Raw genomic sequence first — 50814 nt, 5'->3', positions numbered from 1 at the left:
TGCGAACCAGATGGTCTTCAGGGACCAACTCATCCAGGGTGATGGTTTCAAACTGATATTGTTGGGGAGAGGGTGTTTTGAGCATGGCAGTCAGTCCATTTTTTGCACTGACCTTATTAGATCAAAGTCCTGGCCTCACGGCCAGGACTTTGTCATCAATCTGAAACGCCGCAATTGCGGCGTTTTCTACTTCGGCGTCCCGAAAAATCGATAACGTTGCGATTAAACGCGAACGAAGTCGATGTGAGCCAGTTTTGGCTTGAACGGGTGACGCTGTACAGCCTGAACCTTAACTTTGGTTTCTTTACCGTCGATAACCAGAGTTACTGCTTCGCTGTAGAATTCTGGCTTAACTTCCATGTTCTTCACAGAATCATGGTCTAGCTCGATGGAAACTGCAGCTTCTTTGCCACCGTAAACGATAGCTGGGAATTTATTTGCTGCACGCAGGCGGCGGCTCGCACCCTTACCCTGGTCTTTACGTACTTGTACGTTGATAGTGAACATTATTTTTTCTCTTAAAAGAAAATTTACCCTGCTACAGGCGACCCAGTAACAGGCTCGATAACCTGCTTTCACACTGGGCGAACCCAGGCAAAGCGGGCGGCATTTTAACGGAAAGCCGCTCTCTGGGCAATGAAAACCTGCCGCAAGTGCGCGCCACCGCCCTTAATACAGCTCATTGGCACGGCGGAAGCGGCCCTGATAATCAAAAACTTTTTCGCGGATTTGCCAGAACTGGCCGCGTTTACGCGCCACCACAAAGTCCGGATGGCGCAATAGCGCCTGTTGCGCTAAGACGTCAGCAGCCGTTTGCCAACTGAATGGCACCCCCGGCGCGCGCTGATGCGGCCGCAGGAACAGCATTTCAAACGCTTTACGTTGAGCCGGTGTTTGCAGACGAAAACGCTCACTGGTGCTGGTGCCGTCCTCGTCGTAGTAGGTGGCTTTCAGCCATTCCCCTTTGTCATCCCGGCCGTCTTGTAACTCCATGCCGCCGCAGCGCAACACCAGCGCATCTTTCAGCTTCAGTGCGGCTTTTAGCATATCATCAGGGTCGACCAGCACTTCCTGACACTGATGGCAGCGGCGTGCGGCGATATCGTTCTCAGCCCCGCAGTGCGGGCAGTTTTTGAAGCGGAAACGATAGTCACACTGTTCACGATTGCCGTCGTCGTCTTCCAGCCAACCTTGGCAGCGGCGGCCATAATGCTCAATGATCGCGCCGCTCTCGGTGCATTTGCCCCAGAACAGGTTGGCAAAGCCGCAGGCGGGGCAAAATACCTGCACCGGCTGGCTGCCCGCGTGCGGTTTACTGACTCCTACTTCTGGGGTGAACAGATCGTGCGGGTTGCCAGCATAGTCGAGGATCAAACAATCTTTCTTGCCGGGTGCCAGCCGCAACCCACGCCCGACGATCTGCTGATACAGGCTAACGGACTCGGTTGGCCGCAGAATTGCGATCAGATCGACATGTGGAGCATCGAAGCCAGTCGTCAGCACCGCCACGTTAACCAGATAGCGCAACTGCTGCTGTTTAAAGGAGGCGATCAGCGCATCGCGCTCGGCAGGTGGCGTTTCGGCGCTTACCAGCGCGGCTTCTCCCGCGCGCAGCAGGCCGTGGATTTCCCGCGCATGTTCTACCGTTGCAGCAAAGATCATCACGCCCTTGCGGGTTTCAGCATACTCAACAATCTGGCTGATGATATGTGGCGTGATGCGATGCTGCTTTTTCAGTTCGCGGTTAAGATCCACCTCGCTGAACAAACCGTTGCTTCTGGCTTCCAGTCGGCTGAAATCGTACTGCACGATCGGCATATCCAACCGCTCGGGAGGAACCAGAAAGCCATGCTTGATCATGTAGCGCAGCGGCAGTTCATAGATACAGTCGCGGAATAGGCTGCTGCTGTCGCCGCGAGTAAAACCGTGGTAGTGAAACTGATAGATCCAACCTTTGCCTAGCCGGTAAGGGGTGGCCGTCAGGCCAAGCAGGCGCAGTTGCGGGTTAGATTTTTGCAGATGCTGAATAATCTGCTGATACTGGCTGTCATCGTCGTCGCTGATGCGGTGGCATTCGTCGATAATCAGCAGCGAAAAAGCACCGTCAAACAGCGGTAGATTGCGCGCCACCGACTGCACGCTGCCAAACACCACTTTACCGGCGCTTTCTTTCTGCTGTAGCCCAGCGGCAAAAATGTCCGCCTCCAGCCCGTAAGCGCAGTACTTGGCATGGTTTTGCGCCACCAACTCTTTGACGTGCGCCAGTACTAACACCCGCCCACGGGCACGCTTTGCCAGCTCGGCGATCACCAAGCTTTTGCCAGCTCCGGTCGGCAGCACAATTAATGCCGGTTCAGGATGCTGCCGAAAATGTTGGATAGTGGCGTCGACCGCCTCCAACTGATAGGGGCGCAGGGTAAATGCCATGAATTAACGCCGTTTGCAGGAGTGGGCCATCAAGGGGCGCTTTGGCAAGAAAAAGCGCTGCTGAAATCCGGTCATACTGCCCCCTGACGGCGGAAAAATTTCTATTATTATGCCCTTATCGTGCGGGTGGTGCGAGGGGCTTGGAAATTGCCGCTGTCATGGCATCGTTTACGCCGCTATACTTATGTGACAGCAATCGCTGTTTCCCCACGCGATTTTACTGATTCCTCCTCTTCGAACCTGCTTTTTGCACCTGGTGTAAGGGTGGGGCGTCATATTCAGCAATACGATCAATGCGATCATAACAACGACAGGCAAAGCAGATTCAATGCGACTGGACAAGTTTTTATCTCAGCAATTAGGCATCAGCCGCGCCCTGGTAGCGCGTGAACTGCGTGCAAAACGCGTCACCGTAGATGGCGAAGTGGTCAAGAGCGGGGCGATCAAGCTGGCCCCGGAACAGGAAGTGACATTCGACGGCAATGTGCTGTCACAACTGACCGGGCCACGCTATTTCATGCTCAATAAACCGCAGGGTTATGTGTGCTCCACCGAAGATCCGGATCATCCGACGGTGCTTTATTTCCTTGATGAACCGGTGGCCTACAAGCTGCATGCGGCAGGGCGGCTGGATATTGATACCACCGGTCTGGTGTTGATGACCGATGACGGCCAGTGGTCGCACCGGATCACTTCTCCGAAGCATCACTGTGAGAAAACCTATCTGGTGACGCTGGAGCATCCGCTAGCCGAAGACACCGCACAGCAGTTTGAACAGGGCGTGCAGTTGCACAATGAAAAAGACCTGACCAAACCGGCACGGCTGGAAAAGATCGAAGATAACCTGGTGCGTTTGACGCTCAGTGAAGGGCGCTATCATCAGGTAAAACGCATGTTTGCTGCCGTAGGCAACCGAGTGATTGAGCTGCATCGTGAACGTATTGGTGCCATTGTGCTGGATGATGATTTGGCACCGGGCGAATATCGTCTGCTGACCGAAGAAGAGATCGCCAGCGTCGGTGCGCCGCACCTGCAGGATTGATTTTGCGGCCGATGAAGGAGTCGTTGAACGTGCAACAGAACCGGACATCTCACCTGGGTTTGATCTTTATCCTTGGCCTGCTTTCCATGCTGATGCCATTGGCGATCGACATGTATTTGCCCAGTATGCCGATCATCGCCCAGGAGTTTGGCGTGGAATCTGGCCGGGTCCAGATGACGCTCAGCGCCTACGTGCTGGGTTTTGCCTTGGGCCAACTGTTCTATGGGCCGATGTCGGACAGCATTGGCCGTAAACCGGTGATCCTGTGGGGCACGTTGGTTTTCGCCATCGCGGGTGGGGCCTGTGCCCTGGCGCAGTCGGTTGAGCAACTGATCAACCTGCGTTTCCTGCATGGCCTGTCGGCGGCGGCGGCCAGCGTGGTGATCAACGCGCTGATGCGTGACATGTTCAGCAAGGATGAATTCTCGCGCATGATGTCGTTCGTGATCCTGGTGATGACGATTGCGCCGCTGCTGGCCCCGATGATCGGCGGCGTGCTGCTGCTGTGGTTTAGCTGGCATGCCATTTTCTGGACTATGGGGGCAGCGGCGTTGCTGGGTTCTGTGCTGGTGGCATTCTTTATCAAAGAAACCCTGCCCAAAGAGCGGCGGCAGAAATTCCATCTGCGCACTACGCTGAGAAATTTTGGCTCACTGTTCCGCCACAAACGGGTGCTGAGCTATATGTTGGCCAGTGCTTTTTCGTTTGCCGGGATGTTTTCTTTCCTCAGCGCCGGGCCTTTTGTTTACATTGAGCTGAATAACGTTTCGCCCCAGCATTTTGGTTACTACTTTGCGCTGAATATCGTGTTCCTGTTCCTGACCACCTTGATCAACAGCCGCAATGTGCGCCGCGTTGGCGCCGTCAAAATGTTCCGTTTTGGCTTATCAGTGCAATTGGTGATGGGCGTGTGGTTGCTGCTGGTGAGTGCTGGCGGGCTGGGTTTCTGGGCGCTGGTTCTGGGCGTGGCGGTTTATCTGGGCTGTATCGCCATGATCTCATCTAACGCGATGGCCGTTATCTTGGATGACTTTCCGCATATGGCGGGAACAGCATCTTCCTTGGCAGGTACTTTGCGTTTCAGTATCGGTGGGTTGGTCGGTGCGATATTGGCTATGGCACCGGGTAAGAGTGCATGGCCGATGGTCTCTTCAATGGCGTTATGCAGCATTATTGCTATGCTGTTTTACCGTTTTGCGAGTGTGCCCAAGAAATAATGTGTCTATTCCCCTGCATTTTGAAAGTGCAGGGGGATAGTGATAGGCATACCGCTACATTATTTTTGTGAAAAAATTGTGTTGGTACCTCAGTGTTTGATGGGTTAACCCTTGGGGTAAATATTTGTGAGCTTTCTCTAATATTGCGCCTAATGTCCTCTAGTAAATATCTTAGATAAAGTTATGTGAAACGATGATTATATCAAGGTAATTTAATGGGTGAGTTTATCTGAAGGGTTATAAATCACCAGCGGGTACAGCCAGAAGGGGAATGGCTATTTTAGCTGCCGTATATTATATGCATTCATCAGTATTTCTACCGTAATATTATTCTTATCTCTCACCAGCATTAAATGTGAATTAAATCACACTGCATAATCAGATAAATCCCCGTCTTAAGTGAAAATCCTATTTTAAAACCCTGTCAATGAACTACTTGTTAACACTTATGTTGCATTTGGTTAGAGGGGAGATACATAATATGAGGTAGTGCAATCTATACGGCCTTATGTATAGAAAGAAACAATGCACATTCAGTGATGTTTAAAGGATTTAAAACGATATACCCAATGGATTTCAGGATACAGGTAAGAGATAACCAGGCGAACTCTCAGCGGCTGGATAAACCAGATTGGGATAAGCGGGGAAGTTCACATCTATACGTTCTGAAAGGCACCAGGGATATATGCATTAGAAAATATAATAACTGCACTAACAATAACTCTAGGAAGGAGATGCTGTGAAAAAAATACGTTTCTTACGTTCTTTATGCATTGGGATGTTTGTTGCTACGTTGTCCGCGTGCGATTCTGGCGGGGGAGATTCTTCAAACACCAATCCGCCAGTGAGTCCACCCGTTAGCCCACCTGTTAGCCCACCCGTCACTCCGCCAGTTACACCGCCTGTTGTTCCACCAGAACCCCCTATTGTCACTCCAGAGACTGCGACTCTGGATATTATTACGCAAGGCAAAGATGGCGTTGTCCTGACTGGCGCTGAAATATTCTTTGATGAAGTAAAGGTATCATCCAGCGACCAAAATGGCATGGCACAGCTCTCTTCTCTCCCTGTGGATGAGAAGGGCTTCTGGGTGGTGAAAGTGAAAAAAGCGGGTTATGTGACGCAAGCTGTTAAAGTTGCGGTGCAGGAAAAAATGCCGCCGCTGACCATATATTTGATGCCAGTGACAGAGACCAAATACCTTGAAAACATTGAAAAAGCGCAGGGGATTTCCAGCCTGACCATGGATGCCCACGTTATTCTGCCTGAGGCCGCGTTGGTTTATGCGGACGGAACGCCTGCGACAGGCAAAGCGCGTGTTGAATTGACGCCTTGGAATATCGACAGCGATGACCTGAAAGCCATGCCTGCCAATGGGCGTGCTATTACCGCAGATAATCAGGAAGTTGACTTGATCAGCGCCGGGCTGATGGCCGTCGCTTTCTATGATGAAGCCGGTAACGCCTTGAATTTAGCCGAAGGTAAAACTGCGACCCTGCAGATGAGCCTGCCGTTCTCCAACATTGATGGCCATGATTTATCTGCGGGCGGCGCAATCCCGATGTGGTACTTCAATGAGCGCTTGGGGCTGTGGGAGGAAACGCCAGATGTGAAAGGGTCTGCTATTGTTATCACCCGCGCTGGTGAGAAAGTGCTGATGGTTGAAGCCGATGTGCCACACTTTTCATCATGGAACTGGGATTTTAAATTTGAATCTCCAGGCACAACCTTCCTGCAATGTCTGACTCCAGTTCCTGACTCTAAACCCATTGCCTGTAACGTAACCGCTTCGGTCACATTGGTGAGTGGTGCAAAGTTGGTAAAAAGCAACAGTATTGATGTTGATGGGGCAACCATTGTCAATATGCCGAATCGGGTAAAAGAGATTACCTGGGAAGCCATCGCTATTTTACCGAACAATGAACGTCTTATTGGTAAAGTTAAAGATCCATCCGATACTTCCGGTACCGGTGCTGTAATACCTGGCTCGATATCTATTCCGCTGGTCGCTCCTGCGCAATTTTTTGCCCAATGTCAGTTACCCGATCTTACGCCGATCGCCTGTAGAGCAGAAATAGCAATTAACGGTGGGGCTGAGGTTAAGGAATATAATTTACCGGCGGAAGGGAGCACCATTTATTCGATAGAACCGTTGCTGTCGGCAAATTGGAGTGCGTCTCAGTACTTCTCTAAACCGAATAACGAGGTATGGCGGTATACAGCGGAAGGGAATAACACATCATTGGCAGGCAATAAGTTAGTGATGACTTTTACTGCGCCGTTAGAGAAAGTTGAACAGCAATATGCTTATGCCCGTTGTAATCCTCAAGCGACTAAGCGCTTCTCCGGTGAAGTGGTTACGGTTGAACAATGTGAGATGGCATTGCTGCCTCTGGGTGCCCAGATAGATATCATTCCTGTTTTTGTGACTGTTCCGGCAGGCGTGACTTACCCTCTGAGCATTCATCCTGAATGGATTGGCTCAGGATATCGGCAATTTTATATCAACTCGACTGGCAGCATTGCCCAAGAAAATAATGGAAATAGTGATTTTTGCTATTTCAGTGCCTATCATGAGTTGTCGATAGATGATCTGTTTAGCAGCCAGATTCATGATGTCTCCTTGGAAGGTTATTGCGAGGGAGGGATACCGACACTTTGATTGGTTTGAGCGCCAGCCCGAGTTAAACAGTGGTTGGTTGCCTACATTGTGATAATAAAACCTGTGGAGCCCATATTGGGCTCCCAGTATTGTCGGTTCACCATATTTAGCCCCCTCAAACCCAAACCTCGCACTTTTTTGCATATCCATATGATTTGCCCATTATGGCTTGACAGAATTCTGTCTCGGCAGGGATTCTGGTGAGAAAACAGACTGTGGCTTTTTTGTTAAAAATCACTCAATTGCTTAATGGGTTGTTATAGTTACAACCCTGTTGGCAGTAACGGGGCTCTATTCTATTATTTCTGATTTTAATCATAGCGTTATGCTGAAATGAGCGCGTTGCGTACTTGCCGAGTGTTTACACAATGTAAAATTATATCGATTGTAAAGTAACCGCATTGCAATAAAAAAATGTTGAGTTCGAGGTCTGAAAGGGTTACATATAACGCAAAAAATGCGAGCTGAGTCGCAAAATGCAGTGAAATAACATTTTACGGTAGGCTAGAAAGCCGTGTGATATCAGCAAGTACAAAATAAAGTTAATTTTTTGTAAAATTTTTACGTTTAAATAACACTTGCTCACGGCAAAGTCGGTTGATTACGGCTATAACTAAAGTAGTCCTGTGATGTAAAAAAGTGTTCCACCTTTTAATACTAGGGATTTCATGTGGATACTCTCCAACTTTCGGTAGTGCATCGCTTGCCGCAAAGTTATCGTTGGATATCGGGTTTTACCGGAGTCAAGGTTGAACCGATTCCGCTCAGCGGCATAGACGACGATAACAACCTGATCGGTCTGAAGTTGCTCAGCCATGATGGGAATGATGCTTGGCTTGTGATGCAACAGCTCAATCTTTCTTTGCAAGAAATTCAGGTCAATTGCACCATTGTGGAATGGGAAGGTGAGCCTTGCCTGTTTGTTCATCATCACGATGAAAGCGCCGCTATGTGCCGGTTAAAAAACGTCGGCGCGGCGATTGCTGAACAGCTCAGTGCGCAATATCCCTTCTGAATTCCGCTATTAATCAATCCACTAGCTGCAATAATTGCTGTGTATAGGCTGCCGAGGGTGCATTGAAAATAGTCTGACAGTGCCCTTGCTCCACCACCTCACCTTGGCGCAACACAATCACCTGATGGCAGAGCGAACGCACCACTTGCAGGTCATGGCTGATAAACAGGTAAGCCAACTGGTGACGTTGCTGTAACGATTTCAGCAACATCAGGATTTGTGCCTGAACCGATTTATCCAGCGATGAGGTGGGCTCGTCCAGAATCAGCAGTTGCGGTTGCAGGATCAACGCCCGAGCGATCGCAATACGCTGGCGTTGCCCACCAGAGAATTCGGTCGGGTAGCGATGGCGCAATGCCGGATCCAACCCTACTTCCTGCAATGCCTCAATCACCCGCTGTTCCCGTTGTTCCGCCGTCAGTTGCTGATGAACCTCCAAGCCTTCGGCGATGATCTGCTGTACGTTCAGCCGTGGGTTTAACGCGGAATAGGGATCCTGGAAAACAATCTGCATCCGGCTGCGGTAAGGTAGCATCTGTTGGTTATTGAACTGATGCAGCGGTTGGCCATCAAACCAGATCGCGCCTTGCGAGTTCAGCAAGCGCAGCAGCGCGAGGCCGGTGGTGCTTTTACCTGAGCCCGATTCGCCAACCAAGCCTACGCTCTCCCCCGGTTGCAGCTCGAAACTCAAATCCTTCAGCGCATAATTCTGGTCGACAACGCGCCGCAGCAGGCCGCGTTTGATCGGGAAGCTGACCTGCAAATTCTCCACTTTCAGCAACGGGCTGTTTGGTTGCTGGTTCACCGGAAGCGGCAGCGGTTCACCGACGTCCTCGGCGGCCAGCAATTGGCGGGTATAAGCATGCTGCGGTGTGCTAAACAGGCGTTCGCGGCTGTTGTGTTCTACGCACAACCCTTGGCGCATCACCGCTACGTTGTCTGCCAGACGGCGCACGATGTTCAGGTTATGGGTAATAAACAGTAACCCCATGCCCAACTCTTGTTTCAGCTCTTTCAGCAAGATCAGGATCTGGGCTTGAATGGTGACATCCAGCGCAGTGGTCGGTTCGTCAGCGATCAGCAGTTTTGGCTGCGTCAGCACCGCCATGGCGATCATCACCCGTTGACGTTCTCCACCGGAAAGCTGGTGTGGATAATCTTTTAAACGTCCTTTAGCGTTACGTATGCCCACCCGATCCAAGCACTGAATAATTTCACTGCGCGCGTTATCGCGGCGCATGCCTCGGTGCAGCATCAGCACTTCGGCCAGCTGTTTCTCAATGGTGTGCAGTGGATTCAGCGACACCATGGGTTCCTGGAAGATCATTGAGATCTGGTTGCCGCGCACTTTACGCAGTTCAGCCTCGGGTGCGTGCAATAGCGAATTGCCGTTAAACCGGATGTCGCCACCGGGGTAGACCACCGGTGGTGAAGGCAGCAGCCGCAGCACGGAAAGCGCGGTGACGCTTTTGCCCGAACCTGATTCACCGACCAGGGCCAGCGTTTCACCCTGCTCAATTTGCAGTGAAACGCCGTTAACCACCTGATTTAACGCTACCCCTTGGCGGAAAGCGATGCTGAGATCCTGAATAGCAAGCAGAGGAGTCTTCATATCAATGCGCCTTGCTGGGGTCGAAGGCGTCACGAACCGCTTCGCCGATAAAAATGAGTAATGAGAGCAGTACCGCCAGCACCAGGAAGGCGGTAATACCCAGCCAAGGTGCTTGCAGATTGTTTTTGCCCTGCAATAACAGTTCGCCCAGCGAAGGTGAACCCATGGGCAGGCCGAAACCGAGAAAATCGAGTGAGGTGAGGGTAGTAATTGAACCGCACAGGATAAACGGCAGGAAAGTCAGCGTGGCGACCATGGCGTTTGGCAGCATATGGCGGTACATAATGACCCGATCCGGTACCCCCATGGCTCTGGCAGCGCGTATATAGTCGTAATTGCGGGTACGCAGGAACTCGGCGCGCACCACGCCCACCAGGCTCATCCAGCCAAATAAAATGGTGATCGCCAGCAGCCACCAGAAGTTGGGCTGCACAATGCTGGAAAGCAAAATGATCAGGAACAGCGTTGGCATACCAGACCACACCTCAATAAAGCGCTGCCCCCAGAGATCGAACCTGCCGCCGTAATAACCCTGGGTAGCTCCCACGCAAATGCCAATCACGCTGGAAAACAGCGTCAATGCCAGTCCGAACAACATGGAGATGCGGAAACCATAAAGCACCCGAGCCAAAACGTCGCTGCCGTTGCCATCGGTGCCGAGCAGGTTCTGCCTTGATGGTGGCGAAGGGAAGGGAACTTCAGTGGCAAAGTTAATGGTGCTGTAACTGAAGCGAATGGGGGCCCAGATCGCCCAACCGTGCTGGTCGATCTGTTTCAGCACGAAAGGATCCTGAAAGTCGGTAGTGGTATGCAGTTCTCCACCGAAGGTGGTTTCGCTGTAGTTGACCATAAACGGCACGTACAGACGGCCCTCATAGCGCACCAGCAAGGGTTTGTCGTTGGCGATCAGATTGGCGGCCAGGCTGAGGATAAATACCACCAAAAACAGCCACAGTGACCAGTAACCGCGGCGATTAGAGCGAAAACGTGCCCAGCGGGCCTGATTGATAGGGTTTAAGCGGCTCATTGACGTCCCTCGAAATCAATGCGCGGATCGACCAGGGTATAGGTGATATCGCTGACGATGTTCAGCAGCAGGCCGATCAGGGTAAATATGAACAGTGTACCGAACATCACCGGATAGTCGCGTTGCAGCGTGGCGTCGTAACCCAGCAGCCCGAGGCCGTTAAGTGAGAACATGACTTCGATCAGTAGCGAGCCGGTGAAAAACATGCTGATAAAGGTGGCAGGGAAACCGGCGATCACCAGCAGCATGGCGTTGCGGAACACGTGGCGATAGAGGATTTTTTTCTCGTCTAGCCCTTTGGCGCGGGCGGTAACCACATATTGTTTGCGGATCTCATCCAGGAACGAGTTCTTGGTCAGCATGGTTAGGGCCGCGAAGCCACCGATCACCGTCGCCAGCACCGGCAGGGTGATATGCCACAGGTAGTCGATAATTTTGCCATACCAAGGGAGGGTATCGAAATTACTGGACACTAACCCGCGCAGCGGGAACCAGTCAAGGTAGCTACCGCCAGCGAACAGCACGATCATCAGGATGGCGAATAGGAAGGCAGGAATGGCGTAGCCGATGATGATCAGCGTGCTGCTCCAGGTGTCAAAGGCGCTGCCGTTATGAATGGCTTTGCGGATCCCGAGCGGTATTGAAACCAGATAGATGATCAGCGTGCTCCATAGCCCCAGAGTAATGGAAACCGGCAAGCTTTGGCCGATCAACTGCATTACCGAAGCCCCGCGGAACAGGCTATCGCCAAAATCGAAGCGCATATAGTTCCACAGCATGGCGAAATAGCGCTCATGCAGCGGCTTATCGAAACCATAGCGCTTGGTGATTTCCGTGATGATTTCAGGATCCAGCCCGCGTGAACCACGGTATTGGCTGTCACCTACGTTACCGACGCCAGCTTTGCTATGCCCAAGGCCATCACCGCCGCCTCCGCCGCTAAAACCGCTGGTTTGGCCGAGCTCAATGGCGGCAATCGCCTGATCGACCGGCCCACCGGGCGCGATTTGCACAATAAAAAAGTTGATGGTGATGATGGCCCACAGGGTGGGGAGCACCAGCAATAATCTGCGTATCAGATAAGCGGCCACACAGACTCCTTATTGTTGTTGCGCGGGCAGGCGTGCCGCCTTGTTGACGTCAAACCACCAGTTATCAAACCCAAGGGAATAAGCTGGGCGTAATGTCGGCGAGGAGAATTTATCCCAGTAGGCGTAGCGGTCGTGGTTGGAGTACCACATGGGCAGCATATACATGTTCCAGGTCAGCACCCGATCCAGCGCCCGACCAAGGGACAGTAATGCTTTCTCATCCCCCTGGTGTTTCATGATTTGCCGTACCAGGCTATCGACAGCGGGATCGCTGACGCCAGGTGTGTTCCAACTTGAGTCGATGTAATCCGAATCCCAGCGGGTTTGCAGCGAAGAGTTTGGGAATGGCATCGCAGGATATACCGTTGGCATCATATCGAAATCACGTTTACGCATGCGCCGCGTGAATTGGCTGGCGTCAATTTCACGGATCTGCATATCAATGCCCAGCCGTTTCAGGTTGTGCTGGAATGGCAACACATACTGGAAATTGCTACCGCTCAGCAGCATCAGTTCAAAAGTAAACGGCTTACCGGTTTTGCTGTTGACCAACTGCTGATTTTTCACTTCCCAACCGGCCTGTTGTAGCAGCTCCGTGGCTTTCAACAAATTTTCCCGGTTATTACCGCTGCCGTCGGAGGCGGGCGGCTGGTAAATCGAGGTAAAGACCTCGGCTGGCACCTTGCCTTTGAGCGCTGCCAACCAGGCCAGCTCGGCAGCATCTGGGTAGCCGCTGGCGGCGTAAACCGTGTTCTGGAAATAGCTGTTGGTGCGTTGATAGGCGTCGTAATACAGCGCTTTATTCATCCAGTCGAAATCAAACGCCAGCGTAATGGCTTCCCGCACCCGACGATCGGCAAAGATCGGGCGTTGAATATTAAAGGCTAACCAGCGTGCATTTTGCGCTGCCTGATTGGTTTCATCCTGTTTGATGATGAAATTGCGTGCGAAGTTGCCGCCCTGATACTGCGTGGCCCAGTTTTTTGGCGAGCCTTCCAGCCGGAAATCGTAAGCTCCGGCTTTAAAGGCTTCGAGGGACACTTTATCGTCCAGATAGTAATCATAACGCAGCGTGTCGAAGTTATAGCGCCCGCGGTTCACCGGCAGATTGGCGGCCCAATAGTCACGCACCCGCTCATAGGTAATGTACTGGCCCAATCGGTAGCTGCCGATTTTATAGGGGCCGCTACCGAGCGGTGGGGTATTCAGGGGGTCATTAAGTTTGTGATCCTTCCAAAAACTCTCTGGCAGGATAGGCAGGCTGAACAGGCCGAGAAGTAGATCTTTATCGGGTGTGGGTAACTCTATACGCACTGTCAGACGGGAAAGGGCTTTGACGGTGACGCCTTTGTAAACTGTACGAAATTGCGGCACGCCTTCAGTCATAAATTTATTAAAAGTAAAGGCAACATCGGCAGCGGTAATCGGGCTGCCATCGTGAAAACGGGCGCGGGGATTGATATCCAGCTCCATCCAGCGCATATCGGCTGGGAAACGGGCCGATTCGGCGATCAGCGGATAATAGCTGGAGGGTTCGTCGTCAGAGGTCGTAAACAGCGTGTCGTAAAGTTCCCCGGCTCTCTCGCCAGGAACGCCGCGCGAAGCGAAACGGTTGAAATTGTCATAGGTGCCTATGGCTGCCAGCCGTACGTCCCCCCCTTTTGGGGCTGCCGGGTTTACGTAGTCAAAATGGCTGAAGTCGGTGGAATATTTGGGTTCACCGAGCGTGGCGAAAGCGTAGCTTTCATTGAGGGTTTCGGCCTGTAGACCGAAACTGAGTGCCGAAAGCACCAGGGCAGCAAAAATGCGCACAGACATCTTTACGGTAAGCTCCTGCTGTGTAGTCCATTAAACCGGCCGCTAGCATAGCATTTCGGGCCAGTTTGCTGAGTAAAGAAGTTTAAATATCAGATATTAAATGAAGTTTAGCGATCGGCAACCGGATTCTCCCGGCAAAATGCCAACAGCGCCTCAATGCTCAGCGGCTTACTGAAATAGTAGCCTTGCATAAAGTTAACGTCGCGTGCTTGCAGGAAGTTAACTTGCTCTGCGGTTTCAACCCCTTCGGCAACGGTGAGCATTTTCAGCTTTTTCGCCAGTGCAATGACGGCGTCCAATACGGGGGCGGTGGCGGTATCCTGACCGATAGAGTTGACAAAACCCCGGTCGATCTTGAGGTAGTCCAACGGAAAGCGCTGCAGGTAGATTAAGGCGCTGTGGCCGGTGCCGAAGTCATCTACTGCAATCTCAATGTTTTGTCGGTGCAACCAGTCAAACTCGGTCTGTGCATTCTCTTCCTCCACCATCCCGCGTTCGGTGATTTCAAACACCAGCGTGAAATAGTCATCCGGTAGTTTCGCCAGCAGCTCAGACACATCGTCATGAAATGACGGAACGCCCAGGTGGGAAGGCGAAAGGTTCAGACCGAGTTTTGCATTGCGCGGCAATGCCTGCATCAGTTGCGGGAAGTCAGCGACGACCAGGCTAAACAGATGGCGGGTAATCGGAACGATCACCCCTTCACTTTCCGCATAGGGGATGAACAGGTCGGGTGAAATACGCCCTTCCGTTGGATGTTGCCAGCGGAGCAGGGCTTCCACTCCCGCCAGTGAGCGGGTTGCGGTATGAAATACCGGCTGATACTCAACAAAAAACTCTCCGCGCCTGATTCCACGCATCATTGCCCGTTCCGGGCTCTGACGTAGCATCAGCGCGTAGTAACACAGCACGCCGATCATCAGCGAAAGCACCAGGCTGCCGAGCACGGTCAAACGTACATCATTGGCGGTCAGTTGCTGGCTATAAAAGACAATGGTTAATGGATATCGCGGAATTTCCAAACGGTGGGCATGGTTTTTTGGCAATTGACTCATCGGAATCAGGCGAGAGCTGAAGGCGGTGAGCGCCTGCTTGCCAATTATGATGGCTAAACCAGGAGGAGCGTCACTATTCTGCGATGTCATCAGCAGATAGGGTGTCAGGCTGAGGTCTAATGTTGCCAGAACGCCGTTATCTGTCGCATTACTCTGGCCCGGTTGACGCAGCCACAGAGCAATAACCGGTTTATCCGGTACCAGCGGTGTACCCTGTTGCAGTTGCATATCAAGAGGCTTTTTCCAATCGATTTCTGGGTAGAGATGATTGATTGCCAGCATCATGTTGCCGGTTGCAGAAGAACAATAAGCAACGCCATCTTTTACCAGCAAAAAAGTACGTACGCCATTGGTGAAAGCCGCCCGGTAAGTGAGATTCGAAAGGTTGGTAACACAGGGCTGGCCGGTAAGTGGCATGATCTCTTGCATGATGTCTTTCAGACGATCGAGATAATTTAGTGTGAGTTTTTGTGTGCGGGTTTCGAACTGATGCTGATATTGCAAACGTTGGTGATTAATCAGGAATAAGGTGGCAGAAGTGAAAACAATAAAAAATACCAGAGCGGTAATGCTGCTTGTGATCAGGCTGCGCCGTTTCTGTGAAACATGGCGGGTAAATGCCCTCTTTAAGCCCATAACTTGCCCCCTGAGCACGGCGTAACGTTTTTTCGCTGTTATGATGGTGACGATTAATATATCTCATTGATACTATTTGAGTCATTATTCATCAGGCCTGATATGTGGCACTTCTCAAGTACAGCGTAAAGAACGCATCATCCTATCGTTTGCCCTGTGACGATAATAGGCTAGTTTTCCCCGACCGTGCAGTTTCCTTTAGATAAACAAGTAAAATTGTGTGGGTGAGTAACGCCGTGAGCGATCGGTGCAGTGATAAAAAACGCCGCCCTAGGGCAGCGTCTTGTCTCGTTTGTTTGGTTTTCAGGACTGATTCAGATACTACGTGCTTAGCTCCTGCCAAGCACTCGGCGGGCTTCGCGATAACGCTTGTCCCAATAGGTTTCCGTCATACTGGAAATAGTGACACCGCTGCTGGTCGAGGCGTGAACGAATTTATCGTTACCCAAATAGATACCCACATGGCGGCCAGTAGAACCGGCGCGGAACAACACTAAATCGCCAGGACGCAGTTTGGTACGCTGAATTTTCTTGCCCATGTCTTCTTGCTCATAAGTCGAGCGAGGCAAATCCATACCGAACTGTTCGCGGAAAGTGCGCTGAACAAAACCTGAGCAATCAATGCCGCGCTTGGTATCACCACCTAAACGGTAGCGGACACCTTTCCAGTCGGCATACTGGTCCATAATCTTTGACTTGATGTCAACGTTACGCACCATGGCTTCGAATTCATCCTGAGAGGCTTGCAGTAAAAGACTGTTTTTGTCATTAACTGCATGCATCTCAGTTTGTGAGTTATCTAACTTCGAAGTATTCATTGAGCTACAGGCGGAGAGCATAACCGTTGCTGCAATTGCAGGGAGCACCCGCAAAAAATATCTCATAAAAGGTTGAGATTTGACCATTGTAATTGTTTTCCCTTGAAGTCCTTAACGACAAAAGTCGCTATCTGAAAAATGCCAAACGAAATGAGACTAATCGGCGCAAGCTGACAGGACAATCAGTTACCGCTGAAAATGTGCATGAACGCACACATTTAAGATGTTTGGTACTGAATCCATGTAAACCAAGCACAAACGCAGCCGAGATTACCGGAATAAGAGGGGAATTGCGAGTTTTTTCCGACATTCCTTATATGAAAGTGTGATGAAACTTAATGCTTTATTATAAAACCCCCGACTAAGAAACCAAGGGGGGTGAGGATGAAAATTTATTAATTTACAATGGGATAGGTTTTTTGCATCAAAAGGGCGATGATCAGTTTTACAGGTGAACCCTTCTTTTTGAAAACTTCCTGTTACAAAATGCGGTTTAGGTTAATTTTGTTAATCAATGATTTCGAATGTGTAATCTATTCAGGTAAGTTCGCATAAAAAAGTTACCAAATGGATAAAAACGTGGCTTTGAGTACGTTTTTTAATCATGTGGGATCCGGCGGCATGAAAGCGAGTTAGGGGCAGAGGCGTCAATAAAAAGCGACCGCTACTCAGTTAGGCCGCTTTGTTGGGATAGGTGCCGGGCTTATAACCAGCCGGAACGTTTGAGTTTCCTATACAGCAGAACGCAGCCGACGATGGTCACGCCCAGCGTAGTATGATAAGCCCAAGGGAATTTCAGTTCTGGCATATCGGCAAAGTTCATACCATACAGGCTGAAGATCACCGTTGGGATGGCCAGAATTGCCCCCCAACCTGCCAGCCGTTTGACCACTTCGTTTTGCTTTACGGTCACCAGCGCCAAGTTAACGTGCATGGCGTTGGTCAGCATTTCGCGCATATCGTCCAGGGTGCTGGCGACCTGCCGGGCGTGATCCTGTACGTCCCGCACATAGGCGCGCAGCTCTTTGGGGATCACATCATCATGCAGGTGGATCAACTGATTGCAGATCTCATCCATTGGTAGCGCCGCGTTGCGCAGGCCGAGCAGATGGCGGCGCAGGCTGTAGACGTTTTCAATTGCGGTTTCATCAAACTCCGACTTGAACATATTGGATTCGATGCCTTCGATCATCTCTTCAAATTTGCCGACGATATGGCGGTAATTGTCAACGATGAAATCCAGCACCGAATAGAGTGCAAACCCTGGCCCATGGCACAGCTGCTTGGGGTTCTCTTCCGTTTTGGCCCGGATCGGGGCATAACTGGAAGAGGCACCGTGGCGTACCGTGATCAGGAAGTTTTTACCGACGAAGAAATGGGTTTCGCCGTACTCCACCTCGTTATTCTCCCATTGTACGGTTTTCACCACGATGAACAGTGAGTCACCATAGGTTTCAATTTTTGGCCTCTGGTGGGCACACAGCGCATCTTCGATCGCCAGATCGTGCAGGCCGAACTCTTCCTGGATCTTGCGCATGAAGGCATCTTCGGGTTGCCATAGTCCCAGCCAGACGAAGGTGTCCGGCTCTTTAACCACCTCACTGATATCATCAATAGTGATGTCGCCCAGTCGCTTACCCGCTTTGTACGCGACGCTGTTTACCACCATGGTTTGGGTTTCCATCCGGTTACCTGTCAGTCCGTGAGAGATTTGGTGAAAAAGTAGCGTTCATGCTCCACTGGAGCATTGTGCAATATCATCTGTAACTGGTAGCCCAGCTTTTCGTAGAAAGGCCGAGCCTGGAAACTGAAGGTATCTACCCGCGCGAACTTGCAACCATCAGCCATGGCCTGTTGCTCTGCCGCTTTGATGAGCTTACTGCCAACGCCTTCGCCGCGTAGTGCCTCGGAAACCCATAACAGATCGATGTTCAACCAATGACCTACGGTGCTGCCGGTCAACCCGGCCATTTTGTTGCCGTGATCATCCAAGACAAAAACCCCGATGTTCTTGTTCAGGATGTCGCCGACGAATGTGCGGTTGTAATCTTTTAAATGATTGCGGATTTCTTCGGTATCTTCTGCCCGCAGGGCATCTGTTACGGTGATGTTCATGTTTCCTCCTTGGTGATTACTCCAGCTTAGCGGCGAATTTTTTAAATTCAATGGGTTAAACGCCGTGATGTATAGCATCAGGTAAGAGGGATCATTACCGTGTTCTGGTAGGCGGGGCGGGCACACAGTTGCTGATACCAACGCTCCAGATGCGGGCGCGGCTGGCGTTTAATCGGCAGTTCAAACCAGGCATAGATAAAGCTGCCCAGTGGGATATCACCGATGCCGAATGCGGCACCAGAAAGGTAGGGTTGTTGCGCCAGCGTTTGTTCGACGATAGCAAAGTGCTGTTCCAACTCGGCGATCGCCGCGTCAATAGCCGCATGATCGCGCTGTTCGGGCGGGGTGCGGACCATGCCCCAAAACAGGGTACGGAATGGTGCTGCGATGGTTGAGGTGAGCCAGTCCATCCATTTTTCTGCGGCGGCGCGCGCTTGCAAATCTTGCGGATAAAAGGGTGCTTGACCATATTTGGCCGCCAGATAGCGTACAATGGTATTGGATTCCCACAGCACGAAATCGTCGTCTTGCAGCAACGGCACCAGCCCGTTGGGGTTGAGTGAGCGGTATGGCTGTTCATTCACCTTGCCGTAAGCGCCACCCGCATTGATATGGTCGTACTTCAACCCCAGTTCAGCGGCGCACCAGAGTGCTTTCTTTACGTTATTCGAGTTTGCACGGCCCCAAATGGTCAACATAAAACGCCTCTTCGTGTATTTGAGAAAGTCGCGTTAATACCTACGCGATAAAGCGGTTTTTGTCACACCGAAAGGCATTTTTTGCTAGGTGATACGCAAATCGTCAGCGTTCCCAGTGGCACACTTCCCAGCCAGAAAGGACGGCCAGTTCGTTCAGATCGCTGCCGGGGTTGATTACCGTGGCGCTGTCGACAAACTCCAGCATGGCTTGGTCGTTGATGGAGTCACTGTAGCCATGGCTGTGCTCAAACTTCAGTTCAGGATGCTGCTGCAACCATTGCCGTAAGCGGATCACTTTGCCCTGCTGATAGGTTATGGTGCCGTAAGTGTTGCCGGTAAAACGGCCATCAACCACTTCAACACCAATCGCCAGTGCGCCATCGGCCCCCAGTTGCGCGGCGATCGGGGCCACCAGGTGTTCACCGGTGGCAGAAATGACCAGAATGTAGTCACCACGTTCACGGTGCCACAGCATGCGCTCACGCGCGGCGGGGTAGACGCGCGGTAGGATATCGCGACGGATATAGCGCTGTACCCAACCGGCTACGGTCTGGGTACTCAGCCCCGTCAAGGGAACCAGCGTGGCCCGCATGTAATCTTCCATCGGCAATTTGCCCTGATAGTAGAGTTGCATCAGTTGCTGTTCCTGCTGTTCCAACTCCGCAGGGGCAAATCCCTCAGCCACTAGCCAGCGGATCCACAGGCTGGCGCTGTCGTCATCGATCAGTGTTTCATCCAGGTCGAAAAGGGCTAAGTCCATCAGTTTTCTCCGGTAGGTACGGTGAAATAGCGTAGAGCGTAAGAAACATGGATGACCGTTTGGCGACAGTTTGTTGAATGTTTGCCTAAGCTAGCACGCCACGATGAAAGCGAATGGCATGATTTTTAGCCAATTCACCGACTAAAGCGTACAGTTATGTAAAAGTGCAGAGAAATCAGGCCAATCCCTGCAAGAATAACAGAAACCGAATAAACTCACTGCAGAGGCACTTTCGGTACAACGCTGGCCCAAACGTGAGCCGCGTAGGTTTTACGGTTGGCAGCGTTGCATCGAGCCACTCTCGCTGGTTGGCCGAAAACGTAAACAAGTTTGAAGGTTAACGCTATTTCAATGGTTTGAATGGACATTCTGGCGACGTCATGATGAAAAAAAACTTTTCCACCTCTTTTAAAAAACTGACCCTCGGCGTAGGTGTCATGCTCTTGGTTGTTCCCGCCGTTCAGGCGGCAGAAGCACCAGCCGTACCACAAGTGGATGCCAAAGCCTATGTGCTGATGGACTACAACAGCGGTAAGATCCTGACAGAAGGCAATCCTGATACCCGCCTCGATCCTGCCAGCCTGACTAAAATCATGTCCAGCTATGTGATCGGCCAGGCGATGAAGGCGGGTAAAATCAAGCCGGATGACTTGGTCACCGTGGGCAAAGATGCCTGGGCTACCGGCAACCCGGTGCTGCGTGGTTCTTCGCTGATGTTTATCAAACCCGGCGATCAGGTGCCGGTGTCGGAACTGAATAAAGGTATTGTCATTCAATCAGGTAACGATGCCAGCATCGCGCTGGCGGATTTTGTGGCGGGTAGCCAGGATTCGTTCGTTGGGCTGATGAATAACTACGCTAAATCTCTGGGCCTGCAGAATACGAATTTCCTGACGGTGCATGGCCTGGATGCCGAAGGGCAATACAGCACCGCGCGCGATATGGCACTGCTGAGCCAGGCGCTGATCCGTGACGTGCCGGATGAATATGCGCTTCATAAAGAGAAAGAGTTCACCTTTAACAAAATCCGCCAGATCAACCGCAACCGTCTGTTGTGGAGCACGAATCTGAACGTTGACGGGATCAAAACCGGCTATACCAGCGGTGCCGGGCATAACCTGGTGGCGTCGGCGACCGATGGCCCAATGCGCCTGATTTCGGTGGTGCTGGGGGCACCGAGCGATCGCGTGCGTTTCAGCGAGAGCGAGAAGCTGTTGGCGTGGGGTTTCCGCTTCTATGAGACCGCCATTCCCATTAAGGCCGACAAAGCTTTTGTCACCCAGAAAGTCTGGTTTGGCGACGTGGGTGAAGTGCCGCTAGGGGTTGCTAAAGACGCTGCGGTGACCATCCCGAAAGGGCAGATGAAGAATCTGAAAGCCAGTTACAAGCTCAATGAACCAACGCTGGAAGCCCCTTTGACGAAAAATCAGGTGGTGGGGACTATCGATTTTCTGCTCGATGGCAAAACCATTGAGCAACATCCGCTGGTGGTAATGCAGGAGGTTAAAGAAGGGAACTTTTTAAGCCGCATGTGGGATTTTGTCATGATGAAGCTGAGCCAGTGGTTTGGCGGTATTTTTGGCTGAAGTTAAACGGGGCCACATGAGTGGCCCCCGCTCAAATCAATGACACGCCACCACTTTGATCGCCAAGCCGCCCTGTGAGGTTTCACGATACTTGGCGTTCATGTCTTTACCCGTCTCATACATGGTTTCGATCACCTTATCCAGGCACACGCGCGGTTCGCTGGTGCGGCGTAGCGCCATGCGTGCGGCATTGACGGCCTTCACCGCAGAAATGGCGTTACGCTCAATACAAGGCACCTGTACTTGCCCGGCCAGCGGATCGCAGGTTAGCCCCAGATGGTGTTCCATGGCGATTTCTGCGGCAATGCACACCTGTGCCGGGCTGCCACCCATCAGTTCAGCCAGCCCGGCCGCCGCCATGGAGCAGGCGACGCCCACTTCCCCTTGGCAACCCACTTCAGCTCCAGAGATCGACGCATTCATCTTGTACAATGTGCCAATCACTCCAGAAGCCAGGAAGAAGCGGCTATAAGAGTTGGTGTTAACCGGGCGGATGAACCGATCGTAGTAGGCTAATACGGCGGGGATGATGCCACAGGCACCGTTGGTCGGTGCGGTCACCACACGGCCACCGGCGGCATTTTCTTCGTTCACTGCAAAAGCGAACATATTGATCCAATCCACCACGTTCATTGGGTCGATATTATTTTTGTCACCGGTCACCAAAATACGCCGCAAAGCAGCGGCGCGGCGCTGAACCTTCATTGGGCCCGGTAGTAAACCTTCGGTATTCATCCCGCGCTCAATCCCGGTGCGCATCACCTGCCACACCTCGGTAAAATGCGCCTCAATTTCGGCTTTACTGCGCAGCACCAGCTCGTTTTGCATCACCAGCCCGGAAAGCGAAAGCCCGGTTTCCTTACAGTGCTGCTGCAAATCTTGCGCGGAATGATAAGGGTAGGGAATTGACACGGCATTGCTGATCGGTTGGCCGAAATGTTCTTCATCAACGATAAAACCCCCGCCGATGGAGTAGTAGGTTTTGCTGTGCAACAACTGCTCACCAGCATAAGCGCTAATGCGCATGCCGTTCTCATGCAGTGGCAGATTGTTGCTGTGGAAATTCATACCGCCTTGGCGAGGGAAATCCACCTCGTGTTCACCATTGGCCAACGGCAGGCGGCCACGCTGTTCCACGTCGCGGATAAAACCGGCGATGCTATCGATATCCACGCTATGCGGCAGATTCCCCGCCAGGCCCATGATAATCGCGATATCAGTATGGTGACCTTTACCGGTCAGAGACAACGAGCCGTAAACATCAACCACTACCCGCGTGGTGTCGTACAGTTGCCCTTGGGCGATTAAATCGTCGGTAAACTGTTTGCCAGCCTTCATAGGGCCGACGGTATGGGAGCTGGATGGGCCGATGCCAATTTTGAACATATCGAAAACGCTGATCATAGTCTTAACCATCTTCTGCCGGTTACAGGCTTGAGTAATAGAAAGGGCGATATCAAAAAACCGGCGCCATACAGCGCCGGTTGAGCGTGATTAACCGAACAGGGTGTACAAGATGGCGGAAATGGCAATCAGCCCCATCACGACCACGAAGACGTTACTGATGTGCCCACTGTACTTGCGCATGGCAGGGATTTTACGGATGGCGTACATCGGCATCAGGAACAGCAGCATAGCGATGATTGGGCCACCGAGGTTCTCAATCATCCCCAGGATGCTCGGGTTCAGTGTGGCAACGATCCAGGTGGTCACCAGCATGAAGATCGCCGTGATACGGTTCAGCTTATTGCTGCTGATAGTTTTGCCGCGGCTCTTCATGGATTTGATGATCATGCCGTTAAAGCCTTCACGGGCACCCAGATAATGGCCCAGGAACGATTTGGTGATGGCGATAAAGGCAATAACCGGTGCGATATAGGCGATCATCGGGTTGTTAAAGTGATTAGCCAGATAAGACAGGATTGAGATGTTCTGTGCTTTGGCTTCGGCCAGATCGGCCGGAGAGAGGCTCAAGACGCAACTGAATACGAAGAACATCACCGTCAGAACCATCATGATGTGGGCGTAAGCCAGAATGCGTGAGCATTTTTTCTCGGCACCCGCACCATATTCTTCACGCTTTGCCACTGCGAAAGCGGAGATGATTGGCGAATGGTTAAAGGAGAATACCATCACTGGGATTGCCAGCCACAGCGTGATCACCAGGCCGTGCCCCAAACCGCTGCTGGAGCCTGCAAGAGAAACATTCTCGAAGATGGCACCGCTCCAGTTAGGGATCAGGTACAGCGCCAGCATCATCAGTACGCCAACAAACGGGAATACCAGGATGCTCATGGTCTTGACGATCGCCTGCTCGCCGAAGCGCACGATGGTCATCAGCCCGACGATCAGGATCAGGGATAAAACAGCGCGCGGTGGTGAGACCAACCCCAACTGATGGGTGACAAAGCTGTCAACGGTGTTGGTGATCGCCACGCTGTAAACCAGCAGGATAGGGTAGATCGCAAAGAAGTAGAGCAGGGTGATCAGCTTCCCGGCGCTGATACCAAAGTGTTCTTCTACGACTTCGGTGATATTTTCGCCAGGGTTTTTCCCTGACAGTACGAAGCGGCACAGGCCACGGTGAGCAAAGAACGTCATCGGGAAGGCGATAATGGCCATGATAATCAGAGGAATCAAACCGCCGATACCCGCGTTGATGGGCAGGAACAGCACGCCTGCGCCGATGGCGGTGCCATACAGGCCCAACATCCACATGGTGTCAGATTTGCGCCAGGTGCTGCTGGAAACCGAAGCCGCAGAGGCGATAGTGCCGGTCTGTGTAGTGTCCATAAATATCTCCGAGGTGAACACGTTAATTTGAATTTAAACGAAAAATTTAAGAATGAAACCTGCTGACGAAATATCAGATTTCTTCAGCAAAAAGAGTGATGTGAGGTTATATGACCACCCCTGGTTGTTTATTATGCTAATTACCCTTGGCATTATTTGCCGGATAAGTGGCTCAATGGTTTTCTGCTGTTTAATCGCTGGAAACCGTGACTTCTGCCGGAGGAACGTTGCCTGCCGATTTTTGTTGGCGGCAAGATAACGATTTACAGCATAAACAACCGTGATCGCACTCTCAAATACGCTATTTGTGCATCAGGGCGTTTTTTTATTGATTTTTCGTGCATATGTTGCGCAGTTGTAAGAGCTTTCATGCTGAAAGCGCGCTAAGAAAGAGTGTGTGATTGAACCGGACTATGTGGTGTTTAGCCAGATAAAAAACTGCTTATCAGCTCAGGTCTAGCGATATAATTTAATGTATTGCTTTAGCTTAGTTGAAAGCCATATTCATCTTGTCTGGCATGCTTAAAACACAGACTGTCTTGGTTTAATTTTTTGTTTATTAAGGAATTAATGCAGCTCAAGGTTGTATTGGAGAGTCAATTAATTGAAATTTAGAACGGATAGGAATGCATATTTATTTGTCATATAAATAAAGATGATTGCCGATATTTCACGCAGAAAAGTGAAGTCAATATTACGGTTTAAAACCTGGTTATAATATTCTCAATCGGGGGGATTTGACTTAATTTTCGGCAATTTTATTTCGTAAGAAATAATAACCACGGCAAGCTATTGCAATTCATTAACCTGCAATTATGGATAATAAGCTATTTCTTAGGTTTAATTGCTGTTAATTCGTACAGAAAATCACGAGGCGCGAGCTAAAATCGGATGGCGATCGCCTGCTCACTGAAGAATTTGGTGAACTCGCTTTCAGGTTTGCGATCGGTAATGATCCGGTCAAACTGTGTCAGCGGGCCGATGCAGGCCGGTCTGGTTTGACCAAATTTGCTGTGATCCACCACCAGAATCTTTTGCTGCGCCATGGCTATGGCTTTGTGCTTCATATCCAGTTCGTCAAAGTTGAAGCAGGTGGCACCTTGTTGCAGGTTAATACCCGCCGCAGAGATAAAGGCAATGTTGGGGCAGATGTGTTCGAGTTCATTATGCTGGCCAACCGTGGCAAAAATGGCGTTGTTCGGCTTGAACTCGCCGCCACACAGGATCACCTTGCAGTTGGGTTTAGCCTGCAATACCAAAAAGGTATTAAGTGAATGGCATACGGCGGTGAAGGCCAGGTCGTCCGCAATCGCGTTAATGATGGCTGGCGTAGTCGTGCCACAGTCAAAAAATACCGTATCGTTTTTATTGATCAACGGCGCGGCCAGCATGCCGATGCGCTGTTTCTCAGCTACCTGCTTAGCCTGTTGGTCAGAGACAAAATAGTGGGTTACGCCATGGCTGCGCGGTTCCGCTACCACGTAACCGCCAAGCAAAACTACGGCGGCAGGCTCGGCATTGAGATCGCGGCGAATGGTCATTTCCGAGACGCCTAACAGCGCGGCAGCCTCTTTTAGATGGATCTTGTCGGAACGCTTTAATGCCTGAATTAACCGATTGATACGATCTTCACGCCGCTTTTCCATCTGTTCTCCTGTTGCTAAGCATTCCACACCCCAATGCGGGGCGCACGAGCAGCGCTACCCCGCATCAATCTCGGTGTCGATATTCAGTAACTACCGGCTACGGCGCTGTCGCCTGATACGATTGCCACGCCTGAGCTGGTGCCGATGCGTGTAGCGCCAGCGGCGATCATTTTCCCGGCGGTGGCACGGTCACGGACCGCTCCGGAGGCCTTCACGCCCATCTCACTGCCAACGGTGGCACGCATCAGTTTGACGTGCTCTTCGCGTGCACCGCCGGTGCTGAAGCCCGTAGAAGTTTTAACGAAAGCAACATCGAGTTCGCGGCACATCTCACAGACTTGCGTGATTTGCGCATCGCTGAGTAGGCAGGTTTCCAAGATAACCTTTAACGGAATTGCCGCACAAACCTCGCGCACTGCGGCGATATCGGCTTGTACGTCGTCCAGCAGGCCGCTTTTCAACCAACCGACGTTGATGACCATATCGATCTCCTGAGCGCCTGCTGCGATGGCCGCTTTGGCCTCGAACGCCTTGGCGACGGTCAGACCTGCACCCAGCGGGAAGCCGATGACTGAGCAGACTTTCACTTCGCTTTCCTGCAACAGGTGCGCCGCCAGCGGAACATAACCGGAGTTTACGCACACGGCATAAAAGTTATGTAATTGTGCTTCTTCGCACAGTTTGGCTATTTGGCTTTCGGTGGCATCCATCGCCAAAAGGGTGTGGTCGATATAGTGGGCATAGTCAATCTGTTCGGTGGTCATAGTGATCCCTCTGAGGTCGTTAACGTATAGCTGAATGTGATTATCCTAACATTCAGCTTTGCTGATTGATAGCTGCTGTTACTGGGATTTAGAGAGGTGATAGCTCACCAATGTTATTTAAATAACATCAGCCCTGCACTCACGCTGAGAGAGATAAAGCGGAGACAGGCAGAGGCAAGTGGCCCCTGCCTGTGGAGGTATTACTCTTTCACCCATCCTTTGCTGATCGGGAAAGCAAACAGAAAGCGATACAGGCGTGTCAGCAGGTTAGCGATCGCCTCACCAAACAGATTCCATACCAGCTGTGCGAACAGGCAGCCCACAAGCCCCACCAGGAAGCCACCAACCATATCCAACGGCCAATGAACGCCAAGGAATACGCGTGACCAGGCAATGGCTACCGCAGCAATCATCAGCAGAATACCGGACCAGGTACGGTGCCAGCACAGGAACGCCAGCGCGAAAGTGAAGATGGCGGTGCCATGATCGCTGGGGAAAGAACTGTCTGGCGCGTGCGTCAAGAAGGTATAGCCAACACCGACCACAAATGGCCGTTCGTGTGGCAGTAACATACCAATAGAGGCAGAGGCACTCATGGCAAATAACAGAGCAATTGTCGCCTTGGCCACCACTTCTCGCTGTGAATGCAATTGCTGCTGCGGCCCCCAGAACCACATAGCGACAATCAGTAACGGGATAATGGCGATCAGATCCCGTGCAAAAAATGTAGCAAGATCGATCAACCATTCCGGGCTGGCCGGAGTGGCATTGATCCAGGCGAAAAGAAAGTAGTTCAATTGATCCATCATGATGTCTTACCTCGTCTTACGGCTGAAATAGCCGCTAACCCACCAATAAACAGCCAGTTGGCTGAACCAGACCCACCACCCAGCCCACAGGTTATGGGAAAGAAAATGAGCTCCGCGCATGATCTGACCAAACCCCATCAGCATGCCGCAGGCGATACCGCCCAACCAGCACCAGTAAGCGAGGCGCGGACGTTGCGGATAAAACAGAAAGAACAGCGCCATCAGGGCAAAACCACTGGAGGCATGACCACCGGGAAAACAACGGCCTGGTCCTGGAAACGCGGGTGTAGTGCCAAACAGCGGAAACGACATGGCTTTGCCACCGTATTCCAGCAGATCCCACGGGCAGGAATGGGCACTGACCGCTTTCAACATACCGACAACCAATGGCCCGACACCAACCAATAACATAGTGACGATCAAACGCGTATTGCGGCGGTAAATACCCCAAAAAAGCGCGAGCACTGCACCGGTGATAACCCCGATCTTCAAGAGCCGATGATTGATCAGATCCAACCAGTAGTTGTTCTGCCAAGGAAAACGGTGGCTTGCGGCGTCATACCAGTAATTACTGAGCGCCCAGTCCAACTGCTCATTACGTGATAACCAGATCAATACCATTCCGGCCACAAGCAAGCCAAAAACCTGCCAACGGTAAAAGGATGTTGGCAGGGAGTAAAGGACATCACTCTTAATTTGCATAGCTGTTGAGGATTGATTTAATGAAGGTTCTGATGATTTCGACGTGTTCACGCGGTAGCTCATTGGCGGTAAAGAATAATACTACTGTAATAATTCCGGCTTAAGAAAACCTTAGTGAGTTATGACGCGCGATCTTGGCAAAACGGGAGGATATCCAGATTTAACCTATAATCAGGATCTGTATATCGTGCTAACGTACTTCAATATTACGCCATGAATCATAGGGATAAAAAATGAACAAGCTTTCTTTTGCGTTTGCCAGCCTGCTGATGGTGGCCTCTGCCAGCGCGGTTGCCGCAACAGCAGCCAGCGAAAATGGCGATCTCAGCCTGCAACCGTTGGAAAAGGTCGCGCCATTCCCAAAAGCAGAGAAGGGGATGAGCCGTCAGGTAATTTACCTGCCGAAACAGGAGAATGAGCAGAACTTCAAAGTAGAACTGTTGATCGGTAAAACGCTGGAAGTAGACTGTAACCGGCACATGATGGGAGGCTCTTTGGAAAGCAGAACGCTGGCCGGTTGGGGTTATGACTACTTGGTGCTGGCAAAAATTTCGGCACCCGCATCCACGATGATGGCCTGCCCGGATAACAGCAAGCGGCAGGAGTTTGTTGCCGCTAACTTGGGAGATGCAGCGATGCAGCGTTACAACAGCAGGCTGCCGATCGTGGTTTACGTGCCGAAAGAGGTTGAAGTACGTTACCGCATATGGTCTGCCAGCGAGACTATTGGGCGCGCGGTAGTGAAATAAATCCGTTAGCATTGCCAGGTATTCTTTTTCATCAATCTAATCTGCCGGTATGCATTGACCGGCAGATTTTTATGTTTAAAGCGTGGAGAGGTATTTGGAACAACAAAGAAAGTGGGTGTTCAACCCTTGTCGATAGAGCTGTTTGCGTCGCCTAAGTGACACCGTTTGCAACGTTATCTTTAATGTTACATATCTCTTTATTTAACGAGTTGAATGTAATAAAGCCAAGAAGTAAGGTTATGGCTATACACAGAAAACTTAACCCAAGAAGCAGGGATGTAATGGCATTTTTTCTTTCATTTTCTATAGCATCAATCAATGCGTTTGATTTTTCTTTTGAAGTTGGCGTTATGTAATCACAAGCCTCGTTGTAAATATTTGATAGAGCATATTTATATTGTCTGCAATGCTTTTTATCTATTATTACCTCTGCGTTTTTGTTGTATATTTCATCAGTGGAAATATACAGTCTCTCATTTTTTAAGTTAAAGGTGGCGTATCCTATTTTATAATTTAAAATAGTATTTGTTAGTAGGGTCATGCCATAGATAACGCTGAAAGTAAAAACAAAGCTAACAAGAATAAAGTCAAAGCCAATTATCTTTTTATGCCCCATAGGGCCAAAGAAACCGGTGAACCAAAATGATGTACGTCGGAATCGACCACTCTCAATGTTCTCCTCTATCAACTTTGCATCATCCACGCAGGCAACATTGATTCCATTTAAAAGTCGATAAATTTGTGTATCAAAGGCGTTGTCATTATATTTTTTTAATTTTTCGCTACGAAAATCCACCCTTAAAATTCTCAGTATTACTTGAAATAAAAACGCAAAGCCTCCCATTCTAGTGATCATCAGACAAACAAATAAAAACATTAGCAAAGCTTTACTTTCATCTGTTGTGAAAGAATCAAACATTATTACCCCCCTCGTTAGTGAGTGTTGTTTTCATAATATAGAATTATATAGGGCTTGATAAGTGTTTTTCTTCTTGGGAAATAAAGTTTGTTGTTTGTTTCTCTTCGTCATTATATCACATTGTTACTTTTCTCTGAGAAAGGTGCTTTATCTCAAGAGCACACCGACTGATTCCTGCACCTGTTGCGCAATCAGATCAAAGTTGGCACCTAAAGTACATGTGTTGTCGTGCGGAGAGAATTCCATCTGCTAACTGTCTTGGTTCACCGGCCGAGTGTGTTGTGTCTTCAACGTATTTAATAAGTAATTACTTTTAAATCTCATCGAATTTAGGCAGCAGAAAAAACGCGTTTCTCGCCACCGTAATGATTTACGGCTATTTATAATAGGCCATTGGGGTAGGTTAGAGATTAATCATTAGAATTTCTTATGTATTGGCGTCCGCATTGCAGGCTTGAAATAAGTGGTGACTGTTAGGGGCTTTATTCAGCGAATAACCATGGTATCCGTAGCGAGAATAGATGTGTTTTATAAAAAGAATTATTGATGGCTAATTTTAATACGAGAGTTTGAGAAACTATCGCCGTAACAGCTTAACAATTAAGTTGGGGCTCTGAAATGATTGTTAGAATAAGGTGTTCTTAAGTAATAAGGCACAGAACATGAGTTCTGCACCTTGTAACATGGCTTGCTAACTCAAGTGCAAGTCATAATACTACAACAGGAAGTGATGGTTATTCTGGCAGGCAGTCAATAACAACGTTAGAGGTTATAACATTATTACCGTATTTACCCGTTGTTTTGCAAGTTGTAACTTCAGTGCAGACAATAGCATCGCCTACCGTACTTTTTTCGATTGCGCTAGAACAGGTGGTTGCCCCGCCAATAACAATTGAAGCTTCAGAGGTATTTAATTTTTTCATACTGATATCCTTATGGTTAAATAGTTTAAATGGCCTTAAAAAATTGCTATTGTTAATCATAGTTAATACATTTTCTATGTATTAATAGCACAGAGGCTTAAATGCACCTCAAGGCAGGTTAACTATAAAGACAAATGATTGCACCGTCATCACTAAAGCCTTATTTCTATCATTTACGGAGTTTTCTCAACTTATTAACGTCATTGTCCTGTAATGGTTATGGGTAATACCTTCAGTTTATGAGTAGTCGTGTAGGGAATGAATAATAAGAGGGTGTCACGAACAAATACAATAGGCTTACATTAATGTAATTCAGGTTTTCGACTACACACTCCAGTGGAATGCGTAGTCGTTCGGAATGCATCCATTACAAAACTTCGACAAGCTGAAACTCTTCAAAGACGAGTTCCATATTTTCAGCATAGGTTCCTTCACGCTCGAAAAAAGCCTGATGTCCGGCTCGCCAGTCATCCAGGCTTAGATCGCCTTCACCTTCTTTACTCGCCTGCTCTGCGGTTATTTCGGAGAATCGCACAAGGCGTAGAGCCAGGGTTCTTACCACGCAAACCGGTTGGCCTTCTCCGCTCAGAATGATGCTGTAGCCACCGGGTGATAATACTGGCCTGTTAGAGGATGCCACCCAGGCGGCGTTTTATGCGCAGGTTGCTGGAATGGCCCGCACCTTCAATGTCACCCCGATGCACTGGCGCAAATACCGTAAAGGCAAACTGGATACGCGGTCAGCGGTAGCCAGCCTGTCACGGCTCGTGAATGCCGAGTGGTGGGAGTGTCAGCTCAAAGCCCAGCGCACCCGCTGGCGTGAGGCGTTGCTGATTGCGGTTGGCAATGTGAATCGGGGTGTTTCCGCCTATGCCAGCAAGCAGGCGATCCGCGAAGTGAAAGCGCGCCGCCAGTCTAACCTGGATTATCTGAACAGCCGGGAACTGGAGAATGCCGACACCGGCGAACGCATCAGCCTGATCGACAAAGTGCTGGCGAGTATCTCCAACCCGGAGATCCGTCGGATGGAGTTAATGGCGATGATTGCCGGTATCGAGAAAGCGGCCGCCGAGTCGGGGCACAAAGGGCTGTTTATCACCATCACCACGCCATCGAAATACCACCCGACGCGCACCCTCGGCAAAACTAACCCCAAGGTGCAGTTTAATCATAATTGGGATGCGGAAGCTTACACCCCCAAAGACGGCCAGCGTTATCTGGTGACGCTGTGGAGCAAGATCCGCACCGCGTTTAAAGATAACGACCTGCAGGTGTATGGCGTGCGGGTGGTTGAACAGCATCACGACGCGACCCCGCACTGGCACATGATGCTGTTCACCAGCAAGGAACAGCGCCAGTCGGTGATCGACATCATGTGCCGCTATGCCATGGCCGAGGATGGCGACGAACGCGGCGCAGCAAAGAACCGTTTTGACTGCAAGCACCTCAATAAAGGCGGTGCAGCGGGCTATATTGCGAAGTACATCGCAAAGAATATCGATGGCTATGCCCTGGACGGTGAACGCGACCACGAAACCGGGGAATTGCTGTCTGAGACCGCCGCCGCTGTGACTGCCTGGGCATCCACTTGGCGCATTCCTCAGTTTCACTCTATCGGCCTGCCTTCCATGGGCGCTTACCGTGAATGCCGCCGTATCCGTTCTATCAGTTTGGCTGATACGTTTGACGACAGCGTTGAGGCTGTTCGCGCTGCTGCTGATGCTGGGGATTTTGCCGCCTATATCCTGGCGCAGGGCGGGGCCAATATCCCCCGCAAGGAACAGACCGTGCGTGTGGCGCGCCGTGTGGCCGATGAACTCAATACCTATGACGAAGAGGTGCAGAAGGTGGTCGGTATTTTCGCGCCGCATCTGGGCAGCACGCACATTCATGAGACCCGCACTACGCAATGGCGCATTGTCGCCAAAGCCGTTGACCTTGAGGGCTTGACCTTAAAAAGCGCCTCTGGCGCGCCTCGGAGTCCTGTCAATAACTGTGGGTGGGTCGGCAGCAGCGAAGCAGCAAATCCGCAGAATAGTGAGCCTGTAGACGACGTGGTGGTGTTGGAACATGCACCGGAAACCGTTATTGACTGGCAGGACATGACCGTGACATGGTCGGTTATGGCGCGGATCAGGGCTAATACCCCACAGGCGAACCGATCTCAACGCAGTCGCGATGCTTATCGGGGGCGCAATGTGGCTCCTTCGGCCCGCTTAATCCCGGCGGAGCGTGACAGATTGCCTCAGATTTACTCAGCGTTAGCACGACAAAACATCAAAGCCGAGCGTTGGTGCGCGGTGCAAAAGTGAAATTCGGTGACATATCAATGCAATATGAACCGGTCAAGGATTGGGCAAGCTTCGAATAATGGGTTGCGTGATCAGAATTAATCAGTGATACTGTATATAAATACAGTTAATTAATGTCGGAGGAAAAGGGGGCATCGGCAAGACATTGAAGACTTGGTGATCCTGGAACGCATTGAACTTATCGCCCGCCTTGGGGTTTGTTATGAGAGCCAAGCAAAAGATAAAGAGATAGCACGGATTTGGATCTCAGAACTTGCAGGAAATGCCAAGGATGACCTTACTGAGCATGTTAAGCCCAAATTTGTTAATGATTCGGTATTGCTCGAATAATTAAATTTATAAAGCTATGCAACTTTTGTATGCTGCCGTATAGGTCGTTGCAATGTTAAGATTGTGAAGCGCTTCCATATGCCACAATTTTTAGATGATCTTTATGCATATGAACCGAGATTTTGATTGAAAATATAGTTATAACAGTAGGATAGCCTGATGAACGCTCAACAATTTGATTTCCTCACTGATAGTGAGCTGACATTACTAGAACGGTATAAAACCTGTAAGGCTATGGCTCGAGGTTATGCTGATAACTATAAAGCTGATAAAGATAGACTTGTCCAAGCTCGTTCATATTGCGCTCAAATAATCAGTACATATTGGGATAGCCTTGCTAAATCTCAAGATAGTTCAATTAAAATCAAACAGATACCACATTCTGTGGTTTTGGCTGAAGTGTCATGCGATGCATTGCAGTTAGCCAAAAGTACGGGTGAGTTGATCGCTGTTTTTCCTGTAGAAGATGCAGGTTACTTGATCGGCTCTATCTATACGGTAATGTTACCTTCATCCTATCGTTCGGAAATCGGCGCTTATTATACCCCTCCGCCTTTGGTATCTCGTTTACTGGATTTAGCTGAAAATACAGGTGTAGATTTTTCTAAAGGTTCGGTTATTGATCCTGCTTGTGGTGGTGGTGCTTTTTTAGCACCTGTCGCATTAAGAATGCTACAGAAAGATAATGGCTCTTCGCCTGAATGGATATTAAGACGCATTGTAAAGCGTCTTAAGGGTATTGAGATTGATCCATTTGCTGCATGGATGAGCCTGAGTCTCCTTGAGGCCGCATTAATGCCACTATGCATTGCTGCTAAAAGGAGATTACCAGAAGATACTATAATTATAGGTGATGCTCTTAAGCAGGTTAATATAGGTAACTTCGATCTTGTTATAGGTAACCCACCATATGGTAGGGTTACATTAGATGTGGAAATGCGAGAAAGATATTCTCGCTCCCTTTATGGACACGCGAACCTATACGGTCTTTTTACTGATTTAGCTATTAGGCTAGCAAAGCCGATAGGTGGCATAGTAGCATATTTAACGCCGACATCATTTTTAGGCGGTCAGTACTTCATGGCATTAAGAACGCTATTAACAGATGAGGCAACACCTTGTGCTTTTGATTTTGTGGCGGATCGTGAAGGTGTTTTCGATGATGTTCTCCAAGAAACGCTTCTTACTACATTTAAGTTAGGTAAGCATAATAATTTTGCTGAAGTATCTTCATTAATACCGAAAGGTCTTAATGATGCTAAAATTGAAAAAATTGGTCATGTAGAAATAGAACATGGTGGGAAAGCCTGGCTACTACCAAGAAATTCAGCAGATGCAGACTTTTTGAATGCTATAAAGCTGATGCCGAATCGGTTATCTGATCTTGGGTATAGTGTGTCTACTGGCCAATTGGTTTGGAACAGGTTCAAATCCCAATTACGCACGGAGCCAACCAAAAAAAGTTTCCCACTTATCTGGGCTGAGTCTATTACGAGCTCTGGATTTAAATTTAGTGCAGACCGTCGGAATCATGTTCCCTATATTGATGTTTATTCAGATCAATCACATTTGGTGACATCACAGCAGTGTGTTTTGGTGCAAAGAACAACATCAAAAGAACAGAGCAGAAGATTACTAGCTGCTGTACTCCCACAGGATTTTATAGATAAAAGTCACGGTGTTGTTGTTGAAAATCATATTAATATGATTTACTCGCATGAGTTATTTACGTATGTAAAACCAGAAACTATTGCTGCAATATTAAACTCAAAAATAGTGGATCGTGCATTTCGCTGTATTAGTGGTAGTGTTGCTGTTTCCGCCTATGAGCTTAATTCCATACCTCTTCCAAGTGTCGAGGAAATGTTAAAAATAGAGAGGATGGTATTTTCTGGTGGTTCTAAAGAAAAAATTGAGAAAGTAATATCAAAATTCTACGGAGTGAGTTTACAGTGAGCTTACCAAAAGTCCCAAAATTGGAAGTTATAGCAGAAAGACTTCCGATTATATTTCCAGAAGGTACGGAGAATAGAAACTACGTTATACGTGAGATGGCTGCTAAAACACTGTATGTTATGTTTTATGCTGGAGCCATATATGGTACTGATAATTGGATAAGACCAAGTCAGGTTACTGATATGGGGACAAAACAGGCGAGTATTGTTGATGATGCGAGTCGCAAGAATTGGGTCAAGATGACTTTATCTAGTAAAAAAGATCGCCCAATTGATGCTTGGTATGCAGCTAATTCCCGAGAGCCTGTCAGAGACGAAACTATTCGTTCAGGTTTTATACCTTGCGGTGTGGTAATAGAACGAAGTGGTATTCCTACAACGTCATCGAAGCCGAAGTATAGTCTTGAACCATCTTTTGCAAATTTATTTGATGAAGAGTTGATTGGTAGTGATTTAGATATTGCTATAACACAATGGCAAAGTACCTATTTAAATAAAGCCGCATTATCTAGATTACGTCTTATGAAATCAGGAGCTGCGATTGCAGAAGATGCAGTAGTTGTTACTTTTCCAAATGGTGAGCAAAGGACATTGGCACCAGGACCTTCAAGTGTGATAGCTAAGGCTGTTATTGAGGTTTTTGCTCCAACCTTTCTTAAATCTCCGGCCATTCTCTGGTTATCGGAATCTGGTAATAAAGTCGTTGCTCGTGATGAAGGATTAGCAAAAGCATTAGGTTTAAGAATTGATGCATCTAAAGCACTTCCCGATATAATCCTTATCGACTTAGGGCATGATAGCAGTGGCGCAGATATGTTAGTTGTGTTTACTGAGGTCGTAGCTACTGACGGACCAATAAATAGAGAGAGGAAGAGTACGTTAACAAAATTGGCTCTGGAGGCAGGTTTCAGCGAAAGTCACTTAGCGTTCCTAACCGCTTTTATGGATAGGGGGAGTACGCCGTTCAAAAAATCAATCTCTGAGTTGGCTTGGGGTTCTTATGCGTGGTTTGTGTCTGAGCCTGAGAATTTGATTGATTTAAAGGATGGCCAGCCAGTTAAATTATCGGATAGAAGCTGAGTTGATACTGCTGATAGTAGGGATGCATGCATTGAGTGCATGAATTTGCATGATGATCCGGTGTGGTTTTTACCCGCGTAGAGCCTGCCCTGGCGCAGATCGTGCCGGATCACGCAACTGCATGAAAAGTGACACATGAAGCGGGCAGGCGAGGCGGGGATAGCATTGCGCGCATCATTAAGAGACCTCATAGACTATATACCCTAAATAATTGAGTTGTATTTATGCGGCAAGACCGAGAATCGCCAAGCGTATAGCAAACTACGTGACTGGTGCGAACGGAAGCAGTTAACACCCATACAGATTGAAGTATGACGAGAATAAAGGATAGCTCTAAACCACCTCATCGAGAGGTGGTGATTTAGAATCAAAGGGTTTCTATTCTTTTTAAGAATGTATCTAATTCTTTAATTTTTCTACAATTTGGAGATAGCTTTGCTATCGAAATGTCATTGTGGTCGTACTGAATTTTTGCTAATCTTTTACTACTACTTCTTAACTCAATGTTAGTTTCTTTTTCAAGGTCAATATTTGCATTATCTATTCGTGAATGGATGTATTTTTTTATCCGCATAAGCCATTCACTAATAAAATAATAAACATATTTACCTCTAGTTAATTGATCTCTATCTAATGTCGATATAATATCATAATATATCTTTTCGTCTTCATTGAGATTTTCCAATCGACTGGTTATTATTGGGATTTCTTTTATTTTTAATATAACCTTATCCTTTTCTATTTTATCAAAAATTTCATCATTCTTCGGAAACTCAATACCCAACCCAAGTATTCTAGACATAAATAATTGAATGGAAATGTTTTTTATTTCATTATAAAAACATTCCTTGGCTTTGGTATAGTGCATCATTACACTATCGATAATATTTCTATTCCTATCATCTAACTTAAATGTTGATATTAAAAAATGTTTTATCACTCTATCGTCAGAAAGTGGGTTCTCAATAGCATAAAAAGGAAGTGTCATTATGTTTTTACTATAATGGCAATATAATGAATAGTCTTGATCGACAAAAAAATAGGTTTCAGAAAGACTGTCATTTTTTTCTTCAAAGAGCTCATCATAAAGAGCTACTGACTGTTCTTTACCTGCGCCATTTATATGTGAGTATTCTTTTTCAAAACTACAAAGATTTAAAGCATGATGATAGAAGTCATAGTCATCGTCACCTTCAAATACAAATAATATCCTGCCTGATTCTTTGTTCTTGATTAACTTCAATCTCAAAACACATGGTTTTCTTATAGAGTCCATCATCATTTTAAAACGGTCAACGGCCATGTCAAAAGACCTCAATATTTAACAACTTTAAGTGATTTAACTTCGGTTTTTAATTCATTATCAAAAACAAATGGAGAATGTGTTATTGCTAACATTTGAATTACAGAAGGACTGTTTGCGATATCCACAAGCACATGCTCCTGCCATTCTAATGATAATGAAAGTTCAGGCTCATCAATTAATACTATCTTCATTTTTGTGTGATCAAGGTACATGTGAGCCATCAAGGATATAATCTGTTTCTCACCTGAAGATAGGTCTTCTAACTCAATTGTATTATTCGTATGTAAATCCTTCACAATAACCTGAAGTGATTCAACATCAAAATTCAAAGATTTAGAGTCGTCAGAGAGTTGAAGGTACTTATTACAAATACCAACAAAACTTTCTATTTTTAATTCTAGCTCTTTTGTTGAGTCTATTACTGCCTTTAACTTTGATAGGAAGTAAGTAAGCATTTTATTTGAGGTCAATTGCTCTTTACTTTCCATAATATTAGTTACTTCTTGAATAATTCGTCTGTTACTTTCTTTGTCTTTATTAACAACTCGACCTAAAAAACGAGATAGCTCAGAAACTGAGGGGAGTTTATGTTTTGCAGATGTGCTGATTTTTCCGGTCATCATATCTTCAATAATGGTCGCACTCAACGTTCTATAACCCAAGCTAGACCGTCTTTCAATCGAGGAGCTTATTTCTTTCAGTTTATACTCTACATCATACAACCCAAACTCCATATTTGAACTTGATGATTCTTCGCGAACTCTTACAAACTCACCATCGCGAAGCACCACTCTTTCATTATCCTCTCTCGTAAAGCTATCTCTTAGAGTTGCTTTTTCTATACGGCGATAGGTTGGTAGATATATTATGTCAATATCCTTCATTTTAAGTTTTATTTCTTCAATTTCTTGAATTGCCTTAGACTTGACTTTCTTTTCTTGAGGGAATAAATCTACACTATCAATAGAGGCGTAAAATGATTTTAATGTTCTTTTTACATACTCCAAAACATCATCAATATCCGAATGACTATATGGGCTGGATTCGTACATTTTTTTATACCAACTAGTGCTTTTTGCCTCCCTTAATGACTTGTATCTAATAAATGATAAAACATCGTCTACTTGCCCGCTACTTAGTTTTCTGGTGATTTCAAAAAAACGGGGAGGCAACGTTGCGTTTGATAGGAAATCAGAGAAGCTTAATTCGGAAACGTTTATAAGAAAATTTTTATCACTAAATTCTATAGAGATACTTTCACATTTAATCTTGCGTAATTCATCTAACTCTCCTTTCAATGTGGATTTAAGGGCATTTATAAGTGTCGTTTTGCCAGCGCCATTTTCAGCAATTATAATTGTACTTTTTTTGTTAAAGTTCAATTCAATATTCTTATATCCGTACAGCTTGTTGATTGAGAATTTTCTAAGTTCAACTGTCATGATAGTAATTCCATTTGTTTTCAGCATGATATGCTCTCATTTAATATATTGTAAAAAATAATTTTTGACTAGTTAATTTTTGAACAACTAATAAGAGGTGTTATCCATTTGAAAGCAAATGAAAATTTACTTATCTTATTCGATGTTTAGTGCGTATTTTTTGAATTGAACTACCTCTTGACCTATCCATTCATTAATTTCCTTCATCCGCTCCTGCAACGGCATCAACTCATTCCTCACAAACACCTGACTCGCCTTTTCCACATCCCCAAATCCCCCGGTGTTATTCGGGATGATCCCCATCATCTGCGGCGGTACGCGGTGCGCACTCAGCAGATCGTCGCGGCTGGAGTTTTTGATATTGAAAAAATCATCCTTAGTGGCGACCTCACTCAACGGCAAAATCTTGATGCCGTCGGGCTTGCCGTTCGGCGCGTACATAAACAGGTTGCGGAAGTTGCCTAACCCTTTGGTGTCGCGCATCGCCTGCCGCATTCGGTCAACGTCGCTGGTGCTCTGCGCTGCATCGGTCATATACAGGATGTAACCGGCGTGTGCGCCGTTCTGGTAATACTTGCGGTGAAACAGCGTGGCGGCTTCAATCAGCCACGCCGAATTAAGCGCGCTCAGCTATTCCGGCAGGTCGTACAGTTCCTGGTTGATATCCGGTTAGATCGAGTGGAATACGCTCCCAGGTGCAAATTGGTGCGCCTCTTTCCAGTCTTGCGCAAACCAGTAGGTATCCGGCTCCACGCCCCGGCGGGTGTATTTGGCTGGGGAACATTGCAGGCGTAGTGGTTCACCGAGCTGGTTTTTGCGCTGTTCCAGGAACGTATTACCGAACACCAGATAATCCAGCGCATAGCGGCTAAACTCCTGCTGGCTTAACAGCGGGTGCGAGATAAAGGTGGACGCCAGAATATTACGCTTCACAAACATCGGCGAGCTGTGGTGTACGGCGGCTCGCATACTGCGCGCCAGCCCGTCAAAGCTGATCGGCGGTTCGTACTATTTGCCATTGCCGCAGCACTCCAGGTGGTCGAGGATTTTCCGTTTGTCAATCACCGGCGAGGGTTCCCCAAAGGTAAACGCCTCCACGTTCTGCGCGGCGGTGGGTGGGGTTGCGTGCTGTGTTGTGGTCAATGCCTTGCGGCTCTTGCGCTTGCTCATCAGTAAAACTCCAGAATGTTCGGGCTGCTGTGGCCGCTCCCGGCGGTCAACGGTTCATTTAACAGGGCGTGCATGATGGCCCAGGCCAGATCCGCATGGCTGGCTTCTTCACTGCGGCTGGCGGTGTAGGTCGAGCGCGCGCAGCTGGCGGTCATGGTTTTGCGTATCGCCATAAACGATGCGGTGATGTCGGTGTGGCTGGTGTCGTATTCCAGGCAACCACGCCCGATGGTGTCCTTGGCTTTCAGCACCATCGAGGTCTTGATTTCCGGGGTGTATTTGATTTCACGGGTAGCGGGGAAAAATTCGCGCACCAACTGGAACACCCCTTGCCGACGGTGGTCGCATCGATACCGATGTATTCCACGCAGTATTTCTCGGTGAGGTCTTTAATCTTCTGGGCTTGGTCGGCAAAGTTCATCCCCTGCCACTGGTGGCGCTCCGGCACCCTGAACCTGCCCCCGGCCACCATCGGCGGGGTGATAACCGCGCATCCGGCGCTGTCGCCGCCGTTGGCCTCCGAGGGGGCGTAACCAATCCACACCGGGCGATAGCCAAAGGGCCGCACCGCATAGGGGTTGACGTCGTCCCACTCTTCCAGCGTATCCACCATGCAGCCCTGCAACTCGGTGAGCGGAAACACCGAGACGATCACCATCGTTTCCTGATGTCGATCATGAACAATTAGCGATTTATGCAAAGAATCGATGCAGCGAGCATGACAAAACCCTTGTGTGGTGAGCTCTGTGGGCACTCATTGAATACTGGAACACTATGTGGGAAATTATAGAGTAACGATATATGCCCAATACTTACTCTCTACTTTACATAAGGGGAAAACTTGAAGAGACTCATTTTGCTTTCATTTTTTATCGTGTCTAGCGTTGCAAATGCACAGGGCTGCCTTGGTGATCCCCAGCCAAAAACAGTTGAAATGCTACAAGCATTTGATGAGGTTAAATTACCCTATACATATGTACCGGCTAGCGTTAATTATGATGCTAATGGTGATATACCTCGTAAATCACTGGAGTTCAACAAGAAACATGCGCTGCAATTAAAGCAAATTATTGCAGTAGGTGAATGGCGGTCGCAAGATAAAAATTCACCACGAGAAGAGTTGGATGTGATTAAAAGCAGGGTAACTATTACTGAGGAGAATTCAAGCGTTGATGAACGCTATTTTTTACCTTTATTCAGGTTTTCATTACCTGATGGTAAGGCTGCTATTGCGATGAGAGTATTGCCTTTATACAGTGAGTCCACCGAGAAAACATGGGTTGCGGTTTTATGCTCTGATGGCAGGGTTCAAAAGGTGAGTGATATTGAACCTGGCTCCATGCGCTCTGATATAGAAGATTATATATATACAGTGAAAAGCATTATCAATACTGATATGACGGTCAGCTATTGGAGAAATATATTGAAAGACGGGGCCGACATTGGTGGTCAGGCTAAACCATATGATAAAGGTACAATTAACTTGCTAGAGTAGCATCGTGTATTAAAAAGCATTCCAGAAGTTAACACATTTTTAAGCGAGCGACTTAAGATTGTTCGCTTAATTTTGAGAAAAAATGACAAGTCAAGATAGGTTAGCGCTCGAATAGCCTCTGTTGTGCCTGTGATCTTCCAACCGTTCTAAATTGCCGCCATACGTTTAGAGCGGCATCCTTCCCCCCATGAATACTCAAACCAACATCCTGCGCCTGCTGCGCAATCTGATCCGCATTGGCACCGTGAATGCCGTTGACCTGGAGCACGCGCTTTGCCGCGTGGAGACCGGCGACAACCTCACCGACTGGCTGCCCTTGCTCACCTGCCGGGCGGCGCGATCTCGCTCCTGGTGGGCCCCGTCCGAAGGGGAACAGGTGTTGCTCCTGGCGCTCGGCGGTGAACTGGACACTACTACCTTTGTACCTTTGTGCTGCCCGGTATTTTCTCTGATGACTTCCCGGCCCATCGGCCTCTGCTGATGTATTGCATATTGCATTCCCCGACGGGGCGGTGCTTGAGTATGAACCGGCCGCCTCGGGAGGGGGAATATCTGGTGGGGGCGGAGGATAATGTGTTCGCGATACCCACGGTGTACGCCACCCAAAAAGCCGCGATGCGGGCCGCACAGACCAAATGGGAAAAGCTGCAACGGGGTGTGGCGGAGTTCTCGCTGTCGCTTGCCATGGGCCGTGCCGAACTGGTGCCGGAAACCCCGTCCGCGTGAAGGGATTTAAGCAGGTGATCGACGCCCAACCCTGGATAGTCAGCAAGATGGTGCATAACCTGGGTAACAGCGGCTTTACGACGGCGGCAGAATTGGAGGTTTTGCTGTCTGATGTTTCTTATGAATTATCATAATGTGAATTATTTTTGTAAATTCACTTAAAGGTGGTTTTGTTCTTGATCGTGCGCGATATTGTCGTGGCAAATGAGGAAGAGAGGAGGGGATAGTATAATGATGCATTGCCCGCTTTGCAGAACCGCAGCACATGCCCGCACAAGTCGCTATCTGAGTGAGAACACCAAAGAACGTTATCACCAATGTCAGAATATAAACTGTAGTTGTACCTTTGTGACCTTGGAATCAATTCAACGCCAAATAGTGACACCGGGAAAAATTGATATTGTGCCGCCGCATCCAACTAGGGAAAACCAGGGAACGCTGTGGATCTGAAAGAAGCCTGCGAAAGCAGGTTTTTTTTCGCCCATAAAAAATGCGCCGCCATTTTGTCGCCATCGAGTAATTCATTGCATTGTAAGTGATTTTTTTAAGGGCACTAAAATTCAGGCAATAAAAAACCCGCTAGTCTTGAACCTGAAACGGCGGGACTAACGGGCTCCACAAATTGGGGACATCAAAGAAAAGCAGTGGCACTAATTCAGACTATCGTCAGATTGAAAAGTTCTGGCGGTCGATAAAAAAATCCAAAATATTTTAGCCCTGAATCATTTCTTTTGTTGATGCGTTATCCCCATATACCTGGCCATATCACTACAATGAGCGAACCTGCCAGAGTTAACAATACGTTAGCGATAGCGTAGGTCCCAGCATAACCCAGCGCAGGGATGTTACTGCGTGCCGTATCGCTGATGATCTCCATCGCCGGGGCACAGGTTCGCGCCCCCATGATGGCACCGAATAGCAGGGCTCGGTTCATCCGCAAGACGTAAGCACCGAACAGGAAGCAGATGATCACCGGTACCAGGCTGACGATTAAGCCAGCAATCAGCATCTGGCCGCCAACGGCACCCAAGCTGTTCCCAATGCCCGCGCCAGCACTCAGGCCAACGCCCGCCATAAACACCATCAGGCCAAACTCTTTCACCATATTGAGCGCACCCTGCGGGATGTAGCCGAACGTTGGGTGGTTGGCGCGCAGGAAGCCAAGCATAATGCCAGACATCAACAGACCGGCAGCGTTGCCGATGCCGAATGAGAAGTTGCTGAACTGGATGGTGATTTGTCCAATCAGTAAACCGATAATAAAGAAAGCGCAGAAGGCCAGCAGGTCGGTGACCTGGCTGTGAATAGAGATAAACCCGATTTTTTCTGCCACGCTCTTCACACGGCGTGCATCACCGCTAACCTGCAACACGTCACCTTTGTTCAACACAATGCTGTCGTCAATCGGCATTTCAATCTGGCTGCGGATCACGCGGTTCAGGAAGCAGCCGTGATCGGTCAGTTTCAACTGGCTCAGGCGTTTACCCACGGCGTTGCTGTTTTTCACTACGATCTCTTCGGTAACGATGCGCATATCCAGCAGATCCCGGTCGAACACCTCTTTACCGTTACGGAAGCTGGGATCCAGGCGTGCATGAGCATCAGGATAACCCACTAGAGAGATTTCATCCCCGACCTGCAACACGGCATCACCATCCGGGTTGGCCAGAATACCGTTGCGGCGAATACGTTCGATATAACAGCCCGTTTGACGGTAAATACCGAGTTCACGCAGATTTTTGCCGTCTGCCCAGGCAACCAGTTCCTGACCAACACGATAGGCACGGATCACCGGCAGATAGACTTTGCGCTGGCTATCGGTATCCAGGCCACGTTCGCGGGCAATCTGTTGGGCGGATGTTGGGAGATCCTGATGCTGCAATTTGGGCAGGTAGCGTGCGCCAAAAATCAGGCTCACTAGGCCAATCAGGTAAGTCAGGGCATAGCCCAGGCTCAGATGATCTTGGGCCACCAGCAGCGCCGGGCCATTGGTAATGGTGTTACGCAGCGTATCGCCAGCCCCTACCAGCACGGGCGTAGAGGTCATTGAACCGGCGAGCATACCGGCGGTGAGGCCGATATCCCATTGGAACAGTTTGCCAAGACCGATGGCGAGTACCATCGCTGAACCGACCATCACCAGCGCCAGCATGAAGTAATTTTTGCCGTCGCGGAAAAAAATCGAGAAAAAGTTCGGGCCGGCTTCAACGCCAACGCAGAAAATAAACAGCATAAAACCGAGATTCAGGGCTTCGGTGTTAATGGCGAAGTGTTGCTGGCCGAGCAACAGCGATACCACTAAAACGCCAATGGAATTACCGAGTTGAACGGAACCCAGGCGGAGCTTTCCAAGGCAGAGCCCCAGGGCGAGTACCACAAACAGTAACAGGATATAGTTACCGCTTAACAAACTAGCGACGTTTATGTTCACGTAGGATAACTTATTGTTTACCAGTAAATTCTTGATGTATAAAACTATAAGATATAAATTTACCTATAGAATATAGGGATAAAAACTTATAGAACAGCTAACCAGCGGAAGGCAATTCAGACCATCGATCAGCGGCGCTTATTCTAGTCTCTATGACGCGCGACAGCCAGCATAAAGCATGCCTGTATGCGCCGCCCGATGCATTTAACCCTTTTTATAGCCAAGGAAAAGTTCAGTCAGCGTTGCCAGCTTTGGCTGCGTATCACAACGTCTGTGAGAAGACTGTTTTTACGATGTAGCCAGTGGTCACATCGCTAAAGGGGAGAAGTGTATGACAAGCTATCGCTACTGGCTGGGTATTTGCAGCAGTTTTTTGCTGTTTAGCCTGGTTTTTCTGGGCCAGAAGGGCGGGGTTTTTAGCGGTTCAGAGTCTGCTCATAATGGTGAGACGGGGTTGCTGCTGTTTGTGATCCCTGGTGCTATTGCCAGCTATCTGTCGAGCAAGAAACGCATTTTGTGTCCACTGCTCGGGGCGCTCTATGCGGTGCCACTTTGTCTGTTTATCCGTCATTTCTGGCTGACGCCCGGTTATTCACTTTGGCAGGAGTTGGCGTATATCGTTAGTGCGGTGTTCTGGTGCGTCTTTGGTGCCATGCTATATTTGTTCATGCGGGTTATTATGCATGCGCTGCAGCAGCTTCACTCGCGTGGCAGGCAGTAATGAATCAAAAGGCGCCCTGAGGCGCCTTTTCACTGTTTTACCGCGAACGGTTATTGAAACAGGTTCAGATTTTCTTTGGCATAGGCTTCAAAATCAGTGCAGCCGCCAATGTGCTTCTCATCGATAAAAATCTGCGGTACGGTTTCTACCGGCTTACCGACCGTTTTTTCCAGATCGGCTTTGGAGATACCTTCAGCGTGAATATCAACATAGCGGAAGTTGAAATCGTCACGCTCTTCAGTCAATTTTTCTGCCAACTCTTTAGCACGGACACAGTAAGGGCAGCCGGGACGGCCGAAAATTACAGCAAACATGTCACACTCCTAGTCTGTTATTCAAATCATTGACCGCTATTGTAACGACATTCCATCCGTCATAAAAAGACATCAGTAACGCGATCACTCACGTTCTTGGCCCTTACTATGCCCGTTGCCGCAGGTAAAAAAAAGCAGGATCTGCCTGTTGGTTTGATTCATAGAACCGATTAATCATCAGGGGCTGTTGCGGCGGCGGGGAATTCACTACACTGAGCACAGCAAGTCTGGAGAAGAAAAATATGCGTTCATTCGGTGACTTACCACGCTCGGTATTGGTGCTCGAAGGGTTGGGCATGGTGTTGTTGGTGCTTGCCTACCTGAGTATTAATGACTATGTGCGCTTGCCCGGCATACTGGCTTCGCAACAGGCGGCGGTTGGTATGATTTTCCTTGGTGTGGCGCTGATGGTTCCGGCTGCCGCGTATCTGGTCTGGCGTATGGCACAAGGGTTCAGCCCGCTACTGCGCGATCGCCAACCGCCAGAGAAGGCGCCGCCAACGGATAAAAAAGACCACGGCCCGCAGGAGTGACTGCGGCCATGGGTGAAGGCCTGCCTGTGCAGGTGACAACGTCCCTGGGGTGACGAGTGAAAATTGCCATTCTTTCGCGTGATGGTTCATTGTATTCGTGCAAAAGGCTGCGGGCAGCAGCGGAACAGCGCGGTCACAGTATCGATATTATCGATCCGCTCTCTTGTTATATGAATATCAATCCGGCGGCGCCGACCATCCACTATCGTGGCCGCCAGTTGGAGCGTTACGATGCGGTGATCCCGCGTATCGGCACGGCGATGACCTTTTATGGTACCGCCGTGCTGCGCCAGTTTGAATTGCTTGGCAGTTATCCGCTGAATGAATCTGCCGCCATTACCCGCGCGCGCGACAAACTGCACTCGCTGCAATTGCTGGCGCGCCAGGGAATCGATCTGCCGATTACCGGCTTTGCCCATTCACCGGATGATACCGGCGATCTGATCGAACTGGTGGGCGGTGCGCCGCTGGTGGTGAAACTGGTGGAAGGTACTCAGGGCATTGGCGTGGTACTGGCGGAAACCCGTCAGGCGGCGGAGAGCGTGATCGACGCGTTCCGCGGCCTGAATGCCCATATTCTGGTGCAGGAATATATTCGTGAGGCCCAAGGCAGTGACATCCGGTGTCTGGTGGTTGGCGGGCGAGTGGTGGCAGCCATTGAGCGGCAGGCAAAACCCGGCGAGTTTCGTTCGAACCTGCATCGTGGTGGTACGGCTCGCAAAGTGCATATTACCGGCAAGGAGCGTACTACGGCGATCAAAGCGGCCGCGACGCTCGGGTTGGACGTAGCCGGGGTCGATATTTTGCGCGCCGATCGTGGGCCGTTGGTGATGGAAGTGAATGCTTCCCCGGGGCTGGAAGGTGTAGAAACCATTACCGGGTTGGATATTGCCGGAATGATGATCGAATACATCGAACAGAGTTGTAAGCCAGGCTTTCGGTTGAAATCGGTAGGGGGATCTCAACGGCGGTAAATCCCTGGTTTTTCTGGCGCAAACTTGTCTTGCATCATTCGTAATTATCTGATTAACGAATTTAGTGCCTTTGATCGTGGTATATCGATTGAATATTCCGTAAGCTATGCGCCTTTTCACGTTTTGAATATTGTGAGGCAGGCTATTTATGGATTCACTCATCGTCCCCGATTTGGCGTTATTACGACGTTGGCTGGATCAATTGGGTATCTCATTCTTTGAATGTGACTCTTGCCAGGCGCTGCACCTGCCACACATGCAAAACTTCGATGGCGTATTCGATGCCAAAATCGATCTGGTCGATGATGTGATTTTGTTCTCTGCGCTGGCGGAGGTAAAACCGACGGCGCTGATCCCGCTGGTGGCCGATCTGAGCCAGATCAATGCCAGTTCGCTGACCATCAAGGCATTTGTCGATATTCAGGATGATAACCTGCCAAAACTGATCGTCTGCCAGTCGCTGAGCATTGCCGTTGGCGTGGCTTACGAACAGTTTGCTCACTTTATGCAGCAGGGTGAAGAACAGATCTCGATGGTGATCCTGGAAGCCAGGGCGAATGATCTGCTGTTTATGGGGGATGAAGAAGAGAACCCGGCTACTGCTGCCCGCCAGCCAATGTTGCACTGATTCCCGCTGTACGTTATGCATGCCGTAGCTCCGGCGGCATGCTGCTCCTGTTTCCCCCTGTAATGAAATGTTCTGCATTTTTCTCTTATAGCCCTATATTTCTCGCTGTTTGTGCCGCAATTGGCGTATCACATAAAGAACTAGTGCATAAACAATCGATAAAAGGCGTTTTTTACTGTGAAGACTGGTACACCCCGGCAACTCCGGTTATGCTGCTGATTCTGTTAAGGGCTTGCGTTTCTCTTTGCGCGCGCGCGGGCTGTGCAGATGAAAAAAGTTTATGTAATCAATTGCATAGCCATTCATTCGCGATCGTAACGATTGCGCTCGATGAGTCGAAGGTTTTGTATCCATTCAGGATACAAATTTACCCCCTTGTTTTTGGAGGAAGTTACGGATGGTCAACCAACGTAAAAAGTGGTTATCGGGTGTTGTCGCCGGTTTGCTGATGGCGGCTTCCGTCACCGCATCAGCCGCGGAGAATACGCTGCACATCTACAATTGGTCCGACTATATTGCGCCGGATACCCTCGCTAAATTCCAGAAAGAAACTGGTATTAAAGTGGTGTATGACGTCTTTGACTCCAATGAAGTATTGGAAGGCAAATTGATGGCGGGCAGTACCGGTTATGATCTGGTGGTGCCTTCGTCCAACTTCCTTGAGCGCCAGTCCAAAGCCGGTATTTTTGAACCGCTGGACAAGAGCAAGCTACCCAATTACAAAAATCTCGACCCCGAGATGCTGAAATTGGTGGCCAACAACGATAAAGACAACAAGTACGGCATCCCTTATATGATGGTGACAACCGGTATCGGCTATAACGTCGATAAGGTGAAAGCCGTGCTGGGTAAAGATGCGCCGGTTAACAGTTGGGATCTGATCCTTAAACCGGAAAACCTGGAAAAACTCAAAAGCTGCGGCGTGTCGTTCCTGGATGCGCCAAGCGAAGTGTATGCCACCATACTGCACTATCTGGGCAAAGATCCGAACAGCACCAATGCGGAAGATTACACCGGGGCGGCGAACGATTTACTGATGAAACTGCGCCCGAACATCCGTTATTTCCACTCTTCGCAATACATTAACGATCTGGCGAACGGGGATATCTGTGTGGCGATCGGCTGGTCCGGTGACGTGATGCAGGCAGCCAACCGTGCCAAGGAAGCGAAGAACGGTGTAAACGTGGCTTATACCATCCCGAAAGAAGGGGCGCTGGCTTATTTTGACATGTTCGCTATGCCAGCAGATGCGAAAAACAAAGATGCGGCCTATCAGTTCCTGAACTTCCTGCTGAAGCCGGAAATTATCGCGGACATCAGCAACCACGTCTTTTATGCCAATGCGGTGAATGAAGCCACGCCGCTGGTTAAGGCCGAGGTGCGTGATAATCCAAACATTTATCCGCCAGCGGATATTCGTGCCAAGCTGTTTGCACTGAACGTACAGTCACCGAAAGTTGACCGTGTTATTACCCGCGCCTGGACTAAAGTTAAAAGCGGGAAGTAATGTTTAAAAGCTCTGCAGGTAGGGCTTGATATTATCTGACCAGCAGGCGGGGGTTATTCCCGCCTGCTTTGCCATTTTGGGCCATGGCAATTGCTGTGGTTATTTGTACTGCTTTAACCGGAGAGCACCCCGATTGAACGACGCCATTCCTCGTCCTCAAGCCAAATCGCAGAAGGTATTCACCCCTCTGTTGGAAATTCGTAACCTCACCAAAACCTTTGATGGCCAGAATGCGGTCGAAGACGTCAGCCTGACGATCTATAAAGGCGAAATCTTTGCGCTGCTTGGCCCTTCCGGTTGCGGAAAATCCACGCTGTTACGCATGCTGGCTGGCTTTGAACAGCCAACCGCAGGGCAGATTGTTCTTGATGGTCAGGACATGTCCCACGTCCCGCCTTATCAACGCCCGGTGAACATGATGTTCCAGTCTTATGCGCTATTCCCGCATATGACGGTGGAACAAAATATCGCTTTTGGCCTTAAACAGGACAAAATGCCGCGTGCGGAAATCAACGAGCGCGTCACGGAGATGCTTTCACTGGTGCACATGCAGGAATACGCGAAGCGTAAGCCGCATCAGCTTTCCGGTGGCCAGCGTCAGCGCGTGGCACTGGCACGCAGCTTGGCTAAACGGCCAAAACTGCTGCTGTTGGATGAACCGATGGGGGCATTGGATAAAAAACTGCGCGATCGCATGCAGCTTGAGGTGGTGGATATCCTGGAGCGCGTGGGCGTGACCTGCGTGATGGTGACCCACGATCAGGAAGAGGCGATGACCATGGCCGGGCGTATTGCCATCATGAACCGTGGGAAATTCGTGCAGATTGGTGAGCCGGAAGAGATTTATGAGCATCCGAACTGCCGTTTCAGCGCCGAATTCATCGGCTCTGTCAACGTGTTCGACTGCGTGCTGCAAGAGCGGCGGGATGATGCCCTGATCCTGCAAAGCCCCGGCTTGCGCCATGCATTGAAAGTGGATCCTGACTCCTCGGTAGTGGACGGGGTG

Annotated in this window: 41 protein-coding genes and 7 pseudogenes (1 of these 48 cut by a window edge); 21 read left to right on the top strand and 27 right to left on the bottom strand. The window is 49.2% G+C overall.

Translation table 11 applies throughout. The features are described from left to right. Positions 1 to 214: pseudogene (locus tag AC2A1E_RS08310) on the top strand (hypothetical protein); the annotation flags it as partial. 8 nt (positions 215 to 222) lie between these two features. On the opposite strand, the gene rplY reads toward AC2A1E_RS08310, so the two are convergent. Beyond that, entirely contained in the window at positions 223 to 507 is a 285-nt protein-coding gene (rplY, locus tag AC2A1E_RS08305) for a 50S ribosomal protein L25 (RefSeq protein ID WP_076941536.1), read from the bottom strand. Positions 508 to 669: 162 nt separating this feature from the next. Then, a complete protein-coding gene (radD, locus tag AC2A1E_RS08300; protein ID WP_484383338.1) occupies positions 670 to 2427 on the bottom strand; it encodes a DNA repair helicase RadD in 1758 nt (585 codons plus the stop codon). A 328-nt stretch (positions 2428 to 2755) separates the two neighbouring features. Here radD and rsuA point away from each other — a divergent pair, with 328 nt between their 5' ends. The 4 genes from rsuA (at position 2756) to AC2A1E_RS08280 (ending at position 8363) form a co-directional block, all read left to right on the top strand. Then, positions 2756 to 3469, top strand: coding sequence for a 16S rRNA pseudouridine(516) synthase RsuA (rsuA, locus tag AC2A1E_RS08295; RefSeq protein WP_459402063.1), 714 nt, complete (start codon positions 2756 to 2758; stop codon positions 3467 to 3469). Positions 3470 to 3498: 29 nt separating this feature from the next. Beyond that, the gene (locus tag AC2A1E_RS08290) at positions 3499 to 4686 is read left to right on the top strand and encodes a Bcr/CflA family multidrug efflux MFS transporter (protein ID WP_459402748.1); all 1188 of its coding nucleotides are present in this window, start codon (positions 3499 to 3501) and stop codon (positions 4684 to 4686) included. 739 nt (positions 4687 to 5425) lie between these two features. After that, positions 5426 to 7348 (top strand): hypothetical protein, encoded by a 1923-nt coding sequence (locus tag AC2A1E_RS08285; RefSeq protein ID WP_484383337.1) that lies wholly within the window; start codon positions 5426 to 5428, stop codon positions 7346 to 7348. A 670-nt stretch (positions 7349 to 8018) separates the two neighbouring features. After that, on the top strand, positions 8019 to 8363 hold the full coding sequence (locus tag AC2A1E_RS08280; protein WP_459402065.1) for a YejG family protein: 345 nt from the start codon (positions 8019 to 8021) through the stop codon (positions 8361 to 8363). Positions 8364 to 8376: 13 nt separating this feature from the next. Here the strand turns inward: AC2A1E_RS08280 and yejF are convergent, their stop codons facing one another. The 10 genes from yejF to AC2A1E_RS08230 all read right to left on the bottom strand — a co-directional run bounded on the left by yejF (position 8377) and on the right by AC2A1E_RS08230 (position 19993). Next, positions 8377 to 9975: a microcin C ABC transporter ATP-binding protein YejF gene (gene yejF / locus AC2A1E_RS08275; RefSeq protein ID WP_484383336.1), complete on the bottom strand. Its 1599-nt coding sequence runs from the start codon at positions 9973 to 9975 to the stop codon at positions 8377 to 8379. Position 9976: 1 nt separating this feature from the next. Continuing rightward, positions 9977 to 11002: an ABC transporter permease gene (locus AC2A1E_RS08270; RefSeq protein ID WP_484383335.1), complete on the bottom strand. Its 1026-nt coding sequence runs from the start codon at positions 11000 to 11002 to the stop codon at positions 9977 to 9979. Then, the gene (locus tag AC2A1E_RS08265) at positions 10999 to 12093 is read right to left on the bottom strand and encodes a microcin C ABC transporter permease YejB (RefSeq protein WP_484383334.1); all 1095 of its coding nucleotides are present in this window, start codon (positions 12091 to 12093) and stop codon (positions 10999 to 11001) included. The genes AC2A1E_RS08270 and AC2A1E_RS08265 overlap by 4 nt, the downstream gene beginning before the upstream one ends. A 9-nt stretch (positions 12094 to 12102) precedes the next feature. Continuing rightward, complete coding sequence (locus tag AC2A1E_RS08260) at positions 12103 to 13911, bottom strand: extracellular solute-binding protein (RefSeq protein WP_484383333.1); 1809 nt, start codon at positions 13909 to 13911, stop codon at positions 12103 to 12105. Positions 13912 to 14018: 107 nt separating this feature from the next. Continuing rightward, complete coding sequence (locus AC2A1E_RS08255) at positions 14019 to 15602, bottom strand: cyclic di-GMP phosphodiesterase (protein WP_484383332.1); 1584 nt, start codon at positions 15600 to 15602, stop codon at positions 14019 to 14021. Between the two features lie 329 nt (positions 15603 to 15931). After that, the gene (gene mepS / locus AC2A1E_RS08250; protein WP_484383331.1) at positions 15932 to 16507 is read right to left on the bottom strand and encodes a bifunctional murein DD-endopeptidase/murein LD-carboxypeptidase; all 576 of its coding nucleotides are present in this window, start codon (positions 16505 to 16507) and stop codon (positions 15932 to 15934) included. 616 nt (positions 16508 to 17123) lie between these two features. Further along, complete coding sequence (locus AC2A1E_RS08245) at positions 17124 to 18104, bottom strand: magnesium and cobalt transport protein CorA (RefSeq protein WP_484383330.1); 981 nt, start codon at positions 18102 to 18104, stop codon at positions 17124 to 17126. Between the two features lie 11 nt (positions 18105 to 18115). Continuing rightward, on the bottom strand, positions 18116 to 18535 hold the full coding sequence (locus tag AC2A1E_RS08240) for a GNAT family N-acetyltransferase (protein ID WP_459402073.1): 420 nt from the start codon (positions 18533 to 18535) through the stop codon (positions 18116 to 18118). Positions 18536 to 18612: 77 nt separating this feature from the next. Next, on the bottom strand, positions 18613 to 19233 hold the full coding sequence (locus AC2A1E_RS08235; protein ID WP_484383329.1) for a glutathione S-transferase family protein: 621 nt from the start codon (positions 19231 to 19233) through the stop codon (positions 18613 to 18615). Between the two features lie 103 nt (positions 19234 to 19336). Beyond that, positions 19337 to 19993, bottom strand: coding sequence for an HAD family hydrolase (locus AC2A1E_RS08230; RefSeq protein ID WP_459402749.1), 657 nt, complete (start codon positions 19991 to 19993; stop codon positions 19337 to 19339). Positions 19994 to 20373: 380 nt separating this feature from the next. On the opposite strand from AC2A1E_RS08230, the gene AC2A1E_RS08225 reads away from it, so the two are divergent. After that, entirely contained in the window at positions 20374 to 21579 is a 1206-nt protein-coding gene (locus AC2A1E_RS08225; RefSeq protein WP_484383328.1) for a serine hydrolase, read from the top strand. Between the two features lie 36 nt (positions 21580 to 21615). On the opposite strand, the gene AC2A1E_RS08220 is transcribed toward AC2A1E_RS08225, so the two are convergent. The 6 genes from AC2A1E_RS08220 to AC2A1E_RS08195 all read right to left on the bottom strand — a co-directional run bounded on the left by AC2A1E_RS08220 (position 21616) and on the right by AC2A1E_RS08195 (position 28356). Continuing rightward, on the bottom strand, positions 21616 to 22983 hold the full coding sequence (locus tag AC2A1E_RS08220) for an L-serine ammonia-lyase (RefSeq protein ID WP_484383327.1): 1368 nt from the start codon (positions 22981 to 22983) through the stop codon (positions 21616 to 21618). A gap of 90 nt (positions 22984 to 23073) precedes the next feature. Next, the gene (locus AC2A1E_RS08215) at positions 23074 to 24372 is read right to left on the bottom strand and encodes an HAAAP family serine/threonine permease (protein WP_484383326.1); all 1299 of its coding nucleotides are present in this window, start codon (positions 24370 to 24372) and stop codon (positions 23074 to 23076) included. 881 nt (positions 24373 to 25253) lie between these two features. Further along, positions 25254 to 26018 carry a DNA-binding transcriptional repressor DeoR gene (gene deoR / locus AC2A1E_RS08210; RefSeq protein WP_484383325.1) on the bottom strand — a complete coding sequence of 255 codons (765 nt, stop codon included), beginning with the start codon at positions 26016 to 26018 and terminating at the stop codon, positions 25254 to 25256. A gap of 83 nt (positions 26019 to 26101) precedes the next feature. Beyond that, entirely contained in the window at positions 26102 to 26782 is a 681-nt protein-coding gene (gene deoC / locus AC2A1E_RS08205) for a deoxyribose-phosphate aldolase (protein WP_484383324.1), read from the bottom strand. 200 nt (positions 26783 to 26982) lie between these two features. Further along, entirely contained in the window at positions 26983 to 27588 is a 606-nt protein-coding gene (ybjG, locus tag AC2A1E_RS08200) for an undecaprenyl-diphosphate phosphatase (protein WP_484383348.1), read from the bottom strand. Between the two features lie 9 nt (positions 27589 to 27597). Continuing rightward, positions 27598 to 28356 carry a phosphatase PAP2 family protein gene (locus tag AC2A1E_RS08195; RefSeq protein ID WP_484383323.1) on the bottom strand — a complete coding sequence of 253 codons (759 nt, stop codon included), beginning with the start codon at positions 28354 to 28356 and terminating at the stop codon, positions 27598 to 27600. A 170-nt stretch (positions 28357 to 28526) separates the two neighbouring features. On the opposite strand from AC2A1E_RS08195, the gene eco reads away from it, so the two are divergent. Beyond that, positions 28527 to 29042 (top strand): serine protease inhibitor ecotin, encoded by a 516-nt coding sequence (gene eco / locus AC2A1E_RS08190; RefSeq protein WP_484383322.1) that lies wholly within the window; start codon positions 28527 to 28529, stop codon positions 29040 to 29042. Positions 29043 to 29193: 151 nt separating this feature from the next. Here the strand turns inward: eco and AC2A1E_RS08185 are convergent, their stop codons facing one another. The 3 genes and pseudogenes from AC2A1E_RS08185 to AC2A1E_RS08175 all read right to left on the bottom strand — a co-directional run. After that, positions 29194 to 29961, bottom strand: coding sequence for a hypothetical protein (locus AC2A1E_RS08185; RefSeq protein ID WP_484383321.1), 768 nt, complete (start codon positions 29959 to 29961; stop codon positions 29194 to 29196). A 734-nt stretch (positions 29962 to 30695) separates the two neighbouring features. Next, the gene (locus tag AC2A1E_RS08180) at positions 30696 to 30884 is read right to left on the bottom strand and encodes a DUF4762 family protein (protein WP_484383320.1); all 189 of its coding nucleotides are present in this window, start codon (positions 30882 to 30884) and stop codon (positions 30696 to 30698) included. Positions 30885 to 31251: 367 nt separating this feature from the next. Beyond that, positions 31252 to 31491: pseudogene (locus AC2A1E_RS08175) on the bottom strand (ASCH domain-containing protein); the annotation flags it as partial. A gap of 1 nt (position 31492) precedes the next feature. Here AC2A1E_RS08175 and AC2A1E_RS08170 point away from each other — a divergent pair. From AC2A1E_RS08170 to AC2A1E_RS08155, 4 genes and pseudogenes are all read left to right on the top strand, one after another. Further along, positions 31493 to 33255 (top strand): annotated as a pseudogene (locus AC2A1E_RS08170) (replication endonuclease); the annotation flags it as partial. 97 nt (positions 33256 to 33352) lie between these two features. Next, on the top strand, positions 33353 to 33526 hold the full coding sequence (locus AC2A1E_RS08165; RefSeq protein WP_484383319.1) for a hypothetical protein: 174 nt from the start codon (positions 33353 to 33355) through the stop codon (positions 33524 to 33526). Between the two features lie 159 nt (positions 33527 to 33685). After that, entirely contained in the window at positions 33686 to 35482 is a 1797-nt protein-coding gene (locus AC2A1E_RS08160; protein ID WP_484383318.1) for an HsdM family class I SAM-dependent methyltransferase, read from the top strand. Then, positions 35479 to 36561: a BsuBI/PstI family type II restriction endonuclease gene (locus tag AC2A1E_RS08155; RefSeq protein ID WP_484383317.1), complete on the top strand. Its 1083-nt coding sequence runs from the start codon at positions 35479 to 35481 to the stop codon at positions 36559 to 36561. Before AC2A1E_RS08160 ends, AC2A1E_RS08155 begins: the two co-directional genes overlap by 4 nt. A 367-nt stretch (positions 36562 to 36928) precedes the next feature. Here the strand turns inward: AC2A1E_RS08155 and AC2A1E_RS08150 are convergent, their stop codons facing one another. The 4 genes and pseudogenes from AC2A1E_RS08150 to AC2A1E_RS08135 all read right to left on the bottom strand — a co-directional run. Then, on the bottom strand, positions 36929 to 37864 hold the full coding sequence (locus tag AC2A1E_RS08150; RefSeq protein ID WP_484383316.1) for a DUF4435 domain-containing protein: 936 nt from the start codon (positions 37862 to 37864) through the stop codon (positions 36929 to 36931). Between the two features lie 11 nt (positions 37865 to 37875). Continuing rightward, positions 37876 to 39309, bottom strand: a complete 1434-nt coding sequence (locus AC2A1E_RS08145) for an AAA family ATPase (protein ID WP_484383315.1) — start codon at positions 39307 to 39309, stop codon at positions 37876 to 37878. Positions 39310 to 39444: 135 nt separating this feature from the next. Continuing rightward, positions 39445 to 40479: pseudogene (locus AC2A1E_RS08140) on the bottom strand (phage portal protein). Then, positions 40479 to 41125, bottom strand: a pseudogene (locus AC2A1E_RS08135) (phage terminase large subunit family protein); the annotation flags it as partial. The pseudogenes AC2A1E_RS08140 and AC2A1E_RS08135, both read right to left, overlap by 1 nt. A gap of 195 nt (positions 41126 to 41320) precedes the next feature. On the opposite strand from AC2A1E_RS08135, the gene AC2A1E_RS08130 reads away from it, so the two are divergent. From AC2A1E_RS08130 to AC2A1E_RS08115, 4 genes and pseudogenes are all read left to right on the top strand, one after another. After that, positions 41321 to 41974, top strand: a complete 654-nt coding sequence (locus AC2A1E_RS08130; RefSeq protein ID WP_484383314.1) for a hypothetical protein — start codon at positions 41321 to 41323, stop codon at positions 41972 to 41974. A gap of 187 nt (positions 41975 to 42161) precedes the next feature. Then, positions 42162 to 42531, top strand: a pseudogene (locus tag AC2A1E_RS08125) (phage baseplate assembly protein V); the annotation flags it as partial. Continuing rightward, positions 42512 to 42834 (top strand): annotated as a pseudogene (locus tag AC2A1E_RS08120) (phage late control D family protein); the annotation flags it as partial. The pseudogenes AC2A1E_RS08125 and AC2A1E_RS08120, both read left to right, overlap by 20 nt. Before the next feature lie 97 nt (positions 42835 to 42931). Then, positions 42932 to 43150 carry a DNA-binding transcriptional regulator gene (locus AC2A1E_RS08115; protein WP_459402125.1) on the top strand — a complete coding sequence of 73 codons (219 nt, stop codon included), beginning with the start codon at positions 42932 to 42934 and terminating at the stop codon, positions 43148 to 43150. A gap of 292 nt (positions 43151 to 43442) precedes the next feature. On the opposite strand, the gene AC2A1E_RS08110 is transcribed toward AC2A1E_RS08115, so the two are convergent. Beyond that, positions 43443 to 45131 (bottom strand): aspartate:alanine antiporter, encoded by a 1689-nt coding sequence (locus AC2A1E_RS08110; protein ID WP_459402126.1) that lies wholly within the window; start codon positions 45129 to 45131, stop codon positions 43443 to 43445. 331 nt (positions 45132 to 45462) lie between these two features. On the opposite strand from AC2A1E_RS08110, the gene AC2A1E_RS08105 reads away from it, so the two are divergent. Continuing rightward, positions 45463 to 45852 carry an inner membrane protein YbjM gene (locus AC2A1E_RS08105; protein WP_484383313.1) on the top strand — a complete coding sequence of 130 codons (390 nt, stop codon included), beginning with the start codon at positions 45463 to 45465 and terminating at the stop codon, positions 45850 to 45852. Between the two features lie 50 nt (positions 45853 to 45902). On the opposite strand, the gene AC2A1E_RS08100 is transcribed toward AC2A1E_RS08105, so the two are convergent. Continuing rightward, positions 45903 to 46166: a GrxA family glutaredoxin gene (locus tag AC2A1E_RS08100; RefSeq protein WP_473187713.1), complete on the bottom strand. Its 264-nt coding sequence runs from the start codon at positions 46164 to 46166 to the stop codon at positions 45903 to 45905. Positions 46167 to 46408: 242 nt separating this feature from the next. On the opposite strand from AC2A1E_RS08100, the gene AC2A1E_RS08095 reads away from it, so the two are divergent. The 5 genes from AC2A1E_RS08095 to potG form a co-directional block, all read left to right on the top strand. Further along, a complete protein-coding gene (locus AC2A1E_RS08095; protein ID WP_484383312.1) occupies positions 46409 to 46699 on the top strand; it encodes a YbjC family protein in 291 nt (96 codons plus the stop codon). Between the two features lie 56 nt (positions 46700 to 46755). After that, positions 46756 to 47673 (top strand): 30S ribosomal protein S6--L-glutamate ligase, encoded by a 918-nt coding sequence (rimK, locus tag AC2A1E_RS08090; protein WP_484383311.1) that lies wholly within the window; start codon positions 46756 to 46758, stop codon positions 47671 to 47673. 148 nt (positions 47674 to 47821) lie between these two features. Then, complete coding sequence (locus AC2A1E_RS08085; RefSeq protein WP_484383310.1) at positions 47822 to 48301, top strand: YbjN domain-containing protein; 480 nt, start codon at positions 47822 to 47824, stop codon at positions 48299 to 48301. 397 nt (positions 48302 to 48698) lie between these two features. Continuing rightward, positions 48699 to 49808 (top strand): spermidine/putrescine ABC transporter substrate-binding protein PotF, encoded by a 1110-nt coding sequence (potF, locus tag AC2A1E_RS08080; protein ID WP_484383309.1) that lies wholly within the window; start codon positions 48699 to 48701, stop codon positions 49806 to 49808. 133 nt (positions 49809 to 49941) lie between these two features. After that, positions 49942 to 50814, top strand: the 5' portion of a protein-coding gene (potG, locus tag AC2A1E_RS08075; protein WP_459402133.1) for a putrescine ABC transporter ATP-binding subunit PotG. It continues 261 nt past the right edge of the window; 873 of the gene's 1134 nt are visible here — the first part of the coding sequence; it begins with the start codon at positions 49942 to 49944; its stop codon lies beyond the right edge, outside the window.

The organism is Serratia sp. HNCC26DJ206, assembly GCF_057180605.1.
Note: the sequence above shows the minus strand (reverse complement) of the source record. Positions and strands in the feature narration are given on the sequence as shown.

What these genes read in the sequence shown, in the direction of transcription:
- AC2A1E_RS08085 (WP_484383310.1), top strand. Translation starts at nt 47,822, where the DNA reads ATGGATTCACTCATCGTCCCCGATTTGGCGTTATTACGACGTTGGCTG.
- AC2A1E_RS08180 (WP_484383320.1), bottom strand. Translation starts at nt 30,884, where the DNA reads ATGAAAAAATTAAATACCTCTGAAGCTTCAATTGTTATTGGCGGGGCA.
- AC2A1E_RS08255 (WP_484383332.1), bottom strand. Translation starts at nt 15,602, where the DNA reads ATGGGCTTAAAGAGGGCATTTACCCGCCATGTTTCACAGAAACGGCGC.
- AC2A1E_RS08235 (WP_484383329.1), bottom strand. Translation starts at nt 19,233, where the DNA reads ATGTTGACCATTTGGGGCCGTGCAAACTCGAATAACGTAAAGAAAGCA.
- AC2A1E_RS08100 (WP_473187713.1), bottom strand. Translation starts at nt 46,166, where the DNA reads ATGTTTGCTGTAATTTTCGGCCGTCCCGGCTGCCCTTACTGTGTCCGT.
- AC2A1E_RS08115 (WP_459402125.1), top strand. Translation starts at nt 42,932, where the DNA reads ATGATGCATTGCCCGCTTTGCAGAACCGCAGCACATGCCCGCACAAGT.
- AC2A1E_RS08240 (WP_459402073.1), bottom strand. Translation starts at nt 18,535, where the DNA reads ATGAACATCACCGTAACAGATGCCCTGCGGGCAGAAGATACCGAAGAA.
- AC2A1E_RS08095 (WP_484383312.1), top strand. Translation starts at nt 46,409, where the DNA reads ATGCGTTCATTCGGTGACTTACCACGCTCGGTATTGGTGCTCGAAGGG.
- AC2A1E_RS08260 (WP_484383333.1), bottom strand. Translation starts at nt 13,911, where the DNA reads ATGTCTGTGCGCATTTTTGCTGCCCTGGTGCTTTCGGCACTCAGTTTC.
- rsuA (WP_459402063.1), top strand. Translation starts at nt 2,756, where the DNA reads ATGCGACTGGACAAGTTTTTATCTCAGCAATTAGGCATCAGCCGCGCC.
- AC2A1E_RS08160 (WP_484383318.1), top strand. Translation starts at nt 33,686, where the DNA reads ATGAACGCTCAACAATTTGATTTCCTCACTGATAGTGAGCTGACATTA.
- AC2A1E_RS08215 (WP_484383326.1), bottom strand. Translation starts at nt 24,372, where the DNA reads ATGGACACTACACAGACCGGCACTATCGCCTCTGCGGCTTCGGTTTCC.
- rplY (WP_076941536.1), bottom strand. Translation starts at nt 507, where the DNA reads ATGTTCACTATCAACGTACAAGTACGTAAAGACCAGGGTAAGGGTGCG.
- AC2A1E_RS08150 (WP_484383316.1), bottom strand. Translation starts at nt 37,864, where the DNA reads ATGGCCGTTGACCGTTTTAAAATGATGATGGACTCTATAAGAAAACCA.
- ybjG (WP_484383348.1), bottom strand. Translation starts at nt 27,588, where the DNA reads ATGGATCAATTGAACTACTTTCTTTTCGCCTGGATCAATGCCACTCCG.
- AC2A1E_RS08145 (WP_484383315.1), bottom strand. Translation starts at nt 39,309, where the DNA reads ATGACAGTTGAACTTAGAAAATTCTCAATCAACAAGCTGTACGGATAT.
- AC2A1E_RS08230 (WP_459402749.1), bottom strand. Translation starts at nt 19,993, where the DNA reads ATGGACTTAGCCCTTTTCGACCTGGATGAAACACTGATCGATGACGAC.
- AC2A1E_RS08270 (WP_484383335.1), bottom strand. Translation starts at nt 11,002, where the DNA reads ATGAGCCGCTTAAACCCTATCAATCAGGCCCGCTGGGCACGTTTTCGC.
- AC2A1E_RS08225 (WP_484383328.1), top strand. Translation starts at nt 20,374, where the DNA reads ATGATGAAAAAAAACTTTTCCACCTCTTTTAAAAAACTGACCCTCGGC.
- mepS (WP_484383331.1), bottom strand. Translation starts at nt 16,507, where the DNA reads ATGGTCAAATCTCAACCTTTTATGAGATATTTTTTGCGGGTGCTCCCT.
- AC2A1E_RS08185 (WP_484383321.1), bottom strand. Translation starts at nt 29,961, where the DNA reads ATGTTTGATTCTTTCACAACAGATGAAAGTAAAGCTTTGCTAATGTTT.
- eco (WP_484383322.1), top strand. Translation starts at nt 28,527, where the DNA reads ATGAACAAGCTTTCTTTTGCGTTTGCCAGCCTGCTGATGGTGGCCTCT.
- AC2A1E_RS08245 (WP_484383330.1), bottom strand. Translation starts at nt 18,104, where the DNA reads ATGGAAACCCAAACCATGGTGGTAAACAGCGTCGCGTACAAAGCGGGT.
- AC2A1E_RS08195 (WP_484383323.1), bottom strand. Translation starts at nt 28,356, where the DNA reads ATGAGCTACCGCGTGAACACGTCGAAATCATCAGAACCTTCATTAAAT.
- radD (WP_484383338.1), bottom strand. Translation starts at nt 2,427, where the DNA reads ATGGCATTTACCCTGCGCCCCTATCAGTTGGAGGCGGTCGACGCCACT.
- AC2A1E_RS08105 (WP_484383313.1), top strand. Translation starts at nt 45,463, where the DNA reads ATGACAAGCTATCGCTACTGGCTGGGTATTTGCAGCAGTTTTTTGCTG.
- potF (WP_484383309.1), top strand. Translation starts at nt 48,699, where the DNA reads ATGGTCAACCAACGTAAAAAGTGGTTATCGGGTGTTGTCGCCGGTTTG.
- yejF (WP_484383336.1), bottom strand. Translation starts at nt 9,975, where the DNA reads ATGAAGACTCCTCTGCTTGCTATTCAGGATCTCAGCATCGCTTTCCGC.
- deoC (WP_484383324.1), bottom strand. Translation starts at nt 26,782, where the DNA reads ATGACCACCGAACAGATTGACTATGCCCACTATATCGACCACACCCTT.
- deoR (WP_484383325.1), bottom strand. Translation starts at nt 26,018, where the DNA reads ATGGAAAAGCGGCGTGAAGATCGTATCAATCGGTTAATTCAGGCATTA.
- AC2A1E_RS08220 (WP_484383327.1), bottom strand. Translation starts at nt 22,983, where the DNA reads ATGATCAGCGTTTTCGATATGTTCAAAATTGGCATCGGCCCATCCAGC.